The organism is Micromonospora sp. NPDC049051, assembly GCF_043197575.1.
In the GTDB taxonomy this organism is placed as follows: Bacteria; Actinomycetota; Actinomycetes; order Mycobacteriales; family Micromonosporaceae; genus Micromonospora.
Genome location: NZ_JBICTL010000002.1, coordinates 1,031,233 through 1,073,508 on the forward strand (window position 1 = coordinate 1,031,233; position 42,276 = coordinate 1,073,508).

General features: G+C 73.3%; 31 protein-coding genes (1 of these 31 only partly in view). 11 read left to right on the top strand and 20 right to left on the bottom strand.

What is annotated here, in order from left to right; translation table 11 throughout:
* The 3 genes from ACGFIR_RS11885 to ACGFIR_RS11895 form a co-directional block, all read left to right on the top strand.
* A protein-coding gene (locus ACGFIR_RS11885) for a peroxiredoxin (protein WP_393004520.1) crosses the window boundary here: on the top strand, positions 1 to 425 show its 3' portion. 136 nt of this gene lie to the left of the window's left edge; the window shows 425 of its 561 coding nt (coding positions 137-561); the start codon falls outside the window, past its left edge; the stop codon is at positions 423 to 425.
* 2 nt (positions 426 to 427) lie between these two features.
* Positions 428 to 958: a carboxymuconolactone decarboxylase family protein gene (locus ACGFIR_RS11890; RefSeq protein WP_393004522.1), complete on the top strand. Its 531-nt coding sequence runs from the start codon at positions 428 to 430 to the stop codon at positions 956 to 958.
* A 254-nt stretch (positions 959 to 1,212) separates the two neighbouring features.
* Complete coding sequence (locus ACGFIR_RS11895) at positions 1,213 to 1,671, top strand: PRC-barrel domain-containing protein (RefSeq protein WP_393004524.1); 459 nt, start codon at positions 1,213 to 1,215, stop codon at positions 1,669 to 1,671.
* Between the two features lie 121 nt (positions 1,672 to 1,792).
* On the opposite strand, the gene ACGFIR_RS11900 is transcribed toward ACGFIR_RS11895, so the two are convergent.
* Positions 1,793 to 2,890: a branched-chain amino acid aminotransferase gene (locus tag ACGFIR_RS11900; RefSeq protein WP_393144588.1), complete on the bottom strand. Its 1,098-nt coding sequence runs from the start codon at positions 2,888 to 2,890 to the stop codon at positions 1,793 to 1,795.
* A 185-nt stretch (positions 2,891 to 3,075) separates the two neighbouring features.
* Complete coding sequence (locus ACGFIR_RS11905; protein ID WP_393144590.1) at positions 3,076 to 4,110, bottom strand: 3-isopropylmalate dehydrogenase; 1,035 nt, start codon at positions 4,108 to 4,110, stop codon at positions 3,076 to 3,078.
* A 222-nt stretch (positions 4,111 to 4,332) separates the two neighbouring features.
* Here ACGFIR_RS11905 and ACGFIR_RS11910 point away from each other — a divergent pair, with 222 nt between their 5' ends.
* The gene (locus ACGFIR_RS11910; protein ID WP_393004530.1) at positions 4,333 to 5,178 is read left to right on the top strand and encodes an FAD:protein FMN transferase; all 846 of its coding nucleotides are present in this window, start codon (positions 4,333 to 4,335) and stop codon (positions 5,176 to 5,178) included.
* A 429-nt stretch (positions 5,179 to 5,607) separates the two neighbouring features.
* Positions 5,608 to 5,964 carry a hypothetical protein gene (locus ACGFIR_RS11915; protein ID WP_393004532.1) on the top strand — a complete coding sequence of 119 codons (357 nt, stop codon included), beginning with the start codon at positions 5,608 to 5,610 and terminating at the stop codon, positions 5,962 to 5,964.
* 64 nt (positions 5,965 to 6,028) lie between these two features.
* Here the strand turns inward: ACGFIR_RS11915 and serA are convergent, their stop codons facing one another.
* From serA to ACGFIR_RS11940, 5 genes are all read right to left on the bottom strand, one after another.
* A complete protein-coding gene (serA, locus tag ACGFIR_RS11920; protein WP_393004534.1) occupies positions 6,029 to 7,627 on the bottom strand; it encodes a phosphoglycerate dehydrogenase in 1,599 nt (532 codons plus the stop codon).
* Between the two features lie 313 nt (positions 7,628 to 7,940).
* Positions 7,941 to 8,954, bottom strand: a complete 1,014-nt coding sequence (gene ilvC, locus ACGFIR_RS11925; protein WP_393144592.1) for a ketol-acid reductoisomerase — start codon at positions 8,952 to 8,954, stop codon at positions 7,941 to 7,943.
* A 127-nt stretch (positions 8,955 to 9,081) separates the two neighbouring features.
* Positions 9,082 to 9,597, bottom strand: a complete 516-nt coding sequence (gene ilvN / locus ACGFIR_RS11930) for an acetolactate synthase small subunit (protein ID WP_393004538.1) — start codon at positions 9,595 to 9,597, stop codon at positions 9,082 to 9,084.
* Entirely contained in the window at positions 9,597 to 11,483 is a 1,887-nt protein-coding gene (locus ACGFIR_RS11935; RefSeq protein ID WP_393004540.1) for an acetolactate synthase large subunit, read from the bottom strand. Before ACGFIR_RS11935 ends, ilvN begins: the two co-directional genes overlap by 1 nt.
* A 267-nt stretch (positions 11,484 to 11,750) precedes the next feature.
* Positions 11,751 to 14,081: a putative bifunctional diguanylate cyclase/phosphodiesterase gene (locus ACGFIR_RS11940; RefSeq protein WP_393144594.1), complete on the bottom strand. Its 2,331-nt coding sequence runs from the start codon at positions 14,079 to 14,081 to the stop codon at positions 11,751 to 11,753.
* A 110-nt stretch (positions 14,082 to 14,191) separates the two neighbouring features.
* On the opposite strand from ACGFIR_RS11940, the gene ilvD reads away from it, so the two are divergent.
* Positions 14,192 to 16,039: a dihydroxy-acid dehydratase gene (gene ilvD / locus ACGFIR_RS11945; protein WP_393004547.1), complete on the top strand. Its 1,848-nt coding sequence runs from the start codon at positions 14,192 to 14,194 to the stop codon at positions 16,037 to 16,039.
* 18 nt (positions 16,040 to 16,057) lie between these two features.
* Here the strand turns inward: ilvD and ACGFIR_RS11950 are convergent, their stop codons facing one another.
* From ACGFIR_RS11950 to ACGFIR_RS11985, 8 genes are all read right to left on the bottom strand, one after another.
* Positions 16,058 to 16,717, bottom strand: coding sequence for a hypothetical protein (locus tag ACGFIR_RS11950; RefSeq protein WP_393004549.1), 660 nt, complete (start codon positions 16,715 to 16,717; stop codon positions 16,058 to 16,060).
* Positions 16,692 to 17,090, bottom strand: coding sequence for a PadR family transcriptional regulator (locus ACGFIR_RS11955; RefSeq protein WP_393004551.1), 399 nt, complete (start codon positions 17,088 to 17,090; stop codon positions 16,692 to 16,694). The genes ACGFIR_RS11950 and ACGFIR_RS11955 overlap by 26 nt, the downstream gene beginning before the upstream one ends.
* An 82-nt stretch (positions 17,091 to 17,172) precedes the next feature.
* Entirely contained in the window at positions 17,173 to 18,846 is a 1,674-nt protein-coding gene (locus tag ACGFIR_RS11960; RefSeq protein WP_393004553.1) for a SulP family inorganic anion transporter, read from the bottom strand.
* Entirely contained in the window at positions 18,843 to 19,181 is a 339-nt protein-coding gene (locus ACGFIR_RS11965) for an ArsR/SmtB family transcription factor (RefSeq protein WP_393004555.1), read from the bottom strand. Before ACGFIR_RS11965 ends, ACGFIR_RS11960 begins: the two co-directional genes overlap by 4 nt.
* A gap of 158 nt (positions 19,182 to 19,339) precedes the next feature.
* Positions 19,340 to 21,787 carry a glycoside hydrolase family 2 protein gene (locus tag ACGFIR_RS11970; protein ID WP_393144596.1) on the bottom strand — a complete coding sequence of 816 codons (2,448 nt, stop codon included), beginning with the start codon at positions 21,785 to 21,787 and terminating at the stop codon, positions 19,340 to 19,342.
* Complete coding sequence (locus ACGFIR_RS11975) at positions 21,784 to 22,671, bottom strand: carbohydrate ABC transporter permease (RefSeq protein ID WP_393144598.1); 888 nt, start codon at positions 22,669 to 22,671, stop codon at positions 21,784 to 21,786. Before ACGFIR_RS11975 ends, ACGFIR_RS11970 begins: the two co-directional genes overlap by 4 nt.
* A gap of 52 nt (positions 22,672 to 22,723) precedes the next feature.
* Entirely contained in the window at positions 22,724 to 23,734 is a 1,011-nt protein-coding gene (locus ACGFIR_RS11980; protein ID WP_393144600.1) for a carbohydrate ABC transporter permease, read from the bottom strand.
* A 69-nt stretch (positions 23,735 to 23,803) separates the two neighbouring features.
* Positions 23,804 to 25,093, bottom strand: coding sequence for an extracellular solute-binding protein (locus tag ACGFIR_RS11985; RefSeq protein ID WP_393144602.1), 1,290 nt, complete (start codon positions 25,091 to 25,093; stop codon positions 23,804 to 23,806).
* Between the two features lie 378 nt (positions 25,094 to 25,471).
* Between ACGFIR_RS11985 and ACGFIR_RS11990 the strand changes: the two genes are divergently transcribed.
* A complete protein-coding gene (locus ACGFIR_RS11990) occupies positions 25,472 to 26,491 on the top strand; it encodes a LacI family DNA-binding transcriptional regulator (protein ID WP_393004565.1) in 1,020 nt (339 codons plus the stop codon).
* A gap of 379 nt (positions 26,492 to 26,870) precedes the next feature.
* Positions 26,871 to 29,876 (top strand): carbohydrate binding domain-containing protein, encoded by a 3,006-nt coding sequence (locus ACGFIR_RS11995; RefSeq protein WP_393144604.1) that lies wholly within the window; start codon positions 26,871 to 26,873, stop codon positions 29,874 to 29,876.
* Positions 29,877 to 29,957: 81 nt separating this feature from the next.
* Here the strand turns inward: ACGFIR_RS11995 and ACGFIR_RS12000 are convergent, their stop codons facing one another.
* Positions 29,958 to 32,234 carry an EAL domain-containing protein gene (locus ACGFIR_RS12000; protein WP_393144606.1) on the bottom strand — a complete coding sequence of 759 codons (2,277 nt, stop codon included), beginning with the start codon at positions 32,232 to 32,234 and terminating at the stop codon, positions 29,958 to 29,960.
* Positions 32,235 to 32,436: 202 nt separating this feature from the next.
* Here ACGFIR_RS12000 and ACGFIR_RS12005 point away from each other — a divergent pair, with 202 nt between their 5' ends.
* Complete coding sequence (locus tag ACGFIR_RS12005; protein ID WP_393004570.1) at positions 32,437 to 32,814, top strand: PH domain-containing protein; 378 nt, start codon at positions 32,437 to 32,439, stop codon at positions 32,812 to 32,814.
* 21 nt (positions 32,815 to 32,835) lie between these two features.
* Here ACGFIR_RS12005 and ACGFIR_RS12010 read toward each other — a convergent pair whose 3' ends face one another.
* Entirely contained in the window at positions 32,836 to 33,762 is a 927-nt protein-coding gene (locus ACGFIR_RS12010; RefSeq protein WP_393144608.1) for a 2-hydroxyacid dehydrogenase, read from the bottom strand.
* A gap of 125 nt (positions 33,763 to 33,887) precedes the next feature.
* Between ACGFIR_RS12010 and ACGFIR_RS12015 the strand changes: the two genes are divergently transcribed.
* The gene (locus tag ACGFIR_RS12015) at positions 33,888 to 35,063 is read left to right on the top strand and encodes a PQQ-dependent sugar dehydrogenase (RefSeq protein WP_393144610.1); all 1,176 of its coding nucleotides are present in this window, start codon (positions 33,888 to 33,890) and stop codon (positions 35,061 to 35,063) included.
* 58 nt (positions 35,064 to 35,121) lie between these two features.
* Positions 35,122 to 36,696: a metallophosphoesterase gene (locus ACGFIR_RS12020; RefSeq protein WP_393144612.1), complete on the top strand. Its 1,575-nt coding sequence runs from the start codon at positions 35,122 to 35,124 to the stop codon at positions 36,694 to 36,696.
* 749 nt (positions 36,697 to 37,445) lie between these two features.
* On the opposite strand, the gene ACGFIR_RS12025 is transcribed toward ACGFIR_RS12020, so the two are convergent.
* The 3 genes from ACGFIR_RS12025 to ACGFIR_RS12035 all read right to left on the bottom strand — a co-directional run.
* Positions 37,446 to 39,803 carry a transketolase C-terminal domain-containing protein gene (locus ACGFIR_RS12025; protein WP_393144614.1) on the bottom strand — a complete coding sequence of 786 codons (2,358 nt, stop codon included), beginning with the start codon at positions 39,801 to 39,803 and terminating at the stop codon, positions 37,446 to 37,448.
* 179 nt (positions 39,804 to 39,982) lie between these two features.
* Positions 39,983 to 41,476, bottom strand: a complete 1,494-nt coding sequence (gene gatB, locus ACGFIR_RS12030; protein WP_393004578.1) for an Asp-tRNA(Asn)/Glu-tRNA(Gln) amidotransferase subunit GatB — start codon at positions 41,474 to 41,476, stop codon at positions 39,983 to 39,985.
* A gap of 183 nt (positions 41,477 to 41,659) precedes the next feature.
* The coding region (locus tag ACGFIR_RS12035; RefSeq protein ID WP_393144616.1) for a putative Ig domain-containing protein at positions 41,660 to 42,276 on the bottom strand (617 nt) is incomplete at its 5' end.

Sequence of the window (42,276 nt, forward strand, 5' to 3'; positions counted from 1 at the left end):
ACTTCACCTTCGTCTGCCCGACCGAGATCGCGGAGTTCGGCCGGCTGAACGAGGAGTTCGCCGACCGGGACGCCCAGGTCCTCGGCGTGTCGGTGGACAACGAGTTCGTCCACTACGCGTGGCGCAAGGACCACCCGGACCTGCGCGAGCTGCCGTTCCCGATGCTCAGCGACGTCAAGCGCGAGCTGACCGCCGCCTGCGGCGTGCTCGGCGAGGACGGCGTGGCCCAGCGGGCCACCTTCATCGTCGACCCGAACAACGAGATCCAGTTCGTCATGGTGACCGCCGGCTCGGTCGGCCGCAACGTCTCCGAGGTGCTGCGGGTGCTCGACGCCCTCCAGACCGACGAGCTCTGCCCGTGCAACTGGAACAAGGGCGGCGAGACCCTGGACGCCACCAAGCTCCTCGCTGGCGCCGGGGCCTGACCATGGGCCTGGACGCGATCAAGGCGGCTCTGCCGGAGTACGCCAAGGACATCAAGCTCAACCTCGGCTCGACCATCGCCACCAGCACGCTGAAGCCGGAGCAGGCGTGGGGCACCGCCCTGGCCTGCGCCGTCGCGGCGCGCAACCCGGTGGTGCTGCGGGAGATCGCCGCCGAGGCGGCCGACCACCTGAAGCCGGAGGCCGTCGAGGCGGCCAAGGGCGCCGCCACGATCATGGCGATGAACAACGTCTACTACCGGGCCAAGCACCTGATCGGCGACGAGCAGTACCAGTCGATCCCGGCGCGGCTGCGGATGCAGATCATCGCCAAGCCGGGCGTCGACAAGGCCGACTTCGAGCTCTGGTGCCTGGCGGTCTCGGCGATCACCGGCTGCGGGGTGTGCCTGGAGTCGCACGAGAAGACCCTGCGCAACGCGGGCTTCAGCCGCGAGCAGGTGCACGAGGGACTGCGCATCGCCGCCGTCGTGCACGCCGCCGCGGTCACCCTGGACGCCCAGGCCGCGCTCGCCTGACGCGTACGCCCGGTGGGCCGGTGCCGCGGTCGCGGTGCCGGCCCACCGTCGTCTCCGGAGTCGCCGGGGCCCCGGCGGCGGAGTCATCGGACCCGGGTGTCGGTGCGGGTCGGCCCCGGCGTCGGTGCGGTCGGCCCCGGCGCACCGGCCGCGCGGCCGTCGTTTCCGGTGCCGACCACCCGGGTAGCTCATCGTGCAGAGACGAGCACCGGACCGGCGAGACGACTGGCGACAGTCGGGGCAGGAGTTGTCAGATGGACAGGCTCGACCCGCACAGCACCCACGGCAGCCCGGACCCGCTGCGCGACGGCGGCCAGGGTGCGTTCGCCGGCGGCGCCCCGGCCGGCACGTTCGACCCGTGGCGCTACCGGGACACCGCGAGGGTCGCCGACGCCGACCTGGTCGGCTACAAGGTCGAGGCCACCGACGGCGGCATCGGCCGGATCGACAGCGCCAGCCACGAGGTCAACGACAGTTACCTGGTGGTGGACACCGGGCCGTGGATCTTCGGCCGGAAGGTGATGATCCCGGCCGGCACCGTCAACCACGTCGACCACGACGAGCGCAAGGTGCACGTCGACCGGAGCAGGGACCAGATCAAGGCCGCCCCGGAGTACGACGAGACCGCCGACACCGACCCCACCTACCGCGACCGGCTCGGCGGCTACTACGACGAGACGTACTCGGCCATCCCGCCCGGCACCGCCCGCTAGCCACCACCCGCGCGCGACGGCCTCCCGTGGAGCACGGGAGGCCGTCACCGTGTCGGCGTGGCCTTCACGCCGGGCGTGCCGGTGGCCGGTGGTCACCGGACCGTGCGCGGCCCGGGGGCGCTCAGAGGATGCGACGGACCCAGCCGTACGGGTCCTCGGACCTGCCCCGCTGGAGGTCGACGAGCTGCTGACGCAGGGCCGTCGTGACCGGGCCGGACTCGCCGCCGCCGATCAGGAACTCACCGTCGGGGAAGCGCACCTGCCCGATCGGGGTGATGACCGCGGCGGTGCCGCAGGCGAACACCTCGCGGAGCCGGCCGCTCGCGGCGTCCGCCTGCCAGTCGGCGAAGCTCACGGGCCGCTCCTCGACCCGGTGCCCGGCCCCGGCGGCCAGCGTGAGCACCGACTCCCGGGTGATGCCGGGCAGGATCGTGCCGGTCAGCGGCGGGGTGACCACGGTGCCGTCGTCGTAGACGAAGAACACGTTCATGCCACCCAGCTCGTCGACGTAGCGGCGCTCGACCGCGTCCAGGAAGACCACCTGGTCGCAGCCGTGCTCGATCGCCTCGGCCTGGGCCACCAGCGAGGAGGCGTAGTTGCCGCCGCACTTCGCCGCGCCGGTGCCGCCCGGGGCGGCCCGCGTGTAGTCCGGGGAGACCCAGACCGCCACCGGCTGCACCCCGCCCGAGAAGTACGCGCCGACCGGCGAGGCGATCACCACGTAGAGGTACTCGTTGGCCGGCCGGACGCCGAGGAACACCTCACTGGCGAACATGAACGGCCGCAGGTAGAGGCTGCCGTCCTCGCCCTCGGGGATCCAGTCCCGGTCGATCTCCACGAGCCGGCGCAGCGAGTCGACGAACACCTCCTCGGGCAGCACCGGCATCGCCATGCGCCGGGCCGAGGTGGCGAACCGGGCGGCGTTGGCTTCCGGGCGGAACATGGTGACCCCGCCGTCGGCCGTCCGGTAGGCCTTCAGCCCTTCGAAGATCTCCTGCGCGTAGTGCAGCACCGCGGCGGCCGGGTCCATGGGGATCGGCGCCCGCGCCTCGACCCGGGCGTCGTACCAGCCCTTGCCCTCGGCGTGACGGATCGTGATCATGTGGTCGCTGAATACCCGGCCGAAACCCGGGTTGGCCAGCAGCGCGGCCCGGTCCGCGACGGATACCGGCGCGGGATTCGGACGGGTCTCGAACTCGAGCTTGTCACCACCGCTCATCGCGCTGACCTCCCTGGGAATTACGGCACACGGATCCGCCTGCCGAGAAACTGGTGCGAGAAACTTACCCCGAACGGTCGTTCAGCGGGTAGCACGCCCAGGGCGTACCGGCGGCTGCGGACAGTGACCGCCGCCGGGCCGGATGCGGCCGGGCGGCGGTTCGGACCCTCGGGTGGGGCGGCGGCTCAGGCGGTGGCGTACCCGGCCAGCCGGTCGCCGACCTCCTCGGTGCGCAGTGGGGCGCCCGGGGTGCGGCCGGCCAGCTCGGCGCCCACCGCCGCGGTGACCCGCTCGGCGGCGTCGGCGTGCCCGAGCTGGTCGAGCAGCAGGGCCGCCGAGAGTACGGCCGCCACCGGGTCGGCCACGCCGCGCCCGGCGATGTCCGGCGCCGAGCCGTGTACCGGCTCGAACATCGAGGGGTACGTGCCCTCGGGGTTGATGCAGCCGCTGGCCGCCAGCCCGATCCCGCCGGTGACGGCTGCGGCGATGTCGGTGAGGATGTCGCCGAACAGGTTGTCGGTGACCACGACGTCGTAGCGCTGGGGCTGGGTGACCAGGAACATCGCGGCGGCGTCGACGTGCTGGTACTCCGTGGCCACGTCGGGGTGCTCGGCGGCCACGGCCTCGAAGGCGCGCGCCCACAACGAGCCGGCGTGGGTGAGCACGTTGGTCTTGTGCACGAGGGTGACCTTGCGCCGCTCCCGGCGCGCGGCGCGGGCGAAGGCGTCGCGGATGACCCGCTCCACGCCGTGCCGCGTGTTCAGGCTCTCCTCGGTCGCGACCTCAGCCGGGGTGTCCCGGTGCAGCGTGCCACCGGCGCCGGCGTAGAGGCCCTCGGTGCCCTCGCGGACCACCACCAGGTCGACCTCGCCGGGCTTGACGGTCGCCAGCGGCCCGCTGACGCCGGGCCAGAGCCGCGACGGGCGCAGGTTGACGTACTGGTCGAAGGCGAAGCGCAGCTTGAGCAGCAGCCCCCGCTCCAGCACCCCCGGCGGCACGGTCGGGTCGCCCACGGCGCCGAGCAGGATCGCGTCGTGCCCGGCCAGCTCGGTCAGCACCGAGTCGGGCAGCACCTCGCCGGTGCGGTGCCAGCGGGCGGCGCCGAGGTCGTACTCGGTGGCCTCCACCACCCCCGGCAGCACAGCGTCGATGACCTTGCGGGCCTGCGCGACCACCTCGGGTCCGATCCCGTCCCCGGCCACCACCGCGATCCGTGCCACGTCTCTGTGCTCCCTCATCTCGCCGTTTCGTCCGACCGTACGCCGACGTCCCGTCTCCCGGTACGCACCTTCCAGGATGCGGGAACTCGGATACACAGGATCCTCCCAGGTGGCATTCATGGCAGGGTCATCTCCGCTGCCTAGCGTGATGACGAGCGGGTCGACGGGGGCCCGTGACGGAGGACGCGGAGACGCGGCCGGCGTCAGCGAGGGGGCAGCGTCATGCGGATCGACCAGCAGCCACGGGTCCGCTGGGTGGACCAGTCGGCCTTCCAGCCGCGCCGGCCGGACCTGCGGCTGGGTGCCCGCAGCCACCGCGTGGACCGGCCCGGCCCGGTGGGCGGGAGCCGGATCGCCGTCCAGCACTCCGTACGGACCTCGACGGCGGACTACTCGCTGCTGCTCAACGCCCCCGAGTGGCTGGGCCGGCGCGCCGTCGGGGAGGCGCTGCGCGACGCGGTGGCGGAGCTACGGGCCATCGACCTCACGTACGGCCCGACCCGGCCGGAGAGCCTGGTATCCCGACTGCGCCGGGGCGAGATCAGCCCCGACTCGTACCCGCCGCTGGCCGACCTGGTGGGCCGCTGCGCGGCGATGCGGGCCGCCACCGACGGCTGGTTCGACGCCTGGGCGGTCCCCGGCGGCTTCGACCCCGGCGGCCTGCTGATCGGGTGGGCGGTGGAGCGGGCCGCCGCCCGGCTACGCGCCGCCGGCGTCCACGACTACGCCGTGCTCAGCGGCGCCGACCTGGTCGTACGCGGACACGCCGCGCACGGCGGCCCGTGGCGGGTGGCGGTGCACCACCCGACCGACCAGCACCGGGCGCCGCTCGTGCTGGAGATGACGGCGGGCGCCGTCGGCACCTCGGGGGTGAGCGGGCGGCAGGGACACGTGGTGGACCCGCACACCGGGGAGCCCGCCGAGCAGCTGGTCGCTGCGACGGTCGTCGGGCCGGACCTCGCCGTCGCCGACGCCTACGCCACCGCGCTCTACGCCGCCGGGCCGGCCGGGCTGGCCTGGTTCCGCAACGGGTCGGACTACCGCGCGCTCTTCGCCCCCCGCCGCTGAACCACCCTGGCTGAACACCGGCGCTGAGCCATCCCCGCGCCACCGGGGGCCGCCACCGACCGCGCCCCGCCGCTGGGCGGGCCACCTCCAGGGCAGGCCGCACCGTGGGGAGGCCTGGAACACCAGAGGCAGGGGCGGGCTGGAGGCGCGATCGGCCCCCACGGTCTCGGCAACGACCGTGAGGGCCGGTCAGCGACGAGTGCGCGTGGCTTGCGCAATCGAGGGGTGCGGGCCGGCCGGACGGACGTCGACCTCGCCACCCGAAGACGGGCCCACGCCGCGAGCTCGGCCAGTGACCGCACCGATACGCTAGCGAATCGACGCAACTCAACGCAAGGGTCTCCACAGCGGACCGTCGCTACTGGAGTTTGCGGGCGCGACAGCGGGGCGATTTCGACGCGACGGACGGCGGATGGCACGCTGTCCGCCGTGAGTTTCGATCTGAGCGTGTGGGCCCTGGCGGACGGGGCGACACCCGAGGACGTGCGGGCGGCGGTGCTGCGGTGCCGGCAGGGGCAGCACGTCGACCGGTACCCGGACCCGCGGGTGGTGGCGTTCTACCGGGCCATCACCAGCAGCTACCCGGACCGGCCGGCCGGCCCGGGGAGCCCCTGGGCGGTGGCGCCGCTGCACGCGGCCCACGACCACGTCGAGCTGAACCTGCACCCGACGTGCGAGGACCAGGTGCTGCTCGACATCGAGCGGCTGGCCGGCGCATACGACCTGATGCTCTTCGACGCGCAGGACGGCTCGGTCTATCCGCCCCCGGCGCGGCTGCCCGGCTGACCACTGCCCGAGTACGACGAGGGGCCCGGCGGATCCGCCGGGCCCCCGCTGCCGTGCGCTCAGGTCACTCGTCGCGCAGGTCCGCCGCGCTGGCCGCGACCGCGCCGATCGAGTCCGCCGCCGAGGTGAGCAGGTCGGCGCCGAGCGCCTGGTCGACGGTGAGGGTCATCAGGGTCTCACCACCGGCCTCGCGGCGGGCCACCTGCATGGCCGCGATGTTGACGCCGGCCTCGCCGAGCAGCGTGCCGACCGTGCCGACCACGCCGGGGCGGTCGACGTAGCGCAGGAAGACCAGGATGCCCTCCGCGCCGATCTCGACGTCGAAGCCGTCGACCTCGGTGAGCTTGAGCACGTCGCGGGCGCCGGCGGTGGTCACCGTGCCGGAGACGCTGACCGTACGGCCGTCGGGCAGCGCGCCGCGGACGGTGACCAGGTTCGGGTGCTCGACCGTGTCGGTCTGGGAGAAGAGGGTGACCTCGACGCCGCGCTCGGCGGCCAGGTGCGGGGCGTTGACGTAGGTGACCTGCTCCTCGACCACCGAGCTGAACAGCCCCTTGGTGGCGGCGAGCTTCAGCACCGACACGTCGTGGTTGACGATCTCGCCGCGCACCTCGACGGTGACGCTGGCGGCGACCCCGCCCGCGACGGCGGTGAAGGCCCGGCCGAGCTTCTCGGCCAGCGGCAGCAGCGGCCGCACGTCCTCGGCGACGACGCCGCCGGCCTGCACGTTCACGGCGTCCGGCACGAACTCGCCCTGCAACGCCAGCTTCACGCTCCTGGCCACGGCCAGGCCGGCCTTGTCCTGCGCCTCGCCGGTGGAGGCGCCCAGGTGCGGGGTGGCGACCACGTTGTCGAAGGCGAACAGCGGCGAGGAGGTGCAGGGCTCCTTGGCGTAGACGTCCACGCCCGCGCCGGCGACCCGGCCCTCGGCGATCGCGTCGGCCAGGGCCTGCTCGTCGACCAGCCCGCCCCGGGCCGCGTTGACGATCCGGACGCCCGGCTTGACGACGGCCAGCTCCTTCTCACCGATCAGGCCGACGGTCTCCGGCGTCTTCGGCAGGTGGATCGAGATGAAGTCGCTCTCCCGCAGCAGCTCCTCCAGGCCCACCAGGCGTACGCCGAGCTGGGCCGCGCGGGCCGGCTGGATGTAGGGGTCGTACGCGATCAGCCGGGTGCCGAAGGCGGCGATCCGCTGGGCGAAGAGCACGCCGATGCGGCCGAGGCCGACCACGCCGACGGTCTTGCCCTGGATCTCGACGCCGGTGTACTTGGACCGCTTCCACTCCCCCGCCTTCAGCGCGGCGCTGGCGCTGGCGGTGTTGCGGGCCACGGCCAGCAGCAGCGCGAGGGCCTGCTCGGCGGCGGAGACGATGTTCGAGGTGGGGGCGTTGACGACCATGACGCCACGCGCCGTGGCCGCCGGCACCTCGACGTTGTCCAGACCCACGCCCGCCCGGGCGACGACCTTCAGCCGCGGCGCGGCGGCGATCGCCTCGGCGTCGATCTGGGTGGCGCTGCGCACGATGACGGCGTCGGCCTCGGAGAGCGCCGAGAGCAGGGCCGGTCGGTCGGTGCCGTCGACGTGGCGGACGTCGAAGTCGTGGGCGAGCACCTCGATGGCGGCGGGGGCGAGTTCTTCGGCGATCAGTACGACAGGAGTCATTGGTCCTCGGGTTGTCGTCGAAAGCGGTGGGCCGGGCTGCGGGACGCCGCGCTGCGCCCTGCGCTGATCCGGGCCATGGCCGTCAGGTGCCGGCTACGCACCTACCCGCGATCGTAGGGGGCGGGTAGGCCGGCAGGTCCCGGACTGCGGGGTGAGTGCCCTCACAACGGGTGACGACCCGCAAGTGAACGGCACGAGACGGAGCGCCCGGGCCACCTGGGCTGGGCCGACGCGGCGGGCGCTGGTGCGGACAGGGGGCGGCCCGGTCCGGGCGCCGGGGAGAGCGCCGGGGCCGGGCCGCCGGGGTGTCGCGTCAGGCGGTCTCGGTGATCGGCCGGTCGACCCAGCTCATCATGCCGCGCAGCTTGCGACCGGTCTCCTCGATCGGGTGCTCCGCGCCCTCGGCCTGCCACCTGCTGAAGTTGGGCCGGCCGGCCTCGTCCTCGGCCACCCACTCCCGGGCGAACTCGCCGGACTGGACCTCGCTGAGGATCTTGCGCATCTCCTCCTTGACCCGGGCGTCGATGACGCGCGGGCCACGGGAGAGGTCGCCGTACTCGGCGGTGTCGGAGATGCTGTAGCGCATCTTCGCGATGCCGCCCTCGTACATGAGGTCGACGATCAGCTTCAGCTCGTGCAGGCACTCGAAGTAGGCCACCTCGGGGGCGTAGCCCGCCTCGGTGAGCACCTCGAAGCCGGTCTGCACGAGCGCCGCCGCGCCGCCGCAGAGCACCGCCTGCTCGCCGAAGAGGTCGGTCTCGGTCTCCTCGGTGAAGGTGGTCCTGATGGCGCCGGCCCGGGTGCCGCCGATGCCCTTGGCGTACGACAGGGCCAGGGCGAGGGCGTTGCCGCTGGCGTCCTGTTCGACGGCCACCAGGCAGGGCACGCCCTTGCCGTCGGCGTACTGGCGGCGGACCAGGTGGCCCGGCCCCTTCGGCGCGACCATCGCCACGTCGACCTCGGCCGGCGGCTTGATCAGACCGTAGCGGATGTTGAAGCCGTGGCCGAAGAAGAGCGCCTTGCCGGGGGCCAGGTTCGGCGCGATCGACTCGGCGTAGATGCGGCGCTGGGCGGTGTCCGGCGCGAGGATCATGATGACGTCGGCCTCGGCCGACGCCTCGGCCGGCGTGAGCACCCGCAGGCCCTGCTCCTCGGCCTTGGCCCGGCTCTTGGAGCCCTCCGGCAGACCGACCACCACGTCGACTCCGGAGTCGCGCAGCGACAGCGCGTGGGCGTGGCCCTGGCTGCCGTACCCGATCACCGCGACCTTGCGGCCCTGGATCAGGCCCAGGTCGGCATCGTCGTCGTAGTACACCTCAACGCTCATGATTTCCCTTTCGTACGGCGGCCCGGGCGGCCCGTCGTGGATTCCGTGCGGTGTCGGTCCCGGGCGGCGCACGGCACCGGCCGGGTCGGGTGGGTCCCGGCCGGCGCGGATGCCGGCCGGGTCGGTGTCAGGCGGCCCGCAGCGAGGGCCCGGCGGTGATGGAGCGCGAGCCGCGCCCGATCGCCACCAGCCCCGACTGGACCATCTCCTTGATCCCGAACGGTTCGAGGTCGCGCAGCAGCGCGTCGAGCTTGTCCGGGGTTCCGGTGGCCTCGACGGTCAGCGTGTCCGGAGCCACGTCGACCACCCGGGCCCGGAACAGGTTGACCGTCTCCAGCACCTGGGCCCGGGCCGCGCGGTCGGCGCGCACCTTGACCAGCAGCAGTTCCCGGGCGACCGAGACCTGCGGGTCCAGCTCGACGATCTTGAGCACGTTGACCAGCTTGTTGAGCTGCTTGGTGACCTGCTCAAGCGGGGACGACTCGGCGTTGACCACGATGGTGATCCGCGACACGTCCGGGTTCTCGGTCTCGCCGACGGCGAGGCTGTCGATGTTGAAGCCGCGCCGGGAGAACAGGCCGGAGACCCGGGCCAGGACGCCCGGCTTGTTCTCCACCAGGACGCTGAGGGTGTGCATGGTCATCAGATGTCATCCTCGTCGAAGGCCGGGCGGACGCCCCGGGCGAACATGATCTCGTCGTTGCTGGTGCCGGCGGCGACCATCGGCCACACCATGGCGTCCTTGCCGACCACGAAGTCGATGACCACGGGGGCGTCGTCGATGGCCATCGCGGCGGCGATGGTCTTGTCGACGTCCTCGGCGTTCTCGCAGCGCAGCCCCACGCAGCCGAGCGCCTCGGCGAGCTTCACGAAGTCGGGGATGCGGTGCTTGTGGGTACCGAGGTCGGTGTTGGAGTAGCGCTCCCCGTAGAACAGGGTCTGCCACTGCCGCACCATGCCGAGGTTGCCGTTGTTGATCAGGGCGATCTTGACCGGGATGCCCTCCAGCGCGCAGGTGGCCAGCTCCTGGTTGGTCATCTGGAAGCAGCCGTCGCCGTCGACCGCCCACACCACCGTGTCCGGCTTGCCGACCTTGGCGCCCATCGCCGCCGGCACCGCGTAGCCCATGGTGCCGAGGCCGCCGGAGTTCAGCCAGGTGTACGGCTTCTCGTAGGAGATGAACTGCGAGGCCCACATCTGGTGCTGGCCGACGCCCGCCACGTAGATCGCGTCCGAGCCGACCAGCTCGCCGAGCCGCTTGATCACGTACTGCGGGGAGAGGGTGCCGTCGACCGGGTCGTCGTAGCCCAGCGGGTACCGCTTGCGCAGGTCGTCGAGCTGGGTCCACCAGTCGGCGAGGTCGGCGCGCCGGCCGGCCGCCTGCTCGTTGCCGACCGCGGCGATCAGCTCCTCGATGACGTGCCGGGCGTCGCCGACGATCGGGACGTCCGCGTGCCGGTTCTTGCCGATCTCGGCCGGGTCGATGTCAGCGTGCACCACCGCCGCGTCGGGGGCGAACGAGTCCAGCTTGCCGGTCACCCGGTCGTCGAAGCGGGCGCCCAGGGCCACGATCAGGTCGGCCTTCTGCAGGCCGTAGACCGCCGAGACCGTGCCGTGCATGCCGGGCATGCCCAGGTGCTGCGGGTGCGAGTCGGGGAACGCGCCGAGCGCCATCAGCGTCGTGACCACCGGGATCCCGGTCAGCTCGGCCAGCCGGCGCAGCCCCTCCGTGGCACCGGCCTTCAGCACGCCGCCGCCGACGTAGAGCACCGGACGCCGCGCGCCGGACATCAGCCGGGCCGCCTCCCGGATCTGCTTGCCGTGCGGGTGCAGGGTCGGGCGGTAGCCCGGCAGGTCCAGCGTCGGCGGCCAGGTGAAGGTGGTCTCCGCCTGGAGGACGTCCTTGGGGATGTCGACCAGGACCGGGCCGGGCCGGCCGGTGGCGGCCAGGTGGAACGCCTCGGCCAGCACCCGGGGGATCTCCCCGGCCTCCTGCACCAGGAAGTTGTGCTTGGTGATCGGCAGGGTGATGCCCTGGATGTCCGCCTCCTGGAAGGCGTCCGTGCCGATCGAGGGCCGCGCGACCTGACCGGTGATCGCCACGATCGGCACCGAGTCCATGTACGCGTCGGCGATCGGGGTGACCAGGTTCGTCGCGCCGGGACCGGAGGTGGCCATGCAGACCCCCACCCGGCCGGTCGCCTGGGCGTAGCCCGTCGCCGCGTGCCCGGCGCCCTGCTCGTGGCGGACCAGGATGTGCCGGACGGTGGAGTCGTAGAGCGGGTCGTACGCCGGCAGGATGGCGCCGCCCGGGATGCCGAAGACGACGTCGACGCCGAGCGCCTCGAGGGAGCGCACGAGGGAGCCGGCACCGCTGACCTGGGCCGGGGCGGGGGCGTGTACCCCCGGGACGGCCTGGGTGGCCGCGGCGCGGGCGGTGCCGGCGTGCTCGGCGTCGCTCGCGGGCTCGGCGACCGGGCGGGCCCGCCGGGCGGAGTGGGCGAGTGTCTCTGGCGTGGGTCTCGTCATGGCGGTTCAGGCCTTCGGCTGGAGTGGGTGAGGCTGATCGAGCGGGCGACGCGGGCGTTGCCCGACGTCGATTGGTCCGACGGCAACAAAAAAGCCCTCGTGCAGGATGCACGGGGCCGGCGCACTCTCGACAGGGAGAGTGCGCTCAGGTAAGTACTCGCAGCGACCGGTAAGACGACATGCGGTAAAGCCTGACGCATCTCACGCGATGAGTCAACTGATCCCACATGTTGGTTAACGGGTGGGGGTATTTCACCCGAACGGGCGCTAGAAACCCCGTTCCACCTGCGCGGACTCCTGCTCGGCGGGGCGCGGGGCGGATAACGTCGGCAGCCGGCGGGGCGGCGGCGCGGGCGGACCGCCCGGGGCCGGTGCGGGGCGGGCGCCGGGGGACGTGGCCGCCTCCAGCATCGCCTCCAGGTGCTCGGCCGGCACGCCCCAGCCGAAGAGCGCCCCCTGGCCGAAGCGGCAGCCGGCGGCGACCACGGCGGCCAGTTCCGTCGGCGTGGTCACCCCCTCGGCGATGACCTCCAGGCCGAGCTGGTGGCCGAGCCGCATCACGATGTCGACCATCGGCGCGAACGCCGGGCCGTCCCGGCCCACCGGCCGCACCGGCTCGTGCTCCGCGACCAGCCCGTGGTCGATCTTGAGGATGTCGATCGGCAGGCGACGGAGCTGCCCCAGCGAGGAGTAGCCGGCGCCGAAGTCGTCCAACGCGATCCGTACGCCGGTCAGCCGCAGCGCCGTCAGCCGCCGGATCAGCTCGTCGAGGTCCGTCGCGACGGCGTGCTCGGTGACCTCCAGCACCAGCCGCTGCGGCGGCACGTGGTGGGCGCGCAGCGCCTCGGCGACCTGGACCACGTACTCCGGGGCGTGCAGCTCACGGGGGGACACGTTGACCGAGACCCAGACGTCGTGCCCCTCGGCCAGCCAGCGGGAGAGCTGGTGGCACGCCTGGTGCAGCACCCAGGCACCCAGCTTGGCGATCATCCCGCACTCCTCGGCCAGCGGGATGAACTCGTCCGGGCCGACGTTGCCCAGCACCGGATGACGCCAGCGCAGCAGCGCCTCCGCGCCGACCGGACGCACCGAGGGCAGCGAGGCCACCGGCTGGAACACCAGGCGCAGCTCGTCCCGCTCGATGGCGCCGCGCAGCTCGTGCTCCACCGTGGTACGCCGGCGCAGCAGCTGGTCGTACGCGGCGTCGTAGCGCTCGATCCGGTTCTTGCCGCGTTGCTTGGCGTAGCGCAGCGCCAGGTCGGCGTGGCGCAGCAGCAGCTCCACGTCGGGCTCCCCGGCCCAGCCGGCCACCCCGATGCTCACCGACAGGAAGACCGGCCCCGCCGGCTGGTCGTAGGCGCCACCGAGCACTCCGAGCAGGCGCTCGGCGACCCGGTCCGCGTCGGCGGGCTGGCCGTGCATCAGCACCGCGAACTCGTCGCCGCCCAGCCGGGCCGCCACGTCACCGGGGCGCAGGTGGGTGCGCAGCCGCTCGCCCACCTCGGCCAGCACCGCATCGCCCACGTCGTGGCCCCGCATGTCGTTGACGTGCTTGAAGCCGTCGAGGTCGAGCCCGAGCAGCACGCAGGGGGCGCCGGCCCCTGCGCAGCGGTGCAGCGCCTGCAACAACCCCCGCCGGTTGGCCAGCCCCGTCAGCTGGTCGGTGTGTGCCAGCTCACGGAAGTGCGCCTCGCGCTCGGCCAGCCGCTGGGCGTAGCCCCGGACGTCGCGCAGCGTCAGGTACTGCCGGGTGACCAGGGCGAAGCCCTCCGTGCTGCCGGCGACGATGCCGAGCGCGTCGAACCGGCCGTCCTGGAGCAGGTGGTACATCGCCGAGGCGGCCATGGCGAACATCGGGACGAACGCGTACGCGCCGTCGCGGCGGATCAGGTCGAGGGCCGGCTGGGCCGGCGTGTCCATCCGGCGGCCGGCCCACGCGGCGGCGGCCAGGCCGCTGGCCAGCACCACCGCCCCGACCAGCGCCACGCCCGGCCCCGCCTGGCAGAGGCCGGTGGCGAGGCCGAGCCCGCCACAGGTCACGGCGGTGGCCCCGGCGCCGAGCCAGACGGCACGACCGCGCGGCGGCGGGGCGCGGAAGGCCACGATGAGGGCGAGCCCGGCGATCAGGGCCGCGCTGACCGTGGCGAGCAGGATCGGCACGCAGGCCATCGGCGTGGCCGCACCGAGCAACCGGGTGGGCTCGGAGAAGAGCACCCAGCCGACGAACCAGAACGCCGACGCCATCACCAGGCCGTCGAGCGCCAGCCGGGCCGTGGCCGCCGCCGTGGTCGCCACACCGGGCAGCCGGAGCAGCCCGGCGCAGAAGAGCAGCCCGCTGGCCGCCGTGCCGATCGACACGATGCCGGCCCAGCCGGTGCGCCGTTGCGGGACGTGCTCCGCGTGCCCGGCGGTGGAGAGCGCCACGGCCACCCCGAGCAACAGGGTGACCAGCGCCACCCCGGACGCGGCGGCGAGCAGCGCGTACGCCTGCCGATGGGGCCCGGCGCGCCGGACGCCGGCGAACGACAGTATGGTGGCCGCCGCGGCGACCAGCCCGCACAGCACCGCGACCGCGACCATGCCCGGGGGGAACTGCACGCCCCAACTGTGCCGGATACCGCTCTCGCGCGGAGCCCCGGGTGTGCATCCTTTGGGACACGGTGCGCTTGCCGGCCGGCCGCCGGAGCGGCGGTGTAACACTGGTGGGTATGCCTGAGCTGCGGTCGAAGACCTCCACGCACGGTCGGACGATGGCCGGCGCCCGGGCCCTGTGGCGGGCCACCGGGATGACCGACGACGACTTCGGCAAGCCGATCGTCGCCATCGCCAACAGCTTCACCCAGTTCGTACCCGGTCACGTGCACCTCAAGGACATGGGTGGCCTGGTCGCCGAGGCGGTGGCCGCTGCCGGCGGGGTGGGCCGCGAGTTCAACACCATCGCCGTGGACGACGGCATCGCCATGGGCCACGGTGGCATGCTCTACTCCCTGCCCAGCCGGGAGCTGATCGCCGACGCGGTCGAGTACATGGTCAACGCCCACTGCGCCGACGCCCTGGTCTGCATCTCCAACTGCGACAAGATCACCCCCGGGATGCTGCTGGCCGCCCTGCGGCTGAACATCCCGACCGTCTTCGTCTCCGGCGGCCCGATGGAGGCCGGCAAGACCGTCGCGATCGAGGGCGTCGTCCACTCCAAGATCGACCTGATCGACGCGATGATCGCCTCCTCGAACGAGGCCGTCACCGACGACCAGCTCGGCGAGATCGAGCGGTCGGCCTGCCCCACCTGCGGTTCCTGCTCCGGCATGTTCACCGCCAACTCGATGAACTGCCTCACCGAGGCGATCGGCCTGGCGCTGCCGGGCAACGGCTCGACGCTGGCCACCCACGCCGCGCGCCGGTCGCTCTTCGTCGAGGCCGGCCGCACCGCCGTGGAGATCGCCAAGCGGTGGTACGACGGCGACGACGCCTCCGTACTGCCCCGCGCGGTCGCGAGCCGGGCCGCCTTCGAGAACGCGGTGGCCCTGGACGTGGCGATGGGTGGCTCGACCAACACGATCCTGCACCTGCTCGCCGCCGCCCGCGAGGCCGAGCTGGACTTCGGCGTCGACGACATCGACGCCGTCTCCCGCCGGGTGCCCTGCCTGGCGAAGGTCGCCCCGAACTCCCCGCAGTACCACATGGAGGACGTGCACCGGGCCGGCGGAATCCCGGCCATCCTCGGCGAACTGGACCGCGCCGGCCTGCTGCACCGCGACGTGCACGCCGTGCACTCGCCCAGCCTGGAGCGCTGGCTCGCCGACTGGGACGTCCGGGGCGGGTCGGCGACGACGGAGGCGCTCGAGCTGTTCCACGCCGCCCCGGGCGGGGTGCGTACCGTCGAGCCGTTCTCCACCACCAACCGCTGGTCGTCCCTGGACACCGACGCGGCCGAGGGCTGCGTACGAGACCTCGCCCACGCGTACAGCGCCGACGGCGGGCTGGCGATCCTGCACGGCAACCTGGCCCCGCAGGGCTGTGTGGTGAAGACCGCCGGGGTGCCCGAGGAGTGCCTGACCTTCCGGGGCCCGGCCAAGGTCTACGAGTCCCAGGACGACGCGGTCGAGGCGATCCTCAACAAGCGGATCGTCGCCGGCGACGTGGTGGTGATCCGCTACGAGGGGCCGAAGGGCGGCCCCGGCATGCAGGAGATGCTCTACCCCACCTCGTTCCTCAAGGGCCGGGGGCTGGGCCGATCCTGTGCGCTGCTGACCGACGGGCGCTTCTCCGGCGGCACCTCCGGGCTCTCCATCGGGCACGTCTCCCCGGAGGCGGCCTCCGGCGGGCTGATCGCGCTCGTCGAGCCGGGTGACGAGATCGTCATCGACATCCCGGCCCGGTCCATCGAGCTGAACGTGGCCCCCGACGTGCTGGAGGCCCGGCGCATCGCGCAGGAGAAGCGCGACAGGCCGTACACCCCGCTCGACCGGCAGCGGCCGGTGTCCGCGGCGCTGCGCGCGTACGCCTCGATGGCGACCTCGGCCAGCGACGGCGCCTACCGCCGCGTCCCGGAGTAACCGCCACGGCGGGCCGGCTCACCCCGTCGCCGTCACCGACCAGCGACGGGCCAGCGCCGTTGCCACCAGGAAGGCCGCGAGGACGATCGCCGCCTCGGCCCCGATCGCGAGCGGGGTGAGCGAGAAGCCGAGCGTCCAGCCGACCGCGACCGCGGCGGCGATCCCGGCCGCGAGCGCGGGTGGCAAGAGCAGTGCCAGCCGCGTCGCGGTGTGTCGAATGCGGGGTGCGTCGCGCAGGGCGACGCGCACGGCGAGGACCGCGCCGGCGACGACGACCGCCGCGACGCCACCGTAGAAGACGCCAGCGGCAAGCCACACCGGCACGCGCACACTTCGCGGCAGGTCGAACGCCGCCACGAACGCGAGGTGCAGGCCGATGGCCACGAGGTATCCCACGACGAGGGAGACGACCGCGCCCGCGCTCGCCACGCCCAGAACCTGGCCGTAACGCGGCGGGGTCCGTCGCACGCCGGCTTCCTCCGCGATCCTCCGGGCGAACTCCGTGGAGTCGGTGCCGAGAAGCTCTGCCGGATCGACGCCGGCGGCCGCCGCTGCCTCGAGTTCGGCGCGCAGGTCGGCGGCGAGCGCCCGCCGGTCGCGACCGTGGACGCCGAGAGCGCGCCAACTGCGATCGACGGCGGACAGGAGGCCGTCAACGGCCGATGTCGACGTGCTCATGATCGTCTCCTGGGTTTGGTGGGCGGACGGCGAGGGTCGTGTTCACGACGCCGGCGAACCGGATCCACTGCTCCCGCCAGGCACGCAGCCGCTCATGGCCGGATTCGGTGAGCCGGTAGACCTTGCGGGAAGGGCCGCTGGGACTGGGCTTCGACGCGCTCGTCACGAGCCCCAGGCGATGCAGTCGGGTGATCAACGGATAGACGGTGCCGTAGCTCACGGTCCCGAATCCGGCGGTGTCGAGACGGCGGACGAGTTCGTAGCCGTGGGCCGGCTCGGCGGCCAGCAGCGCGAGCAGGCACATGTCCAGGGAGCCACGCAGTAGCTGGGCCTGCCGCTCGACCGCGTCATCCGAACCGCCAGCCACTATCATGCGTCACATAATACTGCCGGTAGTATGCGCCGTCTAGTAGCTGGGTCGCGGGCAGGTCAACCGGCGGCGACGGGGAGCCCGCTCACCGGGACGCCACGGGGCCGGGCAGCACGACGGTGCGGGCGTACCGGATGGCGGCCGGGGTGTCGGGGAAGACCAGGCCGTCGCGGCGCAACCGCCCGGCGACGCCGAGGGTGGCCAGCACCTGGTCGTGGCCGGGGTCGATGCCGGAGAGCAGCACGGTGATGCCGCGTTCCTGGAGCCGGAGGATGGCGTCGCCGAGCACCTGCGCGCCGGTCGCGTCGAGGGTGGTCACCCGCGACATCCGCAGGATGACGACGCGCACGTCGGCCACGTCGGAGAGTTGGAGCAGGAAGTTGTGCGCGGCGGCGAAGAAGAGCGGGCCGTCCAGCCGGTAGGCCACGATGTGGTCGGCGAGCAGGGCCCGCTCCTCGGCGCTGTGCTCGGTCGGGTCGAGCGGGACCTGTTCCACGCGCGCCGTGCGGGCCACCGCGCGCAGGGCGATCACGATCGCCACGCCCACCCCGACCGCCACGGCGGTCACCAGGTCCAGGGCCACCGTGACCGCGAAGGTGAGCACCAGCACGAGGGCGTCGCCCCGGGTGGCGCGGGCCAGCGCCCAGAGCGACCCGGCCTCGACCATCCGGACGGTGGTGGCCAGCAGGACGCCGGCCAGGGCGGCGAGCGGGATCCGACCGACCAGCGGGGCGGCGGCCAGCACGATCCCCGCGAGGGCGACAGCGTGGGTGAGCGCGGCCAGCTTCGAGCTGGCCCCGGCGCGCACGTTCACCGCCGTACGGGCGATGGCGGCTGTGGCCGGGATCCCGCCGAACGCGGGGGCGGCGAGGTTGGCCAGTCCCTGGCCGAACAGCTCACGGTCGGGGTCGTGGCGCTGGCCGACGGTCATCCCGTCGGCCACGGTGGCGGAGAGCAGGCTCTCCAGGGCTGCCAGCGCCGCGACCGCGAGGGCGGAGGGCAGCAGGACGCCGACGGCGTCGAGGTCGAGGAAGGCCAGCGAGGGCGCGGGCAGGCCGGCGGGCAGCGCGCCGATGCGGGCCAGCTCGACCGGGACGGTCTCGGCCACGACGGTCGCGACGGCCACCCCGAGCAGGGAGAACGGCCAGCCGGGACGCCAGCGGGCGCCGAGCAGCATCACCGCCGCGACGCCGAGGGCCATCGCCACCGGTACGGGCCGCGGATCCGCGACGAACCGGGCGACCGCGTCGGCGGCCACGGCCCAGACGCGGTCGCCGTGCGCGTCGGTCACCCCGAGCGCCGCCGGCACCTGTTGCAGGGCGATGACCACCGCGATGCCGGCGGTGAACCCCTCGATCACGGGGACGGGGAGGTAGTGGACGTACCGGCCGAGGCGGGCGAGGGCCAGCGCGATCAGCACGAGCCCGGCCAGCGCCCCGACCATCAGCACACCGGTGGGGCCGAACTGCTGGACCACCGGCACCAACACCACGGTCATCGCCCCGGTCGGTCCGGAGACCTGGAGGTGGGAGCCGCCGAAGACGGCGGCGACGGCGCCGGCCACCACCGCCGTCACCAGCCCGGCCTGGGCCCCGAGCCCGGAGGTGACGCCGAAGGCCAGGGCCAGCGGCAGCGCCACCACCGCCACGGTCAGCCCGGCGAGCAGGTCGCGCCGTGGCGAGCGGCGGACCGCCTGCCAGTCGGCGCGCGGCGGCAGCAGCCCGAGGAAGCGCTCGCGCAGCCCGAGTGCCTCGCTCACCGCTGCGTCCCGGAGGAGCGCAGTTCGTCCAGCAGCGCGTCCCGGTCGGTGAGGACCGCGCCCAGGATGCGCCGCCCGGCGGCGAGCAGGTCGGCCACGTCGGGGGTGCTGAGCGCGTACATCACCAGGGCGCCGTCGCGGCTGGAGGTGACCATGCCGGCCCGGCGCAGCACCGCGAGCTGCTGCGACAGGTTGGACGCCTCGACGTCGATCGCCGCCAGCAGGTCGCGGACCGGCTTCGGCCCGTCCTGGAGCAGTTCCAGCACCCGGATCCGGACCGGGTGGCCGAGGGTGCGGAACAGCTCCGCCTTGGCCTGGTAGAGCGGTACCGACACGTCAGCCTCCGTCACGCGACCCCACATCTGATTGCCGACTTTAGCACTTGCGAAAACTTTCAAGTCGCTGTCGTGCTGGCGGGCAGGGATCTTGGCACGGCACGGCCCCCGGAAGGGCCGGAACCTACCAAAATCTCCGCCGCGCGAACACCAGCCCGTCAGCCGGCGGAGTCGTTGACGCAGCGCAGGGCGGGGCGGGTCGTCAGCGCCGCCGGATCCAGCGGGGCGTCGCAGGTCACCGTGAAGGTCGCCGACTCCCCCGGCAGGAGGGTGACCAGCGCCTCGTCGACCTCGGCCGCCGGGTCGAGGCGGTCCGGGAAGAGCGTCAGGTCGCGCAGGATCGTCCGGGCGGTCACCCGGACCCGCTGCCCGCCGTCGACGGGCTCGACCGAGGCGTCGTAGCCGGCCGTCGGCCAGTCGGCGTCGCGGTCCTCAACGAAGAACCACAGCGCCCGCTCGGCCGTGTCGCCCGCCTCGGCCACCAGCAGCTCGCGGCGGGCCTCCGCCGGCAGCGCCAGCTCCGCCGGCAGCGCCAGCTCGACCTTGGCGTACGCACCGACGGTCAGCTCCAGCGTCGTCTTGGCCCGTGGCTCGCCGGCCAGGGTCAGCCGGGTCACCGAGGCGCTCGCCCGCCACGGGTCCGGCCCGTCGTTGACGGCGACCAGGGCCAGGCCGCCCGCGCGGGGCTGGACGGTCAGCAGCCGGTCGGCGTACGCGCGGCGCAGGGCGTACCACAGGGGCTTGCGGCGGCCGTCGCCGTCGACGGCCGACCAGGAGGTCACCGGCCAGCAGTCGTTGAGCTGCCAGACGATCGTGCCCGCGCAGACGTCCCGGTGCGAGCGGAAGTGCTCGACGGCGAGCTGGATCGCGCGGGCCTGGTTGAGCTGGGTCAGCCAGTGCCAGTCGTCGAAGTCCGCCGGGGCCGGCAGGTGGGCGTCGAGCCCGCGCCGGAGCTTGGCGTCCCCGTCGATCGCCTTCTGGTGGTGTGCCATGCCGGGCGAGTCGGGCGCAAGCGGCTCGTCGGACAGCGCCCGGCGCAGGGTCGCGTACGCGGGCGGGGCCTGGTAGCCGAACTCGGCGACGAAGCGCGGCACGTACTCGCGGTACTTCGTGTAGTCGTCGGTGTTCCAGACGTCCCAGATGTGCGTGGTGCCGTGCGCCGGGTCGTTGGGATGGATCTCCTCGCTGCCCGACCACGGGCTGCCCGGCCAGTACGGCCGCGTCGGGTCCAGCTCGCCGACGATCCGGGGCAGCAGTTCCAGGTAGTAGCCGCGTCCCCAGGTGCGTCCCGCGAGGGGCTCCTGCCAGTCCCAGTCGTGCCAGCCCCAGATGTTCTCGTTGTTGCCGGTCCAGAGCACCAGCGACGGGTGCGGGACGAGCCGGACCACCTGCTCGGCGGCCTCGGCGGCCACCTCGGCGCACAGCGGCTCCTCCTCCGGGTACGCGGCGCAGGCGAAGAGGAAGTCCTGCTGCACGAGCAGGCCCAGCTCGTCGGCGAGGTCGTAGAAGTCGTCCGACTCGTACCGGCCGCCGCCCCAGACGCGCAGCAGGTTGACGTTCGCGTCGGCGGCCTGCCGGAACCGGTGCGCCAGCCGGTCCCGGGTGATCCGGGTGGGGAAGGCGTCGTCGGGGATCCAGTTGACTCCCCGGACGAAGACCGGGGTGCCGTTGACGTGCAGGGCGAACGGGGTGCCGTGCGCGTCGGGGGTGGTGTCGAGGCGTACGGAGCGGAAGCCGATGCGGCGCGACCACGTGTCGAGCGGGTGCCCGTCGGCGTCGTGCAGCGTCACCTCCAACGGGTGCAACGGCTGCTCGCCGTACCCCCGGGGCCACCACAGCGCCGGGGCGCGGACGGTGAGGGTCAGCACGGCCGTGCGCTCCCCCGCCGGGATGGTCGCGTCGGCCGTCGCACCCGCGACGGTGGCCCGCACGGTGAGCGGGGCGTCCCCGGCCCGCTCGACCTCGACGTGCAGCTCCACCCGGCCGTCGCCGGCCTCGACGGTCACCAGGGGACGCACGACGGCCAGCCGGGCCGTGGACCAGGCGTGCAGCCCGATCTCCTGCCAGATGCCGGCGGTGACCAGCGTCGGCCCCCAGTCCCAGCCGAAGTTGCAGGCCATCTTGCGGATGAACGGGAACGGCTCCGGGTAGGCGTTCGGCCGGTCCCCGAGCCGGTCCCGCTGCGCCTCCGCGTAGCGGTAGGCGGAGCCGAGGCGTACGGCCAGGGTGTTGGACCCGGCGACCAGCAGCGACCGGACGTCGAAGCGGTAGCCGCGGTGCATGTTCTCGGTGCGGCCGACCCCGGAGCCGTTGAGGGTGAGCGTGGCGACGGTGTCGAGGCCGGCGCAGACCAGGTCCAGCCGCTCGTGGCTCCCGGGTTCGTGGGTGAAGGTGGTCTCGTAGACCCAGTCGGTCCGGCCGATCCAGGCCAGCCCCTTCTCGTTGTCGTCGAGATATGGATCGGGGATCAGGCCGGCGGCGAGCAGGTCGGTGTGCACGCAGCCGGGTACGGTCGCCGGCACCGCCCGCCCGGCGATCCCCGCCGGCACCTGCGGGCCCGGTACCGCCCGCAGGGTCCAGCCCTCGTGCAACGCTTGCCGGGTCACGACTTCACCGCACCTTCCATGATTCCGCGGACGATCTGACGGCCGCCGATGAAGAGCATCACCAGCAGCGGGAGGGTGGCGACCAGGGCGCCGGCGAGCACCCGTCGGTACAGCACGTAGTTGCCGCTGGCGAGGTCGGACAGCGCGACCATCGAGGTCGGGTAGTCGGTGCCGCCGAGGGTGATCAGCGGCCACTGGAACTCGTTCCAGGTGGCGACGAACGTCAGGAGGCCGAGCACCGCCATGGCGGGCCGGACCGCCGGCACCACCACGCTCCAGAAGATCCGCATGGTGCTGGCGCCGTCCATCCGGGCGGCCTCGACCAACTCGTCGGGCACCGCATCGAGGATGAACTGTCGCATGTAGAAGACCCCGAACGCGCTGACCAGGCCGGGCACGATCACCGCGAGGAGGGTGCCGTTCCAGCCGCCCTCCCCCGGCATCCGACCCATCAGGATGTAGAGGGCGACGACGCCGAGCTGGTTGGGCACCGTCATGGTCAGGACGACCATGACCATCAGCGCGTTACGCCCCCTGAAGCGCAGCTTGGCGAAGGCGAAGCCGGCCAGCGAGCAGAAGAAGAGCACCGACACCGTCACCACCGACGACACGATGACGCTGTTGCCGAGGGACTGGAGGAAGAACACGTCCTGCATGGAGAAGACCTCCCGCAGGTTGGTGACGAGCTGCCCACCGGGCAGCACCTGCGGCGGGATCTTCGCCAGCGCCTCGTCGGTGTTCGTGGCGATGACGAACATCCAGTAGAGCGGAAACGCCGAGAACGCGATCACGACGCCCAGGAACAGGTAGGTCCAGACGCTGCCGGGCAGGTGCTGCGGCGCCCGCCCCGTCAGCGCCGCCCGCCGGGGATTCGAGGCGCTCACCTGTACCTCCTTTCGATCGCGACTGCGGGGCTCGCAAGCTCACTCCTCGCGCTCACCGCTTCCCACCTCCCAGGCGGTTGGTGATGATGGCGTTGAGCGCCGCGACGAGCAGGATGACCAGGAAGAGGGCCCAGGACATGGCGGCGGCGTAGCCGAGGTTGAGGTCCCGCCAGCCGACCTTGTAGATGAGCTGGGCGACGGTCTGCCACTGCCCGTCGTCGCCGCCGAGGCCCAGCGCCGGGTTGGCGTCGAAGAGCATCGGCTCGGTGAAGAGTTGCAGGCCGCCGATGGTGGAGAGCACGACGGTGAAGATGACCACGGGCCGGATCATCGGCACGGTGATCCGCCACAGTTGGCGCCACGGCCCGGCCCCGTCGACGGCGGCGGCCTCGTAGACGTCGCGCGGGATGGACTGCATGGCAGCCAGGTAGAGCAGCGCGTTGTAGCCGATCCACTTCCAGTTGACCATCGTGGCGATGGCGATCCAGGAGGACCACTTGGCCGACCGCCAGTCGATCGGCGCGGTCTCCCCGATGCCGAGCAGCGACAGCGCCCAGTTGGCGATGCCCGTGTCGCGGGCGAAGACCACGGAGAAGATCAGCGTGGACGCGGTCACCGGGGTGATGTACGGCAGCAGCACCCCGACCCGGAACCAGGTCTGGGCCCGCAGCTTGCGGTTCAGCAGCGACGCGACGATCAGCGCCAGCAGCAGTTGCGGCACGGTGGAGAGCAGGAAGATGCCGAAGGTGTTGGCGAGCGCGTTGAAGAAGTCGTCGTCGGTGAAGAGCCGACTGAAGTTCTCCCACCCGGCCCAGCCGGTGCGCGTCGGGTCGTCGAGCCGCCAGTGGCGCAGGGCCACGACGCCGTTGAAGACGATCGGGAAGAGCCCGAAGACCGCGAAGAGCAGGAAGAACGGGGCGATCAGCAGGTACGGCACGTAGCGCACGTCGAAGCGGTACAGCCGGGTGCGCCAGGGGCCGGGTTCGGGGGGACTGCTCGCCCGCCGGTCCGCCGCGCCGGCGTCGGGACGGGGTGCCGTGGGGGCGGCTCGGGTGGTGGACATCGGGCACCTCCAGGGACCGAAGGGGAGGACCGGCCGGGGCGCGGCGGCCTCGCCCCGGCCGGCGCGCGGTCAGGACTTGGCGGCCTTCTCGGCCTCCTTGACCGCCTCGGTCCACGCCTGGTCGGGCTTGCCCTTCAGGTTCCCGGTGGCCAGCCGGTTGAGGACGTTCTCCACCGCCACCCGGGTCGGGCCGTTGCGCCGGCCGAGGTACTGCGGCGTCAGGCTCTCCGCCGTCTTCGAGAAGATCTGGCCGACCGGGGCGTCGCTGAAGAACGGGTTGGTGAAGTCCCGGATCGCCGGGTCCTGGTACAGCGCCGGCTGCGAGGGCAGGTTGCCGACCTTCTTGAAGATCTCGATCTGCTGCTCGGGCTGGATCAGCCACTCCACGAACCTGTACGCCTCGTCGACGTTCCTGCCCTGCTTGGGGATGGTCAGGAACGAGCCGCCCCAGTTGCCGCCCCCGCCGGGGATCGCGGCCACGTCCCACTTCCCGCTGGTGCCGGGGGCCGTGTTCTTGATGTGCCCCTGCATCCAGGCCGGGCAGGCGAGCACGGCGAAGTCGCCCTTGACGAAGCCGCTGTTCCACTCGGGGGAGAACGCGGTGAGGTTGGCCGAGAGGTCCGCGGCGATCGTCCGGGCCGCCACGTCGAAGGCGACCTTCGGGCCGCCGTCCATCTTCAGCGTCTCGCTCTCGTCGTAGAAGCCGACCGGCTGCTGGCCGAGGACGGGGTTGAAGACGTTGGTGCCGGCGTCGATGAACTTCTTGCCGCTCTTGGCCGTGTACTGCCGGCCGACGTCGATGAACTCGTCCCAGGTGGGCCAGAGCGCGGAGACCTGGTCGCGCCCGGTGGGCAGGCCGGCAGCGGCGAACAGGTCGGTGCGGTAGCACATGGCCAGGCCGCCCACGTCGGTGCCGAGGCCGATCTGGGTCTTGCCGTCGGGCGTCAGGGTCTGCTTCCACTTCCACGGCAGGTACTTCTGCTCGTACGTGCCGGCGCCCTTGTCGAGCAGGTTGACGAACTTGTCGGCCTGGCCGCGGAACTGGACGACGAAGCCCTCGTCGACGGCGGCGATGTCGGGCGCGCCGGAGCCGGCGACGAGCTTCTTCTGCAGGTCCTCGTGCTGGGCGTTGTACTCGCCGGTGTTCAGGCTGATCTTGACGTTCGGGTTGGCGTCCTCGTACTTCGCCTTGAGCTCGTCGAGCCCGAAGTCGCCCCAGAAGTTGATTTTGAGGGTGACCGTGCCGCCGGCCCGCGAGTCGCCGCCACCGCCGCCGTTGCCGCTGCACGCCGCCACCATGACCAGGCTGACCGCGCCGACGGCGGCCACCCTGGCCCAGTGCGTCAGGGACCGTCTCATGTCATCCTCCGCGCCCGATGGGAACGCTCCCGATATCGAGGAACGTTGACTGAACCGGATAAGTGACCGCCACCGTACGGGCCTGTTCCGGCGGTGTCAACGGACAGCCGGAATCGACGCTTCGCGATAATCCCCAGGAACCGTGGGAGCGCGATCATGGGAGGTGGGAATATTCTGCGCAGGGCACCGGAGTGCGACTGCGGGCGGCCGGAGACAGGTGCCCCGCCAGGGCTTAACCGAGAAAGCCGATGACCGGGCGGTGCCCGCGCGGCGGTCGCGCCGGCTCCCCCGCGGCCGGTGCAGTAGCGTGGATCGCCGCCGGCCGCCCCCGGCCTCGTGGTGCCACCCGCCCCGGCGGGAGAGTGGAGGAGTACGCCGGTGAAGCGACCCACGATCGCCGACGTCGCCCGACGCGCCGGGGTGTCCAAGGGAGCGGTGTCCTACGCGCTCAACGGCCAGCCCGGGGTCTCCGAGGCCACCCGGCAGCGGATCCTCGCCATCGCGGCCGAGATCGGCTTCAACCCGAGCCGCGCCGCCCGCTCCCTCTCCGGCGCCACCGCCGACGCGGTCGGCCTCACCCTCTGCCGGCCCGCCCGCACGCTCGGCATCGAGCCGTTCTTCATGGAGCTGATCAGCGGCGTCGAGGCCGAACTCTCCGCCCGGTCGTACGCGCTCACGCTCCAGGTGGTGGCCGACCAGGAGGCGGAGGTCGCGGTCTACCGGCGGTGGTGGGGCGAGCGCCGGGTCGACGGCGTCCTCGTCTGCGACCTGCGCGTCGACGACCGGCGGGTGCCGGTGCTGGAGGAGCTGGGCCTGCCCGCCGTGGTGATCGGCGGCCCGGGCGGCACCGGCGGGCTGGCCAGCGTCTGGTCCGACGACGCCGCGGCGCTGGTCGAGACCGTGGAGTACCTGTTCGCCCTCGGCCACCGCCGGATCGCCCGCGTCGGCGGGCTGCCGGCCCTGCTGCACACCGAGATCCGCACCGAGGCGTTCGCCCAGGTGTGCCGGCGGCTCGGCCTGGCCGACGCGGTGACCGTGCCGTCCGACTACACCGGCGAGGAGGGGGCGCGCGCGACCCGCCGGTTGCTCAGCTCGGCCGGCCGGCCCACCGCCGTGATCTACGACAACGACGTGATGGCGATAGCGGGGCTCTCGGTGGCCCAGGAGATGGGCCTCGCCGTACCGGGCGAGGTGTCCATCGTGGCCTGGGACGACTCCCCGCTCTGCCAGCTGGTGCACCCGCCGCTGACCGCGCTCGGCCGGGACATCCCGGCGTACGGCGCGCACGCCGCCCGGGAACTGCTCGCGGTGATCGGCGGCTCGCCGGCCCGCCGCGTGCAGGACGGGACGGCCCACCTCACGCCCCGGGGCAGCACGGCGCCCCCGCGCGCCAGCTGAACCGGTTCAGCCCCTCCCCTACGCGACCACCGCACGTCGACTCCGGTCAGCGGCCCACCCCGAGCCGAGCCCCAGGTTCCGGCGCGCGACGCCGCGCGCCCGCCAGCCGTCCGGCTGCCCCGCCTCCCGGCGACCCGCCCGAGGTCGCACCCCGCGCCCGCAGGCGGCGCCCGATCCGTGTGAACGCCTGGTGCCGGGACGTCGATGGTGGTAACTTTCTCGCCACTTGCAAGACCTTGCAGAAACATTCGTCAACCCGTGACGTTAAACGTCACGCCACTGTCCGATCCGGACAGCTCCTCCCCCCGGCGACGGCTGTTCCCGCAGGGCATCCCCCGTCCCGTCGGCCCCCGCCGACAACCACCCCCTAGGAGCTCCGATGCATTCCCGCACCGGGCGACGACGGATGATCGCGGTGGCGCTGGCCGCCGGGCTCACCGTCGGGCTGGCCCCGCTCAGCACGGCCGCCGCCGCGAACTCCGTGACCGTCTACTACCGACCCGCCGCCACCTGGACCGGCCAGGTCAACATCCACTACGCGCCGGACGGCGGCGCGTGGACGGCCGTACCCGGGCTGGCGATGGAGGCGGCGTGCGCCGGCTGGCGCAAGCGCACCGTCGACGCCGGCACCGCCACCGGTCTCCAGGTGACGTTCAACCACAACGGCACGACCTGGGACAACAACCGGGGCGCGAACTACCGCACCGGCACCGGGACGGTGACCGTCGCCGACGGCGTGGTCGGCACCGGCGACCCGTGTGCCGGCACCCCCACGCCCACCCCGTCGAACCCGTCGACCGGCCGGACGGCCGACGTCTGGTACCACGTCGGGACCAGGGGCTGGGCCACCGCGAACATCCACTACCAGCCCGCCGGCGGGGCCTGGACCACCGTCCCCGGCGTACCGATGGCGGCCGGCTGCACCGGATGGGCCCGCCGGGTGGTCGAGCTCGGCACCGCCACCACGCTGCGGGCGGCGTTCAACAACGGCGCCGGCGCCTGGGACAACAACAACGGCGCGGACTACACCCTGGGCACCGGCGTGAGCACCGTCAAGGCGGGGGTGGTGACCGCCGGCGCGGCCTCACCGTGCCCACCCGACACACCGGACACGACCGCCCCGTCCACCCCCACGGGGCTGGGCGCGACCGCCAACGGGCTGCGCGTCGCCGTGTCCTGGGCCGCGTCCACCGACGACCGGGGCGTGACCGGCTACCGGCTCACCCGCACCGGCGGGCCGGAGGGCACCGTCACGGCCACCACCACCGGCACCGGCCACGTCGACGGCGCGCTGAGCCCGCAGACCCGCTACGAGTACACCGTCCGGGCGTACGACGCGGCCGGCAACACCTCCCCGGCCAGCGCCCCCGTGGCCGTCACCACCGGCACCACCCCGCCGGCGCCGGCGCCCGGCACCCCGCTCGGCGGCGACCCCCGCGAGGACAGCATCTACTTCGTGATGACCGCCCGCTTCGCCGACGGCGACAGCACGAACAACCGGGGCGGCAGTCAGCACGTGAAGTCGGGCAACGCGGCCAACGACGACCCGATGTTCCGCGGCGACTTCAAGGGCCTGATCGACAAGCTGGACTACGTCAAGGGGCTCGGCTTCTCCGCCCTCTGGATCACCCCGGTCGTGCTGAACCGCTCCGACTACGACTTCCACGGCTACCACGGCTGGGACTTCCAGCGCGTCGACCCGCGGCTGGAGAGCCCCGGCGCGAGCTACCAGGACCTCATCAACGCCGCGCACGCCAAGGGCATCAAGATCTTCCAGGACGTGGTCTACAACCACAGCTCCCGCTGGGGCGCCAAGGGCCTGTTCACCCCCACCGTGTACGGCACCCGCGACGAGCAGTGGAAGTGGATGTACAGCCGGCAGGAGCCGGGCCGCGAGTACGACCCGATGGTCGAGCACCCCGGCACCGACCCGGAGCTGACCCCGGCGCAGAACGCCCTCGCCAAGGGCCGGCCCTACAACGGGGACGTCTGGTCGGGTACCGCCCCGGCCGGCAACCAGTGCCCCCGCTGGGGCGCCCCGGCCGGCACCAGCCCCGAGGGCTTCCGCCTCTACGAGTGCCAGTGGCCCACCCCGACCAGCAAGCTGTTCCCCGCCGACCTCTACCACCAGTGCTGGATCGGCAACTGGGAGGGCGAGGACTCGCGCAGCTGCTGGCTGCACGAGGACCTGGCCGACTTCAACACCGAGAACGCCACCGTGCAGAAGTACCTGATCGACTCGTACAACAAGTTCATCGACATGGGCGTGGACGGCTTCCGCATCGACACCGCCGTGCACATCCCCCGCATCACCTGGAACCGGCGGTTCCTGCCGGCCATCCAGCAGCACGCGCTCGCCACGCACGGCGAGAAGGGCCGCGACTTCTACGTCTTCGGCGAGGTCGCCGCGTTCGTCAACGACAAGTGGAACCGGGGCTCGGTGAACCACTCGGCGCAGTTCTTCACCTGGAAGGAGCGCAAGGAGTACAGCGCCGACGACGTGCGCGCCGCCATCGAGCAGTACGACCACGAGCAGCTGCTCGGCCCGAACGGCCAGCCCACCAGCGACAACGCGTTCCTGCGCGGGAACACCTACCACGCGCCGGACCACTCGAAGTTCTCCGGCATGAACGTCATCGACATGCGGATGCACATGAACTTCGGCGACGCGAACAACGCCTTCGGCAACGGCAGGGACTCCGACGACAGCTACAACGACGCGACCTACAACGTCGTGTACGTCGACAGCCACGACTACGGCCCGAACAAGTCGAACACCCGCTACACCGGCGGCACCGACGCCTGGGCGGAGAACATGAGCCTCATGTGGACGTTCCGGGGTATCCCGACGCTCTACTACGGCTCGGAGATCGAGTTCCAGAAGGGCGCGAAGATCGACTGCGGGCCGACCTGCCCGCTGGCCACCACCGGCCGCGCCTACTACGGCGGCCACCTGGCGGGCACGGTCACCGCGACGGACTTCGGCCGGGTCGGCTCCGCCACCGGGCCCGTGGCCAGCACCCTGGACAAGCCGCTCGTCAAGCACGTGCAGCGGCTCAACCAGATCCGCCGGGCGGTGCCGGCCCTCCAGAAGGGGCAGTACTCGACCGAGGGGATCAGCGGCAACTCCATGGCGTACAAGCGGCGCTTCACGGCCGGCGGCGTGGACAGCTTCGTGCTGGTGACGGTCTCCGGGAGCGCGACGTTCACCGGCGTGCCCAACGGCCGGTACACCGACGCGGTGACCGGCGACGTCCGGACGGTCACCGACGGGACGCTCACGGCGACCGTCAGCGGGCAGGGCAACCTGCGGGCGTACGTGCTGGACCTGCCGGGCAACCCGGCGCCGGGCAAGGTCGGCGAGACCGGCCCCTACCTGCGGTGACGCCGGTGTCGGAGGCGACCGGTCCGGCCGCCTCCGACACCACCGGCGGCCCGGTCGCCGCAAGGGTCAGCGCTGGACGGGTCAGCGCGAGGCCGAGGGGAACTCCTCGAAGTACGCCTCGACCCGCTCGGCGGTGGCCGGGCGGGCCAGCGCGAAACCCTGCCCGTAGCGGCAGCCCGCCCGCCGCGCGCCGTCGACCAGGCTCGCCGACTCCAGCTCCTCCGCCACGATGTCCAGCCCCAGCCGGTCCCCCACGTTGACCACCACGTCGATCAGCGGGCGTTGCGGGTCCGCCGGGTCCACCAGCTGCGGACCGACCTTGAGCAGGTCGATCGGCAGCCGGCGGAGCTGGGCCAGCGAGGCGTGCTCGGCCCGGAAGTCGTCGAGCGCGGTGCGCACGCCCAGCGAGCGCAGCCCGGCCAGCCGGGCCACCACCGTCGGCAGCTCGGCGCCCACCCGGGGCTCCGCCACCTCGACCACCAGCCGGTCCGGCGACAACCCGTACGCGTCCAGCACGGCCGCCGTCCGCGGCACGAAGTCGGGCGCGGCCAGCTCCCGTACGGTCACGTTCACCGCCATCCAGAGCTGCCGGCTGCCCCCGGACCAGGCGGCCAGCTGCCGGCAGGCCCGGTCCAGCACCCAGCAGCCCAGCTCGCCCACGATGCCGAGGTCCTCGGCCACCGGCAGGAACTCGGCGGGCAGCACCGTGCCGAGCACCGGGCTGCGCCAGCGCAGCAACGCCTCCGTGCCGACCGGCTGCCGGTCGGCGAGGTCGAGCACGGGCTGGTAGACGAGGTCCAGCTCGCCGCGCGCGACCGCCCCGGGCAGCTCCCGTTCCAGGTCGAGCCGGCGCACGAGCTGCTCCTCCAGGTAGGCGTCGTACCACTCGACCCGGTCGCGGCCGAGCTGCACGGCCCGACGCCGGGCCAGGTCCGCCTGGCGCAGCACCTCCTCCGGGCCGCCGTCGCCGATCTCGGCCAGCCCGACGCCGGCCCGGAGCCACAGCGCCCCGCCCGCCACCTCGTACGTGCCGTTGAGCGCGGCGAGCAGGCGAATGCCCAGCGCGTACGCCAGCACCGGGCCGACCTCGGTGACCACGGCGAAGCCGGTGGCGGTGACGTCCGCGACCAGGTCGCGGGGGCCGACGACGGCACGGGCGCGGCGGACCGCCTCGGCGAGCACGTCCTCGCGGGCCCGGTGGCCGTCGGCGACGGGGCCGGCGCCGTGCAGGTCGACGACGAGCAGCGCCCCGGCGGGGGCCGGCGCGTCCCGGCGGGCGGCGAGGGCCCGCAGCAGCGCCGGCCGGTCGGCGGGCTCACCCGACCGCTCCGGGTCGGTCGACCGGTGCCGCGCGGGCGGGTCCTCGGCGCGGAGCGACCCGGAGCCGTCGTCCGCGCGGAGCAGCTCGCGGAGCACCAACGGCGGGGCCAGCGCGAGCCCGAGCAGGACCGCGGTGAGATCCGGCGGCCCGCCGTGGCGGAGCTGCCAGCCGGTGCCCGCCACCGCCGCGACCGCCGGAATCACGATCCGGGGGCACACCCTGGTCGGCGGGTCGGGCGGGGCGGGCGGGGCAGGCTCCGCGCGGGTCGCCCGCCGCGCCCCCGCCGCCGTCAGCAGCACCCCACCCACCAGCGGGGGTACGGCGAGCAGGGCGGCCCGGTCCGGTGTCCCGCCCGCCGGAAACGCGGCCAGCACCACCAACCCAGACAGGGTGAGCGCCGCCCCGGTCCGGCAGTGGGCCGCGCCGGTACGCCGCAGCGGCCCGGTCGACACGACGAGTACGGCGAGCGCGAGCCCGCCCAGGGCCACCGCCACGGCGAGCCGGAGCGGCGGGTCGAGGCCCTCGCGGGGCAGCAGCAGCCAGCCGGCGAGAACCAGCCCCAGCCCCGCGACGGTCGCGTCGACCGCCGCGCGCAGCCGGGCCCGGGCGGCCGGGCGGGGCCGGAGCGTCGTCGGCGGCAGGCCCGCGACGAACAGCGCGGCGGCGACAGCCAGCCCCGACACGACGACGGCGCGCCGGTGACCGGCGGCGGCGAGTGGGAGTACGGCGGCGGTGAGCCCCGCCGTCACCACCGCCGCGTCGAGCAGCACGGCCACCCGGCGGTGCGGCGCCGCGCGCCGGCGGGCGGCGCGGGACCGGGCCGGGACCTGCGCGGGAGCCGGTGGCGCGGCGATGAGCCGGGACAGCCGCGTGCCGGCCAGGGCGCAGCTGGCGGCGCCGGCCAGCGCCACCACGGCCAGCACGGGCAGCCGACCGGCCGCGCCGGCGAGCAGGAGCAGCGCGACGGCGGCGAGGACGAGGGTGTCGGGTCTGGCGGGACGGGGAATCGACGCGCGTTGCGGATACGCGAGGGGCACGGCGGTCGCCTTCGTGAGGGGGCACGGGCGGTGCGACGGTGCGGGCACCGGACCCGGGGTGAGTCCGCTGCCCATCAGTCGCCAACGACCGGACACGACGGCGGTGACGCCGACGCCGCAGTGATCCCCGTCACCGACGGCACGGCGTCGTCCGGCGCGGCCCGCCGCGTACGGGGGACGGCGGAAGTGGGATCATCAGGGGGTGAGCAGCCCCGACACCGTCCGCTTCCGGCACCACCAGGCCTATCTGGCCGCCGCGATCGTCGCCTTCTTCGGCGCCCTGCCGGTGGCCGGCGCCCGGTGGTACCTGCTGCCGGTGCTGCTCGTCCCGCTCGCCGTCGGGGTCTGGGCATGGCGGGCGGGCACCGACGCGGACGCCCGCGAGCTGCGGCTGCGGGCCCTGCTCGGGCAGCGCCGCATCGGTTGGGACCGGGTCGTCGAACTGGCCGCCGACCGGCGCGGTCGGGCGGTCGCCCTGCTCGACGACGGCCAGCAGGTCACGCTCCCGGCCGTACGCGGCACCGACCTGCCCCGGCTGGTCTCCGCCACCGGCCAGACCCTGCCGGGTGCCGCCGCCTGAGCGTCGCCCGGCCGGCCCCGCTCAGTAGCCGTCGACCACCGTGTTGATCAGCGGCTCGCCGGCCGCGAACCGGCGGATCTGCCCGGCGACCAGCCGGTAGGCGCGCGGCAGCAGGCCGCGTACCGAACCGGCGACGTGCGGGGTGAGCAGCACGTTCGGCATCGTCCACAGCTCGTGGTCGGCGGGCAACGGCTCCGGGTCGGTGACGTCCAGCGCGGCCGAGATCCGGCCGGTACGTAGCTCTGCGACCAGCGCCCCGGTCCGGGCCACCGGCCCGCGCGCCGCATTGACCAGCAGCGCACCGTCGCGCATGGCGGCGAGGAAGCGCTCGTCGACCAGCCCCCGGGTCTGCTCGGTCAGCGGCACCAGCAGCACCACCACGTCGGCCTCGGGAAGCAGCCCCGGCAGCTCCTCGACGCCGTGCACGCCCTGCTCGGGGCGGGCGGTGCGGGCCACCAGCGTGAAGCTCACCTCGAAGGGCGCGAGCCGGTCGCGTACCGCCGTGCCGATGGAGCCCGCCCCGACGATCAGCACCCGCTTGCCGGTCAACTCGTCGGTGGGGGCCACCTCGCCGTACGCCCACTCGCGCCTCGCCTGGGCGCGGGCGAAGGCGGGGAAGGCCCGCAGCTGGGACAGGATTGCCGTGACCACCCACTCGGCGGTGGACGGGTCGTGCACCCCCCTGGCGTCGCAGAGCGCCACCCCGGGCGGGACCCGGCCGGCCCACGCGTCCGCGCCGGCGGAGAGGAGCTGCACCACCGCCAGGTCGGGCAGCTCGCGCAGCAGCGCGGTGGCGGCCCGGCCGGCCAGGAAGGGAGGCACCCAGAACCGGACGCCGGCGCCCTCCGAGGGGAGCCGGGCGATGTCCTCGGCCACCTCGACCGTGACCTCCGGCGGCAGCTCCCCGAGAAGTTCCAGACCGTCCTGGTGCGGGATCCATACCTTCACGCCCGCCGACGATAGGCCCCCGGCGGGGCGGCGCGCGGGGCGGGGCGGCTCCGGCACCCGGACGGGCGGAGTTGGTCCGATCCGTCGACACCGGCCGAGCGCCCCGGCGGGCTACCCTGGGGCGGGTGAGCGCCCGTGCCCCGTACCCTCGCATCCACCGTCTCCGGACGGCCCTGGCGGCCGCGTGCGCGGCGCTGCTGCTGACGACCGCCGGTTGCAGCTTCGGCGAGCCCGAGCCCGACCCGGCCGGCGAACCGCCCACCTTCCCGACGCCGTCGGCGACGGCGAGCCCCGGCGGCGCCGGCCAGGAGGTCGTGACCACCGTGCTGGCCAAGGGCCTGCGGGTGCCGTGGGCGATCGCCTTCCTGCCCGACGGCGCCGCGCTGGTCACCGAACGGGACAGCGGCCGGATCCTGCGGGTCGGCCCGGAGTCGGGGCCCGACGGGCTCAAGGTCGTCCCGGTGCAGACCATCGCCGACGTGGCGGCCTCCGGCGAGGGCGGGCTGATGGGCATCGCCGTCTCGCCCGACTACCAGCGCGACAAGTCGGTCTTCGTCTACTACACGACGGAGCGCGACAACCGGATCGCCCGGCTGGAGCTGGGCGGCACGCCCACCCCGATCCTCACCGGCATCCCCAAGGCCGGCATCCACAACGGCGGCGGCCTCGCCTTCGGCCCGGACGGCCTGCTCTACGCGAGCACGGGCGACGCCGGGGACCGGCCGCAGGCGCAGGACGTCAAGCGCCTCGGCGGCAAGATCCTGCGGATCACCAGGGACGGCAAGCCCGCGCCCGGTAACCCGTTCCCGAACTCCCCGGTGTGGTCCCTGGGCCACCGCAACGTGCAGGGCATCGCCTGGGACGCCGGCAAGCGGATGTACGCCGTGGAGTTCGGCCAGAACACCTGGGACGAGATCAACCAGATCACCAAGGGACGCAACTACGGATGGCCGACGGTCGAGGGGCGCGACGACGACAAGCGCTTCGTCAACCCGATCGCGCAGTGGCCGACGTCGGACGCCTCCTGTTCCGGGCTGACCGCCGCGGACCGGCTGCTCGTCACCGCGTGCCTGCGCGGCAAGCGGCTCTGGCTGGTCGAGCTGACCGACACCGGCACCGTGCTCGGCCAGCCGCGCGAGCTGCTCACCGACCGGTTCGGGCGGCTGCGGGCCGTGGCCGCCGCGCCCGACGGCTCGATCTGGGTGAGCACCTCCAACCACGACGGGCGGGGCCAGCCGGTACCCGAGGACGACCGGCTGCTGCGGCTGGTCTTCGCGGGCGGCGGGGCCGGCCGGAGCTGACGCACGGGCGCTTCCCGGGTTTCCCAAGATCCTTCAATGGGCAGGTCAGAATCTCATCATGGACGGCCAGGAGAACGAACAGCACGCGAACCGGGACGATGAGCGCCCGGTGACCGGCCGTGCCTCGCGCCGGGGGACCCGTCCCGTGGGCGCCACCCGGGCCGGCCGGCGCGCCCTCCGCGCCACGGGGGTGACCATGGCGGTCCTCGTCATCGCCCTGGTCGGCGTGGTGATCGGCGTACTCGCCGGCGGACGGGTGAGCACCGACATCGGCCCGTTCCAGGCTGACCTCTCGGTCGCGCCGGCGGTCGGCGGCGGCACCACCGTCGACATCCCGCCGCTGGGTGCGTTGCTGCTCGACAGCCACGACGGGCCCACCCACCTGACCGTGGAGCTGGGCGCGCTGGACCAGAGCCGCACCGAGGCGCTGCTCGACGACCCGGCGAGCATCAACCGGGCCAGCCAGTCGGCCGTGGACGACGTCCGCGAGGGCGTGCTGCGGCTCGGCCTGCGGACGCTCGCCTCGGCGGTGCTGGTCACCCTGCTGCTGGCCCTGCTGGTCTTCCGCGACACCCGCCGGGCGGCCTGGGCGGGCGGGCTGGCGCTGCTGGTCACCGCCGGCAGCCTCGGCACCGCCGCGGCCACCATCCGACCGGAGTCGATCGAGGAGCCACGCTACGAGGGGCTGCTGGTCAACGCCCCCGCGATCGTCGGTGACGCCCGGCGGATCGCCAACGACTACACCCGGTACGCGGAGCAGCTCCAGCGCATCGTCGGCAACGTCAGCCAGCTCTACACCACCGTGTCGTCGCTGCCCGTCTACGAACCCGCCCCGGGCACCACCCGCGTACTGCACGTCTCCGACATGCACCTCAACCCGACCGGCTGGCAGCTCATCCGCACCGTCGTCGAGCAGTTCAACATCGACGTGGTGATCGACACCGGGGACATCACCGACTGGGGCTCCGAGCCGGAGGCCTCCTACGTCGCCTCGATCGGCCTGCTGAAGAAGCCGTACGTCTACATCCGGGGCAACCACGACTCGGGGCGGACCGCGGCGGCCGTGGCCCGTCAGCCGAACGCGATCGTGCTCAGCAACACGACCACGACGGTCGCGGGGCTGACCATCGCCGGCACCGGCGACCCGCGCTTCACCCCCGACAAGAACACCTCGCCGGCGGGCAGCGGCCTCACCCAGCAGACCGCCGACCAGCTCATCGGCGCCGGTGACCAGCTCGCGGCCACGATCCGCAGCTCACCGCGCCCGGTGGACATCGCGCTGGTGCACGACCCGGCCTCCGCGGGCCCGCTGTCGGGCACCTGCCCGCTGGTGCTCGCCGGACACACCCACTCCCGGCAGGTCTCGAAGCTGCCGGAGGTGCCCGGAAAGGGCCCCACCCAACTGATGGTGCAGGGTTCCACGGGCGGCGCCGGCCTGCGCGGCCTGGAGGGCGAGCAGCCCACCCCGCTGTCGATGTCCGTGCTCTACTTCGACCAGGACAAGCTGCTCCAGGCGTACGACGACATCACCGTCGGCGGCACCGGGCAGGCCCAGGTGAACCTGGAGCGGCACGTCGTGGAGGACCCGAAGGCCGGCGCGCCCGTCCCGGTCACCCCCACCCCGACCCGCTGACGCTGCCCCTGCCCCCAGCCGAACGGGCCGTATTGGCTTCCGGCGTCGCCGCGTCCTAGCCAACCGCAGCCACATCCATGCCAGGCCAGCACCGCCGCCAGGTCGGGCCGTCGTCGTGTTCATGCCAGCGGCCCGCGTCGCCGCCGCAGCCGCCAGGTCAGGCCGTCGCCGCGTCCATGCCAGCCTGTCGCTGCCCGGGCAGCTGGCCGTCCGCTCCCCGTTGCCTGACCGAACGCCCGGCACACCTTGTCACGGCTGTGACGGTGCGTAGCCATCCGCGTCCACGGCCACCCATGCCTTCGGACGCTTTGCTCTGCAGCCACGGACGCACCAGTAACTACAGGTAGCGATTTGCAACTGGCCGCAAATCGCAGGGGTTTACATTGATGCTGCTCATCGAGCTGGTGCGTCGGTGGCTGCAGAGCAAAGGGCGTGAGGGGGTACCGTCGCACCCCGCACCGTCCGCCACACTCCGTAACATCGCGCAGCAATCACTTTCCGCGACAAGCGCGTTGGTCGCCGGTCAACTCCGCGCCGCATCCCCCGCAATGCCTCGGCACGCGGTCCCACAGGGCCTCGACGCGTGGTCCCGCAGGGCCTCGACACGCGTCCCGCAATGCCTCGACACGCGGTCCCGCAGGGCCTCGACACGCCTGCCGAAGTGCCTCGACGCCGCGTTCCGCCTTGCCTCGGCGCGCCTACCCGGTGGCCGGGTGCGTGGCCGCGGCACCCGGCCGCCTGGTGCGGATTCAGCGCAGGGACAGGGCCGCCAGGGCGGCGTTGACGATGCTGCCCGGCAGCAGGTCGTGCAGCTCGTACAGCTCGTGGACGCTGCCGGACTGGCCGAACTCGTCCACGCCCAGCGGCACCGCCGGCGCGGCGAGCGCGGAGCCGAGCCAGGCCATGGCGTGCGAGGCGGCGTCCTGCACCGTGACGACCGGCACCCGGTCGGCGAACACCGAGCGCAGGGCGCCCGGCACGCTCGGCACGGTGGCGGTGCGTACGCCCTGGCGCAGGGTGCGCTGCCAGGCCCGGTAGAGCCGGTCCAGCGAGGTGACGTCGACGACGTGTGCGGCGATGCCCTCCTCGGCCAGCTCGGCCGCCGCCGCGAGCACCTCGGGCAGTACCGCGCCGGAGGCGGCGAGCTGCACCACCGGGGCGTCGGCCAGGTGCGGGTACGACTCGTGGGCGTCGACCAGCCGGTACGCCCCGGCGACCACCTGCCGGCGCAGCACCGCGTCGCCGAGCCGGGCCCGCGCCGCCTCGAAGGGCGCCTGGTCGATCGGGCGGGTGCTGAGCCGGAAGTAGTAGGCGCCGTCCTCGGCGGGAGCGGCCGTCGTCGACGGGGCCGCGCCGCCGGCGATCTGGCCCAGTGCGTCGCAGAGCAGCCAGTCCAGAGTGGCCGCGTACGCGGGCTCGATGAACGTGACCCCGGGCAGCTCCAGGCCCACCGAGGCGGTGATGGTCGACTGGTGGGCGCCGCCCTCCGGGGCGAGCGTGATGCCCGACGGGGTGCCGGCGACCACGAACCGGGAGCCGGAGTAGGTGCCGTAGAGGAACGCGTCCAGGCCACGCAGCACGAACGGGTCGTAGACCGTGCCGACCGGCAGCAGTGGCTGCGCCGACAGGTCCCAGGCGAGGCCGAGCTGCCCCAGCAGCAGGAACAGGTTCATCTCCGAGATGCCCAGCTCGATGTGCTGGCCGGCGGGGCTCTCCGTCCAGCGCAACATCCGGTCCTCGGTCCAGGAGCGCTGCCGGGTGGGGGCGAAGACGCCGGTCTTGTTGATGAACCCGGCCAGGTTGGTGGAGGTCGCCACGTCCGGCGCGGTGGTCACCAGGTAGCGGCCCACCTCGGGGTTGCGGGCCAGTTCCACCAGCACCCGGCCGAAGACCTCCTGCGTCGAGATCGGCTTGTTCGCGCGTACCCGCGTCGTCTCCGGGACCGCGACGCCCAGCGCCCGCTCGCGCGGCGTGCGCGACAGCGCCTCCCGGCGCTCGCCGACCCGGATGCCGGCCTCCGACGCCGGGTCCAGGCGGTCCCACTCGGTTTCGCGCGTCAACCCGTGGGCGGCGCGCAGCGCGTCGACCTGCTCCGTGCTGAGCAGCGCCGAGTGGTTGCGCGGATTGCCGGCGATCGGCAACCCCCAACCCTTCACGGTGTACGCGAAGACCACGCTGGGCCGGTCGGTGACGGCGTCGCACTGGGCGTACGCGTCGAGCATCGCCGCCATGTCGTGGCCGCCCAGGTCGGTGACGAGCGGCCCCAGCTCGTCGTCGCCGATGCCGGCGATGAACGCCTCGATCCCGTCGGGCGCGCCGTCGAGGAACTGCGTACGCAGCGCCGGGCCGCTGAGCCCGAACAGCGACTGGTACTGCTCGTTGGGCATCGCGTCGATCCAGTCGCGCAGCGCCTCGCCGCCGGGACGGGCGTACGCCTCGGCGAGCTTGCGGCCGTACTTGACCTCGACGACGTGCCAGCCGGCGGCCTCGAACTGACCCCGCCACTGGTTGATCCGCACCCCGGGCACCACCCGGTCCAGCGACTGCCGGTTGAAGTCGACCAGCCACATGACGTTGCCCAGGCCGGTGTTGGCCGGATCGGCGACCGCCTCCCAGATGTTGCCCTCGTCCAGCTCGGCGTCGCCGATCAGCGCGACGAACCGGGAATGCGGACGGGCCCCGAAGTGCGCGTCGACGTAACGCCGGGTCGCGGCGGCGAAGAGCGGCGCCGCCGCCCCCAGCCCGACCGAGCCGGTGGAGAAGTCGACCTCGTCCGGGTCCTTGGTGCGCGAGGGGTACGACTGGAGCCCGCCCCGGGCGCGCAGCCTCGTCAGGTAGGAGCGGTCGAGATTGCCCAGCAGGTACTGGATGGCGTGGAAGACCGGCGAGGCGTGCGGCTTGACCGCCACCCGGTCCTCGGCGTCGAGATGCGCGAACCACAGCGCCGTCATGGCGGTGACCAGCGAGGCACTGGACGCCTGGTGCCCGCCCACCTTCACCCCGTCGCCGGTGTCCCGGTCGTGGTTGGCCGCGTCCACGATGCGGGTCGCGAGCCACAGGACCCGCTGCTGGATCTCGTCGAGGACGCCGAGGTCGGTACGGTTCACGGTCGGCTCCAGGGTCTGGCACGTCACCGTTGACGGCCGTCGGGGGCGGGCGGGCGCGGGGTGCGGCGGGCGGGCGCGGGGTGCACAGTCGCCGCGCACGACGGGCGCACGCGGCGGCTCAGGTGTGCGGAAGGGCCCTTCCTAGCCGGGAAACGTCAGGACGGGCCCTTCCACACCGGTCAGGCGCCGAGGCGCTCCAGGATCAGCTCGCGGACGGTCTTGGCGTCGGCCTGGCCGCGGGTGGTCTTCATGACCGCGCCGACCAGGGCACCGGCCGCCGCGACCTTGCCGCTGCGGATCTTCTCGGCGATGTCCGGGTTGGCGGCGATCGCCTCGTCGACGGCGGCGGTGAGCGCGCCCGTGTCGGAGACGACCTCCAGACCCCGGTTGGTCATGATCTCGGTCGGCGAGCCCTCGCCCGCCACGACGCCCTCCAGGACGGTACGCGCCAGCTTGTCGTTGAGCTTGCCGGCGTCCACCAGGCCCTGCAGCTCCGCGACCTGCGACGGGGTGGCCCCGACGTCGGCCAACTCCACGCCGGTCTCGTTGGCCCGCCGGGACAGCTCGCCCAGCCACCACTTGCGGGCGGCGGCCGGGGTGGCGCCGGCGGCGACCGTGGCCTCGATCAGCTCGACCGCGCCGGCGTTGAGCACCGACTGCATGTCCGCGTCGGAGAGGCCCCACTGCTCCTGGAGCCGGCGACGGTGCAGCCGGGGCAGCTCCGGCAGGGCGGCCTTCAGCTCGGCGACCCAGGCGGCGTCCGGCGCCAGCGGCACCAGGTCGGGCTCCGGGAAGTACCGGTAGTCCGTCGCGGTCTCCTTGGAGCGACCCGGCGTGGTGTCGCCGGTGTCCTCGTGGAAGTGCCGGGTCTCCTGCGTGATCCGGCCGCCCGCGTCGAGCACGGACGCCTGCCGGATGATCTCCGACCGGACGGCCCGCTCGACCGACCGCAGCGAGTTGACGTTCTTGGTCTCGGTGCGGGTGCCCCACTCCTGGCCGGGCAGGTTGAGGGAGGTGTTCACGTCGCAGCGCAGCGAGCCCTCCTCCATCCGCACGTCCGAGACGCCCAGCGAGCGGATCACGTCGCGCAGCTCCGTGACGTACGCGCGGGCCACCTCGGGGGCGAGCGCGCCGGTGCCGGGGACCGGCTTGGTGACGATCTCCACCAGCGGGATGCCGGCCCGGTTGTAGTCGACCAGCGACTCGGTGGCGCCGTGGATGCGCCCGGTGGCGCCGCCGACGTGCAACGTCTTGCCGGTGTCCTCCTCCAGGTGCACCCGCTCGATGCCGATGCGCACCAGCTCGCCGTTCACCTCGACGTCCAGGTAGCCCTCGAAGCACAGCGGCTCGTCGTACTGGCTGATCTGGAAGTCCTTCGGCATGTCCGGGTAGAAGTAGTTCTTCCGCGCGAACCGGCACCACTCGGCGATCGAGCAGTTCAGCGCCAGCCCGATCCGGATGGTCGCCTCGATGGCGGCCCGGTTGGCGACCGGCAGCGAGCCGGGCAGGCCCAGGCAGACCGGGCAGACCCGGGTGTTCGGCTCGCCACCGAAGTCGGTCGGGCAGCCGCAGAACATCTTGGTGTTCGTGCCCAGCTCGACGTGGGTCTCCAGGCCGATCACCGGTTCGTAGCGCGCGACGACCTCGTCGTACGCGGGCAGTGTCGTCGTCATCTGAGCTCCAGGCGCGATCCGGACAGAACCGTTCCAGCCTAATCGGCTGGTCCGGCCACCCCGCTGCCGGGCTTCGAGATCAACGCGCGGGCGTGGCGTGGCTGCGGTGACGCGGCCTCCGGGAGGCGTGCCACCACCTGGCGGTGCCGGTCCTACCGCTCCGTCTGCCCGGCTCGGCGGGCGTCAGTCGGGTGTGGTGAAGCGCCGACGACGGTTGTAGGCCAGCACGAGCAGGATGCCACCGATGGAGAAGGCCACGACGCTCAGCAGCACCAGCACGAGGGGCGAGCCCGGTCCGGTGATCGGCAGCCACGCGCCACTCGCCTTCGACGGCGTGGGCGTCGGTTGGGGGGCCGGGCTGCTGTCCGACGGTGCGGCGGTCGGATCGCTCGACGGCGGCGTGGCCGTCGGGCCGTTCGGGGTCGCCGTGGGGGTGGTCGGGGCATGAGCGGCGACGACCAGCGGCACCTCCCTCGTGGCACTGGTGCTGCGTCCCTTCGCCTGGACCGTGAAGGTGAACGTGCCGGCGCTTCCGGGGGTGCCGCTGAGCAGGCCCTCCTTGTCGAGGGTGAGACCGCCCGGCAGTGCCCCGCCGGCCAGGGCGAACGCGATGTCCGAGTCACCGTCGGCGGTGAACCGGAAGGAGTAGCGCCGGCCGACCGTGCCGGCGGGCGGGTCGCCGGAGGTGAACGCGGCTGCGGCCTGGGCGACGACGATTGTGGCGTCCTGCTCGTCGTAGCGGTCGTTCTTGTCGGTCATGCGCAGCGTGAACGTGTACGTGCCCGGCGAGTCCGGAGCGC

What these genes read in the sequence shown, in the direction of transcription:
- ACGFIR_RS11910 (WP_393004530.1), top strand. Translation starts at nt 4,333, where the DNA reads ATGCGGATCGACCAGCAGCCACGGGTCCGCTGGGTGGACCAGTCGGCC.
- ACGFIR_RS11895 (WP_393004524.1), top strand. Translation starts at nt 1,213, where the DNA reads ATGGACAGGCTCGACCCGCACAGCACCCACGGCAGCCCGGACCCGCTG.
- ilvC (WP_393144592.1), bottom strand. Translation starts at nt 8,954, where the DNA reads ATGAGCGTTGAGGTGTACTACGACGACGATGCCGACCTGGGCCTGATC.
- ACGFIR_RS11950 (WP_393004549.1), bottom strand. Translation starts at nt 16,717, where the DNA reads ATGAGCACGTCGACATCGGCCGTTGACGGCCTCCTGTCCGCCGTCGAT.
- ACGFIR_RS11985 (WP_393144602.1), bottom strand. Translation starts at nt 25,093, where the DNA reads ATGAGACGGTCCCTGACGCACTGGGCCAGGGTGGCCGCCGTCGGCGCG.
- ilvN (WP_393004538.1), bottom strand. Translation starts at nt 9,597, where the DNA reads ATGACCATGCACACCCTCAGCGTCCTGGTGGAGAACAAGCCGGGCGTC.
- ACGFIR_RS11995 (WP_393144604.1), top strand. Translation starts at nt 26,871, where the DNA reads ATGCATTCCCGCACCGGGCGACGACGGATGATCGCGGTGGCGCTGGCC.
- ACGFIR_RS11890 (WP_393004522.1), top strand. Translation starts at nt 428, where the DNA reads ATGGGCCTGGACGCGATCAAGGCGGCTCTGCCGGAGTACGCCAAGGAC.
- ACGFIR_RS11900 (WP_393144588.1), bottom strand. Translation starts at nt 2,890, where the DNA reads ATGAGCGGTGGTGACAAGCTCGAGTTCGAGACCCGTCCGAATCCCGCG.
- ACGFIR_RS11955 (WP_393004551.1), bottom strand. Translation starts at nt 17,090, where the DNA reads ATGATAGTGGCTGGCGGTTCGGATGACGCGGTCGAGCGGCAGGCCCAG.
- ACGFIR_RS11935 (WP_393004540.1), bottom strand. Translation starts at nt 11,483, where the DNA reads ATGACGAGACCCACGCCAGAGACACTCGCCCACTCCGCCCGGCGGGCC.
- serA (WP_393004534.1), bottom strand. Translation starts at nt 7,627, where the DNA reads ATGACTCCTGTCGTACTGATCGCCGAAGAACTCGCCCCCGCCGCCATC.
- ilvD (WP_393004547.1), top strand. Translation starts at nt 14,192, where the DNA reads ATGCCTGAGCTGCGGTCGAAGACCTCCACGCACGGTCGGACGATGGCC.
- ACGFIR_RS11980 (WP_393144600.1), bottom strand. Translation starts at nt 23,734, where the DNA reads ATGTCCACCACCCGAGCCGCCCCCACGGCACCCCGTCCCGACGCCGGC.
- gatB (WP_393004578.1), bottom strand. Translation starts at nt 41,476, where the DNA reads ATGACGACGACACTGCCCGCGTACGACGAGGTCGTCGCGCGCTACGAA.
- ACGFIR_RS12020 (WP_393144612.1), top strand. Translation starts at nt 35,122, where the DNA reads ATGGACGGCCAGGAGAACGAACAGCACGCGAACCGGGACGATGAGCGC.